The following is a 56,962-nucleotide window of genomic DNA, read 5'->3' as shown; positions in this document are numbered from 1 at the left end:
GTATTCGAGTTCACAATGCGGACGCCGGCGGCCCGGACTTCACGCCCGGGCGCCGCGCCCCGTATACTCGGCCGGGCGGCGGAGCGCATGAACGGCCGGCGTTTCGTCCTATCTCAACACTTGACGCGACTCGATGCAAGGAGGATTCAATGCCCAACCGTTTACGCGAGCGTGACGCACGCGCTTCGACACGAGGGTTCCCGCTTAGGTTCGCTCACTGGATGAAAGGTTTCGCGATCGTGCTTTCCCTGTCCGCGACCCACGCATTCGCGCAGCAATCGTCCGCCCCGGCCGACGGCGTCTACAACCTGCTCGTCGGCACCTATACGGGCGGCGGCAGCGACGGGATCTACGTTTACCGCTTCGATACGAAAACGGGCAGCGTCGCGCCGGTGTCGTCGGCGAAGACCGAGAATCCGTCGTATCTGTTGCCGAGCCGCGACGGTCGCACCGTATACGCGGTCAACGAACTGCCCGGCGACAATGGACCGGCGACGCAGCGCGGCGGCATCAGCGCGTTCGGCTTCGACGCGAAGACGGGCGCGCTCACGTTCATCGACCGCGTATCGTCGGAAGGGAACGATCCTTGCTATCTCGCGCTGTCGCCGGACGGCAAGTACCTCGTCACCGCCAACTACTCGGTTGCGGCCGATCCGGGCGGCAGCTTCGCGGTGTTCCCGATCCGCGACAACGCCGCCGTCGGCCCGGCCGTGTTGACGGTCCATCACGAAGGCACGGGGCCCGTGAAGGGCCGCCAGGACGGCGCGCACGTGCATTCGACGGTATTTTCGCCGGACGGCCGATACCTGTTCGTGCAGGATCTCGGCGCGGACAAGATCTACGGCTACCGCTACACGGTGGACGGCAGCCGCGGGCTGATCAGCCCGACCGACACGCGCTACACGCCGGTGAAGGCCGGCTCGGGCCCGCGTCACATGGTGTTCGGCGCCGACGGCCGGTTCGCGTACGTGACGAGCGAACTCAACGCGTCGGTCGAGGTGTTCGGCTATCACGACGGCAAGCTGACGCCGGTCGAGACGGTGCCGATGACGGCCCCGGGCTTCAAGGGCAAGGTCGGCGGCGGCGCGATCCACCTGTCCCCGGACGGGCGCTTCCTGTACGTGAGCAACCGCGGCGACGCGAACGACCTCGTGATCTACGCGGTGAACAAGGCGGACGGCCGGCTGAAGTACGTCGGCCGCCAGTCGAGCCTCGGCAAGACGCCGCGCGAGTTCCTGATCGATCCGACCGGCAAGTGGCTGATCGTCGGCAACCAGGACAGCGACACGTTCTACGTGTTCAGTCGCGATGTCGAAACGGGGCAGCTCGGCGCGAATCCGCAGAAGGTCGCGGTCGGCAAGCCGGTCGATTTCAAGCTGGTGCCGGTGCAGTAAACGAGAAAGGCGCTGCTGAGGCAGCGCCTTTTTTTGCGGGCGGCCGGTTGCGCGGCGCGCCAGTCTCGATGAATCGCGGCCGGCGGGCCGCCGGCGTCAGTCGGCCGCGGCCGGCACGAGCACCTCGCGGCTGCCGTTGATGCCCATCGCCGACACGAGGCCGGCCGCTTCCATCTGCTCGACGAGGCGCGCCGCACGGTTGTAGCCGATGCGCAACTGACGCTGCACCGACGAGATCGACGCGCGCCGCGTGCGCACGACGAACGCGACGGCTTCGTCGTACAGCGGATCGGCTTCCGCGTCCGGCGCATCGCCGAACAGGTCCTGCGTCGCGCCGTCGGTGGCCGGGCCGTCGAGAATCCCTTCCTCGTATTGCGGCTCGCCGAACTGCTTCAGATACTCGACGATCCGGTGCACTTCCTCGTCGGCGACGAACGCGCCGTGCACGCGCTGCGGATAACCGGTGCCCGGCGGCAGGAACAGCATGTCGCCCATCCCGAGCAGCGACTCCGCGCCCATCTGGTCGAGGATCGTGCGCGAATCGATCTTCGACGACACCTGGAACGCGACGCGCGTCGGAATGTTCGCCTTGATGAGGCCGGTGATCACGTCGACCGACGGCCGCTGGGTCGCGAGGATCAGGTGGATGCCGGCCGCGCGCGCCTTCTGCGCGAGGCGGGCGATCAGCTCCTCGATCTTCTTGCCGGCGACCATCATCAGGTCGGCCAGCTCGTCGATCACGACGACGATCAGCGGCAGCTTCGACAGCGGCTCCGGGTCGTCGGGCGTCAGCGAGAACGGGTTGCCGATCTTCTTTTCCTTCGCTTCCGCGTCGCGGATCTTCTGGTTGAAGCCCGCGAGGTTGCGCACGCCGACGGCCGACATCAGCCGGTAACGCTTCTCCATTTCGCCGACGCACCAGTTGAGCGCGTTCGCCGCGAGCTTCATGTCGGTGACGACCGGCGCGAGCAGGTGCGGGATGCCTTCGTAGACCGACAGCTCCAGCATCTTCGGGTCGATCATGATGAGCCGCACGTCTTCCGGCGTCGCCTTGTACAGCAGCGACAGGATCATCGCGTTGATCGCGACCGACTTGCCCGAACCCGTCGTGCCCGCCACGAGCATGTGCGGGGCCTTCGCGAGATCGGTGACGACCGGGTGGCCGGTGATGTCCTTGCCCATCGCGATCGTCAGTTGCGACGGCGAATGCTGGTACGGGCGCGATTCGAGGATCTCCGACAGTCGGATCATCTGGCGCTTCGCGTTCGGCAGTTCGAGGCCCATGCAGGTCTTGCCGGGGATCGTCTCGACGACGCGGATCGACGTGAGGCCGAGGCCGCGCGACAGGTCCTTCATCAGGCCGACGATCTGGCTGCCGCGCACGCCGAGCGCGGGTTCGATCTCGAAGCGCGTGATCACGGGGCCGGCCGATGCGCCGACCACCGTCACCGGCACCTTGAATTCCTGCAGCCGCTGTTCGATCACCTGCGCGGTTTGCGCGAGGTGTTCCTCGGTGATCGTTTCGACGTCGTCGGATGCGGGCTCGAGCAGGTCGAGCGTCGGCAGTTCGACGCTGAACGACGCGGGTGCGTGGAATTCGAACGCGTTCGGGTGCGGCGGGCGGGCGGGGGCGACCGGGGCCGGTTCGGCTGCGTCGATGGTTTCGGCGGCTTCGGTGGCCGGTGCGCCGATCGACGCGGCAGCGGGCAAGGTCGGCGCGCAAACCGCGGCTGCCGGCGTGGGCGAGAGGTTCGCAGCGGGGAGGGGCGCCGCTTGCGGTGTTGCGCTCGGCGTTGCGCCCGCGTCATGCGACATCGACCAGCTCGCCGACGACGCGGCCGGGGCGGGCTGTGTCGTCAACGTTTGGGCTGCGACTGCGGCGGGGACGAACGCGATCGACGGAGCCTGCGTCGCAGCGGTCGCGCCTATCGACGTCGGCGATCCGGCGGCCGCGGCAGGCGAGCCCGCGATCGAGTGGATCGGCGTGGCGGCGGCCGTGGTCGTCGACGCGATCGTGCTGAAGGACGGCGACGCCGGTGCGGACGCGGTGGGCGACGCGGGCAGGCCGCTTGCCGGCTGCGGAGCGACTGCGCTCGATGAGCCCGATGTCGCGAAAGTCGTGGTACCGGTCGACGGGGTTGCCGTGTCGACCGGAAGCGTCGATGCCGGCGCGGAAGACGGTGCGGCGACGGGCGCGGACGCGAAAGTCGCGGGTGTCGCGGTGACGGGCGCCGGCGTTGTTGGCGCCTGCGCAGTCGAACCGAACGGCGAACCCGATGCGCCGGTCGCCGATGGCGTCACGGCGGGCGCATCGGTCGATGCGGGCGTCGAAGCGAGGGAAAGCGAACCGTAGGGCAGGTCCGTCACACCGGCCGGCGACGCCGACGCGGCGGAAGTAGCGGGTGGTGCCGACGCGGCCGGTTGCGACGGCGACGCTGACGCCGTACCGGTTACGCCGACCGACGAAACTGCGGCGTCGATAGGCGCGATGCTCGACGTGGAGGCGGGTGCGGACGCGTGTGCAGTCGAACCGTCAGCCGTGCCGGTCAGCGGCGACGCAGCGGCGGTCGAAGCCGTCGATGTTGCGGCAAACGGCTGAGCCGCCGGTGATTTCGGCGATTGGGCGGAGACGGTCGACGGGGCTGCGGCGGGCTGCACCGTCGAAGGTGTCCAATACGTGGCGGCGGGCGTCGCGCGTGGAGCGACAGCCGGCAACGACGCGGCAGGTTCCGCCTCGACCGGCTTGGCAGCGTCCTGTGCGGGATGCGATACGGCCGGTGCGGACGTTGCCGCAATCGACGAAGCGGGCAGGGCAGCGAACGAAACGATGCTGTCGGCCGACGGCTTCACGTCGGCGTGCGCATCGGTAGCCCCTCGATGCAAGTGGACCGGTGCCGCGCGATCGATTGCAGGTGCCGGTCGTGCGTCGTCCTCGTCGTCGACATCGACGGACGCGGTCGGCTTGCCGGCACCGAGGTCGCGAACCGCTGCATTGCCTGCTTGCGCGAACGCCGAATGAGCGGACTCCGATCCCGTGGCGTGCACGGGCGCATCGGCCATCGGGTTTTCGGTCGACACGTCGAGCGCGGAAATCGGCGGGCTGACGACGTCGTCCCAAGGCGCGACGTCGAACGACGGCGCAGCGGCCGCATCGTCCACGCGACGGATTTCGTCGTCGGCGCGATGCGCGAACGCGCGATCGTCGATGCCGGTATCCGGCCGCGTGGACGGTGCGGCGTCGTCGAGCGCCCGGGTGGGCGAATCGACACGCGGGGCCTGCGCGATACCGGATTGCGCAGGCATGAAGGCGTCGAGCACGATCGGCGCGCCGTCGTCGCGAGCAGGCGCGGCATCGCGTGCGGCCGGGACATCGGCGTCCTGGGCTGCGATGTCCTGCGCCGCGGGGACGAACGCGTTCGACGCGGCCGCGGATGCCGGCGCGGCCACGCTGCCTGCCGTCGCGGCGACGCCGGCCACGGCGGCGGCAGCGGTCGCCGCGCGCGTTGCATCGGCCGATTGCGCGCCGCCCAGCGATGCCCATTGCGCGGTGCTGGCCTCGATCGAGCGCAGCGTGTCGTGAACGCTCGGCGCCGGCGTGATCGGCGCGGCCGGCTTCTCGTTCCATGCATAGAGCGGTGCGCGCGCCGGCGCGGGCGGCGCCGGGCGGCGTCGTGCCGCGTCCGACGGGCCGGCTGCCGCCGTGCCCGCGCCCGGCCGCACCGGCGGACGCTGCGGCGGCGTACCGGCCGGGCGCGGCGTGACCGTCGCGCGCGGCGCCGTCTGCGTCAGCGCGGCTGTGGCCGGTCGCGCGGCGGTCGGACGCGGCCGGACGGGTTCGAATCCGACCGGAAGCGGGGCGGGCGCGGGGCGCGGCACTTGCGCGTTCGCCGCGGCGCGCGCGAGGCTGGCGGTGCTGCCGGTAGTCGGCGGCGGCATCGCACTGGCCGGGATCGGCGCGTGCGGCGCCGGCGTGCGCGGCGGGGCGGTCGGCTTCAGCCAGCCCGACGGCGCGACGGGCTCCGCGAGCGGGCGGGGCGGCGTCTTGCTGCGCGGCTTCGGGCGTGCCTGCGGATCGGGTTTCCACACCGTCGGGCGCGAATACCGGCCGTTCTGGCGCGGCGCCATCGAGTTGACGGTGTGCGCGGTGGTCGGCTGCACGACGTCGTCGTCGCGATGCAGCGCGCTGCGCGGCAGGTCGGCGATCCCGCGCGCGTCGTCGTCGCCGCCATCGCGCGACAGCTTGACGCCGAACGACGTGTCGACCCACGCGGCGAACTGCCGCCAGCCGATGCCGGTCAGCCACGGCAAGCCGGCGAAGAACAGCACGACCATCGCGATCGGCGTGCCGATCGGGCCGAGCACGTGGGCGAAGCCGGCCGAGCACGCATGGCCGAGTGCGTTGGTGTCGGGGCCCGATAGCGGGCTCGTCAGCGTGCAGCTTGCGACGAACACCGCCGCGAAGCCGAGCCACAGGCGGATCGAGCCGCGGCCGGCGAGCCCGCCGCCGCCGGGCAGCATCGCCTGCACGAGACGCCAGAAGAGAAGGAGAAACCAGACGGCGGAGATGCCGAACCAGCCGAAGACAACCGTGTGCATGCTTTGAAACAGGAGTGGGGAGGGGCGCGCGGGGCGCGACCCGCCGAGTTTAACCGGCCGGCGAACAAGACTCTAACGCGGCGTGATTCCGGTTCACGCCGCGCGACGCACGTGGATGGCACGTGCGCGTGGCGCGCCACACGAAGGCGGTCGGTCGGCCTTCGCGCGCGCCGGACATCAGGGGCTCCGCTGCGTGAACGTCAGCGTTGCGCCGGCTTGGGTCACGATCTGCAATTGCTGTGGCGCGCGCATCTGCACGCCGGTTTTCTCGATGTGGGCGAGCGCGTCGAGGTACGCGGATTCGAGCTGGCCGCCGAGCGTGTTCGGGCAGGCCATTCGCGTGCCGGCGAGCGGGCCGAAGCTCAGCAGGCTGTTCTTGATCGCGTAGGTGCCCATGTAGCGGTTGCAGCCCGAGAACCCGCTCGCGCGGCGGATGCCCGAGTCGGTCGACAGCGCGAGCTTGATCGGCTCGCCGTTGTCGCCGTGCGGGATCGCGCGTGGCGTGCCGTCGGCGTTCACCCAACTGGTGAGCTCCCAGCTCGTGTCGTCGAGCAACTGGACGGCGGCCGGGTTGTACGGATCGGGCGCGGGGGCGGCGGAATCGGGATGGGTCGGCATCGCACAGGCGGCGAGAAGCGTGGCAAGCGTCAGCGCGCAGAGCGGCGCGCGCAACGGGCGAAGCAGGCCGGTGCGTGCGCGTGCGGCCGCGGACAGGTGGGACATGAGCCTCGTTCCTCTTCGGATTCTGATCAAGGCGTAAGAGTAACGCACCCGCCCCGCGGCAGGCGAGCCGACACTTCGCGCGCGAAAACGTTCGCGGCCCGCCCGCGGGCCTCGCGCGACCGGGCGCCGGCGTGGCCAAACCGCCCGAACCGGCCCGGATGCCCGTGTTAACATCGAAGCCGTTTTCGTCCTCCAACAGAACCAGCGGGAAATCACATGCAGATCGGTCAGCGGCTCGGTACGCCGCTTTCACCCTCGGCCACGCGCGTCATGCTGCTCGGCGCCGGCGAACTCGGCAAGGAAGTCATCATCGCGTTGCAGCGTCTCGGCGTCGAAGTCGTCGCGGTCGACCGCTATCGGGACGCGCCGGGCCACCAGGTCGCGCATCGCGCGCACGTGATCGACATGACGGACCCGGCCGCGCTGCGGGCCATCGTCGAAGCCGAACGGCCGCACCTGATCGTTCCCGAAATCGAGGCGATCGCCACCGACGCGCTCGCGGCGATCGAGGCGGCCGGCCTCGCCGAGGTGATCCCGACCGCGCGCGCGACGCAGCTCACGATGAATCGCGAAGGGATCCGCCGGCTCGCGGCCGAGGCGCTCGGCCTGCCGACTTCCCCGTACGCGTTCGCGGATTCGTTCGAGGCCTTCAGCGCGGCCGTCGCGAAGATCGGCATGCCGTGCGTCGTGAAGCCCGTGATGTCGTCGTCGGGCAAGGGGCAGTCGGTCGTGAAGACCGATGCCGACGTGAAGCCCGCGTGGGACTACGCGATGGCGGGCGGGCGCGTGAACCACGGCCGCGTGATCGTCGAGGGCTTCGTCGATTTCGACTACGAGATCACGCAGCTGACCGTGCGCGCGATCGACCCGGCGACGCTCGACACGCGCACCTATTTCTGCGAACCGGTCGGCCATGTGCAGGTGGCGGGCGACTATGTCGAATCGTGGCAGCCGCAGCCGATGAGCGCGGCGGCGCTCGAGAAGTCGCGCGAGATCGCGCACAAGGTGACCGAGGCGCTCGGCGGGCGCGGGCTGTTCGGCGTCGAGCTGTTCGTGCGCGGCGACGACGTATGGTTCTCCGAGGTGAGCCCGCGGCCGCACGATACGGGCCTCGTCACGCTCGCCTCGCAGCGCCAGTCGGAATTCGAGCTGCACGCGCGGGCGATTCTCGGCCTGCCGGTCGATCCGGCGCTCGGCACGCCGGCCGCGTCGGCGGTGATCTACGGCGGGCTCGACGAGCGCGGGATCGCGTTCGAAGGCGTGCGCGACGCGCTCGCGGTGCCGGGCGCGGACCTGCGCCTGTTCGGCAAACCGGAAAGTTTCGCGAAGCGGCGCATGGGCGTCGCGCTGGCGACCGGCGCGACCGTCGACGAAGCCCGCGAACGCGCGAAGCGCGCTGCCGCGGCCGTCCGGCCCGTGTCGGCGCGCTGACGGAACGAGGAGAGGACGATGGCGTCGCGATGGTTGCGTATCGGAAAGCTGGGCGCCGCGCTGGCGCTCGTCGCGAGTCTCGCCGGCTGCGGCGTCGCGGCCGCGCCGTGCCGGGTGGCGTCGGCAGGACTCAAGATCGTGCCGCTCGTCGGCCATCTCGCCGCGGCGCCGACCGATGCGTGCGCGGACGTGATCGATCCCTGATTCTGGCGATCGGCGCGATTTCCCGCCGATCCTGCAAACAATAACCGCGCGTCCCGCACGGGCGCGTTTCCACCGTCTCGTGAGAGGACCTGCATGATTCGCCCAACCCTCGCCGCGCTTGCGCTCGCCGGCACCGCCGTTTCGGTCGCGCATGCCGCGCAACTGACCGTCGAGGAGATCGACGCCGACGCGCGCCAGCAAACCATCTATCAGTGCGCGAACCACAAGCAGCCGGTGCGCGTGTCGTATTGGCTCGCGGGCAACGGCCAGAGCTTCGCGCTCGTGCCGGTGGACGGCAAGCAGATGCTGTTCGTCGATACGGTGTCGGCGTCGGGCGCACGCTACCAGGCCGGCCGCTATACCTGGTGGACGAAGGGCAAGGAAGCGACGCTGCGCGACGAGATCGCCGACCCGCAGTCGCCGCCGCTGCTGGGCGACTGCGTGCAGGTCGAGAAGAAAAAGAAGAAGGGCTGAGCGGTGGACGCGCGCGCAGCGCATATTCGCCTGCGTGACCTGCCGTCGGGTTGACGGACGGGCATGCCGATGTGGGATTTTAGGATCGAGCCCTAATATGGTTCACTGGCCGATACGGATAGCCCGATCGGCCAATCGCCCGGTCGCGCGGGGCGGACAGGCACGCCGCGCGAACCGCGGTCGCGGCCGTTCGCGGCGTTGTCACGGACAGACGCCCGCACGGTGCTACAATACGGCCCTTTCCGCCGGCATTCGCGCCGAACGGAGTCCGCACGGCCTGGCGTCCGGCGTTCGCATCGAACCGGTCCCAAGCACCAGAGCGGCGCCGCGCGGCGCGCCGCGGCTCCGTCTATTTCCGAATTGTGATGAGCGCAGGCCCGGCCGGCCTGACGCACGATGTCCCCGCCGCGCCTTTTGAGCGAAACGCCACCATGTCCGATTCTGTCGCCAAGCCCGTCGACGCAACCTTCGACCAATTCGGCCTTGCCGCCGATATCCTGAAAGCCATTGCGGAGCAGGGCTATACGACGCCGACGCCGATTCAGGCTCAGGCCATTCCGGTCGTGCTCGCCGGCCGCGACGTCATGGGCGCCGCGCAAACGGGCACCGGCAAGACCGCGAGCTTCTCGCTGCCGATCATCCAGCGTCTGCTGCCGCAAGCCAATACGAGCGCGTCCCCGGCGCGCCACCCCGTGCGGGCGCTGATCCTCACGCCGACGCGTGAACTCGCCGACCAAGTTGCCGCGAACGTGCACGCGTATGCGAAGCACACGCCGCTGCGCAGCGCGGTGGTGTTCGGCGGCGTCGACATGAACCCGCAATCGGCCGAACTGCGCCGCGGCGTCGAGATCCTGATCGCGACGCCGGGCCGCCTGCTCGACCACGTGCAGCAAAAGACGGCGAACCTCGGCCAGGTGCAAATCCTCGTGCTCGACGAAGCCGACCGGATGCTCGACATGGGCTTCCTGCCCGATCTGCAGCGCATCCTGAACCTGCTGCCGAAGGAGCGTCAGACGCTGCTGTTCTCGGCCACGTTCTCGGGCGAAATCAAGAAGCTCGCGTCGACCTACCTGCGCAACCCGCAGACGATCGAAGTCGCGCGCAGCAATTCGACGAACGCGAACGTCACGCAGATCGTCTACGACGTCGCCGAAGGCGACAAGCAGGCGGCCGTCGTGCAATTGCTGCGCGATCGCGGCCTCAAGCAGGTGATCGTGTTCTGCAACAGCAAGATCGGCGCGAGCCGCCTCGCGCGCAACCTCGAGCGCGACGGCGTGGTCGCGTCGGCGATTCACGGCGACAAGACGCAGATCGAGCGGATGCAGGCGCTCGACGCGTTCAAGCGCGGCGAAATCGAGGCGCTGGTCGCGACCGACGTGGCCGCGCGCGGTCTCGACATCGCCGAACTGCCGGCCGTGATCAACTTCGACCTGCCGTTCAGCGCCGAAGACTACGTGCACCGGATCGGCCGTACCGGTCGTGCGGGGGCGACGGGCGACGCGCTGTCGCTGTGCAGCCCGAACGAGCGCAAGCAACTCGCCGATATCGAGAAGCTGATCAAGCGTCCGCTCGAAGTGCAGACGCTCAAGCTCGACAAGCCCGCGCGCCAGCGTCACGACGAGCGCGGCGGCGAGCGCGCCGGTGAGCGCAGCAGCGAGCGCGGTGGCGAACGGGGCGGCCGGCGCGAGCGCGACGAGCATCGCGGTGCAGCAGGTCGCCGGTCGGGCAGTTCCGAGCGCGGTGGCCATCATCGCCGGCACGAAGCGCCGGTCGACGATTTCTTCCTGAAACCGTACGAGCCGTCGGCGTCGGCGAAGCAGCCGGACGACACGCAGGCCGCGCAGCAGCCCGAGAAGAAAGGGCCGAAGCGTCAGGTCGCCGCGCTGCTCGGCGGGTTCGGAATGCCGCGCAAGCCGTCGGCGTAAGCTGGGCGAAGCGGCAGGGCGGCGCGTGAGCGCCGCCGGACAGGCGGGTACATGCGACGAGCATGTGCCCGTTTTTCATTGGGCGAGGCGATCGGGACGGGGCGTGCGTGCGCGGGCGATTGCGTGCCGCGCGGGGGCGGATATTTCGATGCGGGGCCGTAGCGGACGCGGCGCTCAGGCTTCCGTCACGCTTTCATGCGATCCGATTCGCCGCCGCCGGATGCGGGAACGTCGTCGGCACGGGCCGGTTTCCTGCCGGCGCTTCAACCGGCGCGCGGCCCGAAGCGACGCGCCCACGCATCGGTGGCGGCCGCGTAGAACGCGTCGATCGTATCGCCCGGCAGCTCGCCATCGTTCGACAGTCCGAGATGCGCGGCCGCGGCCCGCAGCGCCGGCAGCGGATCGTTGCGTTCGAGCGCCGTCGCGCCGGTCTGCTTGCTGAGCTTTTCGCCGTTGGCGTCGACGACGACCGGCACGTGCAGGTACGCGGGAGTCGGCACGCCGACGCAGCGCTGCAGATGGATCTGGCGCGCGGTCGAATCGAGCAGGTCGGCGCCGCGCACGACGTGCGTGATGCCGGCGTCGGCATCGTCGACGACGACCGCGAGCTGATACGCCCATTGGCCGTCCGCGCGTTTGAGCACGAAATCGCCGACTTCGGTCGCGAGGTTCTGCGATTGCGTGCGCTGCCAGCGATCGTCGAACGCGATGAGCGCGTCGTCGCCGTCCGGCACGCGCAGCCGCCATGCGCGCGCGGGTTTGCCGTGCAGGCCGGTGCGGCAGGTGCCCGGATACGCAAGCGTCGTGTGGCGTTCGTGGGCGGCGCGCAGCGAATCGGCGATTTCCTTGCGCGTGCAGCCGCACGGATACACGAGCCCCGCCGCGACGAGCCGCTCGAGCGCGGCCGTGTAGGCCGCGTCGCGCGTACTCTGCCAGACGGGCCGCTCGTCGGGCGTCATGCCGAAATGTGCGAGCGTCGCGAGGATGTCGTCGGCCGCGCCGGGCACCGTGCGCGGGCCGTCGAGATCCTCGATGCGCACGAGCCAGGTGCCGCCGTGCGCGCGTGCGTCGAGCCAGCTCGCGAGCGCGCCGACCAGCGAGCCGAAGTGCAGCGGGCCGGTGGGCGACGGCGCGAAGCGGCCGCGATAGCCGTGGTTCATCGGCGGGGCGCGGTGCGACGCGCGGTTACGCGGCGGCGCTGGCGGCCTGCGCGCAGGCCGGGCACGACTTGCCGGGCACGTAGCTCGGCGATTGTTGCGCTTGCGGTGTGACGACCGCGCGGCACGCGAAGCACGTGACGTTCTCGGTGGGCTGGAGCTGCGGGTTCAGCGCGGTGCGGTAGTCGAACACGAAGCAGTCGCCGTGATAGTGCGCGCCGCCGACTTCCTCGAAGTACTTCAGGATCCCGCCTTCGAGCTGGTACACGTTCTCGATGCCGATTTCCTTCATGTGGATCGCGGCCTTCTCGCAGCGGATGCCGCCGGTGCAGAACGACACGACCGTCTTGCCCTCGAGGTCGGCGCGATGCGCGTCGATCACTTCCGGGAATTCGCTGAACTTGTCGATCCGGTAGTCGAGCGCGTTGTCGAACGTGCCGACGTCGACTTCGAACGCGTTGCGCGTGTCGAGCATCACGACCGGGCGGCCCGTATCGTCGTGACCACGGTCGAGCCACGTCTTCAGCGTGCGGGCGTCGACGAACGGCGCACGGCCGAGTTCCGGCTTGATCGCCGGCTTCTTCATCGTGATGATCTCGCGCTTCAGGCGCACGAGCATGCGGCGGAACGGCTGCGAGTCGGACAGGCTTTCCTTGAACTGCAGCGTCGCGAACTTGCCTTCGAACAGCGGATCGTGGCGGATGTATGCGATGAACGCGTCGGTGGCTTCGCGCGTGCCGGCGATGAACAGGTTGATGCCTTCCGGCGCAAGCAGGATCGTGCCGCGCAGGCCGAGTTCGTTGCAGCGGGCGGTGACGAGCGGGCGCCATTGCTCGTTCGCGTCGAGCGAGACGAAGTGGTAGGCGGCGAGGTTGACGATGGTCATGATGGTCCGACGGGAAAACGGCCGCACGGCGGCCCGCAAAAAAGGGTGCGAAGCCGGGGCGTTGATTCGAAAAACCGTATTATCCCGCAAACGGCGCGGGCATCGGTACCCGGCCGACCGGCCAACCGCGCGACGCGTCGCCGCGTGCATCGGCCGAACGGCCAAAGCGGGCATTTTTTGGGCAGCCTGCGCGGCGAGGCGGCTACAATAGCGCCCATGTCAGATCCTCGCTTCGTCCATCTTCGCGTTCACTCCGAGTTCTCGATCGCCGACGGCATCGTGCGCATTGACGACATCGTCAAGGCGGCGGCCGCGGACGGTCAGGGTGCGCTCGCGCTCACCGATCTCGGCAACGCATTCGGTCTCGTCCGTTTCTACCAGGAAGCCCGCGGCAAGGGCATCAAGCCGATCGCCGGCTGCGACGTCTGGATTGCCAATCCCGACGACCGCGACAAGCCGTCGCGGTTGCTGCTGCTGGTCAAGGACAAGGTCGGTTACCTGAATCTCTGCGAGCTGCTGTCGAAGGCGTGGCTCACGAACCAGTACCGCGGCCGAGCGGAGCTCGACGCGAGCTGGCTCGACGGCGAGCGCGCGCAGGGGCTGCTCGCGCTGTCGGGCGCGCAACAGGGCGATATCGGGCTCGCGCTGGCCGCGGGCAACGAAGACGCCGCGCGCCGCCACGCCGAGCGCTGGGCGCGGGTGTTCCCGGGCGGCTTCTACATCGAGCTGCAGCGTTACGGCCAGCCGGGCGCCGAGGCGTACATCCAGCAGGCCGCGACGCTCGCCGCGTCGCTGAAGCTGCCGGTCGTCGCGACGCACCCGACGCAGTTCATGACCGACGACGATTTCACCGCGCACGAGGCGCGCGTGTGCATCTCGGAAGGCGACATCCTCGCGAACCCGCGGCGCCAGAAGCGTTTCACGACCGACCAGTATTTCCGCACGCAGGACGACATGGTCGCGCTGTTCGCCGACCTGCCGTCGGCGATCGCGAACACGGTCGAGATCGCGAAGCGCTGCAACCTGAAGCTTGAACTCGGCAAGCCGAAACTGCCGCTGTTTCCGACGCCGGACGGCATGTCGCTCGACGACTACCTGGTCCAGTTGTCGAAGGAAGGGCTCGAGACCCGTCTCGCGCAGTTGTATCCGGTCGAAGCCGAGCGCGACGCGCAGCGCGACACGTACTACAAGCGCCTCGAATTCGAGTGCGGGACCATCACGAAGATGGGCTTCCCCGGCTACTTCCTGATCGTCGCGGACTTCATCAACTGGGCGAAGAACAACGGCGTGCCGGTCGGCCCGGGCCGTGGCTCGGGCGCCGGCTCGCTGGTCGCGTACGCGCTCGGCATTACCGACCTCGATCCGCTGCGCTACAACCTGCTGTTCGAGCGCTTCCTGAACCCGGAACGCGTGTCGATGCCCGACTTCGACATCGACTTCTGCCAGCACGGCCGCGATCGCGTGATCCAGTACGTGAAGGAGAAATACGGCGCGGACGCCGTGTCGCAGATCGCCACCTTCGGCACGATGGCCGCGAAGGCGGCCGTGCGCGACATCGGCCGCGTGCTCGACCTCGGCTACATGTTCACCGACGGCGTCGCGAAGCTGATCCCGTTCAAGCCCGGCAAGCACGTGACGATTGCCGACGCGATGAAGGAAGAGCCGCAACTGCAGGAGCGCTACGACAACGAGGACGAAGTCCATCAGCTGCTCGACCTCGCACAGCGCGTCGAGGGCCTCACGCGCAACGTCGGGATGCACGCGGGCGGCGTGCTGATCGCGCCCGGCAAGCTGACCGATTTCTGCCCGCTGTACACGCAGGGCGACGACGGCGGCGTGGTCAGCCAGTACGACAAGGACGACGTCGAAGCCGTCGGCCTCGTGAAGTTCGACTTTCTGGGTCTCACGACGCTGACGATCCTCGACTGGGCCGAGCGCTACATCCGCCGCCTCGATCCGTCGAAGGCCGACTGGTCGCTCGCGCAGGTGCCGCTCGACGATCCGGCCTCGTTCCAGATCCTGAAGAAGGCCAACACGGTCGCGGTGTTCCAGCTGGAAAGCCGCGGGATGCAGGGCATGCTGAAGGATGCGCAGCCCGACCGCTTCGAGGACATCATCGCGCTCGTGTCGCTGTACCGTCCGGGCCCGATGGACCTGATCCCGAGCTTCTGCGCACGCAAGCACGGGCGCGAGAAGGTCGACTATCCGGATCCGCGCGTCGAACCCGTCCTGAAAGAGACCTACGGCATCATGGTCTATCAGGAGCAGGTGATGCAGATGGCGCAGATCATCGGCGGCTACTCGCTCGGCGGTGCGGACTTGCTGCGTCGCGCGATGGGCAAGAAGAAGCCCGAGGAGATGGCCAAGCACCGCGAGATCTTCGCCGAGGGTGCGGCGAAGAACGGCCTCACGCGCGAGAAGTCCGACGAGATCTTCGACTTGATGGAGAAGTTCGCGGGCTACGGCTTCAACAAGTCGCACGCGGCCGCGTATGCGCTGCTCGCGTATTACACCGCGTGGCTGAAGGCGCACCATCCGGCCGAATTCATGGCGGCCAACATGACGCTCGCGATGGACGACACCGACAAGGTGAAGATCCTGTTCGACGACTGCGTCCTGAACAACCTCACCGTGCTGCCGCCGGACATCAACCAGTCGCATTACCGGTTCGAGCCGGTCGCGGAAGCCGACGGCAAGCGCTCGCGCACGATCCGCTACGGTCTCGGCGCGGTAAAGGGCAGCGGCCAGAACGCGATCGAGGAAATCCTGCGTGCACGCGAGGAAAAGGCGTTCACCGACCTGTTCGACTTCTGCGAGCGGATCGACCGGCGCGTCGTCAACCGCCGCACGGTCGAGGCGCTGATTCGCGCCGGCGCGTTCGATTCGCTGAACCCGAACCGTGCGCAGTTGATCGCGTCGGTGCCGCTCGCGATGGAAGCGGCCGACCAGGCCGAAGCGAATGCGATGCAGGCCGGCCTGTTCGACATGGGCGCCGAGTCGCCGCATGCGCATGCGCTCGTCGACGAACCCGCGTGGGACGACAAGCGTCGCCTGCAGGAAGAAAAGGCCGCGCTCGGTTTCTACCTGTCCGGCCACCTGTTCGACGCGTATCGCGACGAAGTGCGCCGCTTCGTGCGGCAGAAGGTCGGCGACCTGAAGGAAGGGCGCGACAAGCTCGTCGCCGGCATCATTGCGTCGCTGCGCACGCAGATGACCCAGCGCGGCAAGATGTTGATCGCGTTGCTCGACGACGGCACGGGCCAGTGCGAGATCACGATCTTCAACGAACAGTTCGAGGCGAACAAGTCGCTGTTCAAGGAGGACGAGCTGCTGATCGTGCAGGGGCAGGCGCGCAACGACGCGTTCACCGGCGGCATTCGCTTCACGGCCGATACCGTGATGGATCTCGAACGCGCGCGCAGCCGCTATGCGCAGGCCGTGCGGCTGACGATGAACGGCAACGCCGACGCGCTCGCGCTGCGCCGCGTGCTCGAGCCGCACGTGTCGAAGGACGATCCGGCCGCGGCGAACGGGCTCGAAGCGCCCGCGCCGCGCGGCGGCGGCCGCGATGGCGGTCGGCGTCCGCAGCCGCCGCTGCCGAACGGGCTCGCAGTTCAGATCCACTACAGCAACGCGCGCGCGCAAGGCGAGATGCGCCTGGGCGACGCGTGGCGCGTGAAGCCGAGCGACGTGCTGCTGGCGGAGCTGCGTGCGGCGTTCGACGGCAGCGTCGTCGAAATCACGTACTGACCGCGCCCGCTTCGGCGGGTGTCGCGTATAGGCGGCCCGTCGCATCGCCATCGTGCGGTGCGGCGGGCCGTTTTTACGTGCGAGGTAATCGGAGTCTTGGGCTGACCATCCGGACGCTATACAATCCCGCGCTGACCGTCCGAACGCCGCGCCTGCCGCGGGTTCGCACGGCGAGTGGCGCCGCATCGGTGGCGCGCGAATAAACAGGGGCGGGTCCATACGGGGTGCGGCAACGCGCGGCAGTGTAGCCTCCGAACGGGATGCCGTGGAACGGCCCGTCGCGACGATAAAAAAACGGATTGTCACCACATGACTATGGCCGATGGGAACCCGACGCAGCGGATCCTCGTGATCCGGATTGATTTTCTGGGCGACATGCTGTGCACGACGGCGTTTCTCCGCGCGCTGAAGGCGCGTTGGCCGAGCGCGGAGCTGCATGTGGTCGCGAACCGCTACAACGCGGCCGCGCTGGCCGGAAACCCGAACGTGCACACGGTCCATACCTACGTGTACAGCCGTCAGTGCGAGCGCAACGACCGTCCCGGGCGGATGCGCGCCTTCTTCGACCGGTTGCGACTCGTACGCCGTTTGCGCCGTTTGCGGTTCGACCTCGTGATCGTGCCGAACGGCGGCATGCATCGCAGCAGCATGCAGTTCGCGCGCCAGCTTCGCGCGAAGGATTGCCGCTGGCACGATGCCAGGACCGAATTCGACGATCGCAAGCCCGAGCATGTCGCGCAGCGGCCGATGTGCCATGAAGCGTTGTCGGGCTTCCGGCTCGTGCCCGAACTCGGCTGCGCCGATCTCGACCGTCTCGAGCTGTCGGTGCATCCCGATCGCACGCTGCAGGAGGCGTGGCATCGCCTGCTCGGCGCGCGGACGAAGCCGCGCGTCGGGCTGTTCGTGTCGAACAAGGCGGTCGAGCGCCGCTGGCCCGCCGACCGCTGGCGCGACCTCGGCGAGCGGCTCGCACCGGTCGCCGACGTGATCGTGTTTCGCGATCCGGCCATCGGCCCGGCTGTCGAAGACGAGGTATGGCGCGACGTGAATGCACGGCATGTCGCGCCTGCGTCGATCGCCGAACTGGTGGCGGCCGCGAGCCTGCTCGATATGATCGTCTCGGCCGACAGCGCACCCGTCCACCTTGCGTCGGCGCTCGGCGTACCGGTGGCCGCACTGTTCGAGGACCGTCCCGAGAAATACCTGCGCTGGCATCCGCTGGGCGTGCCGCACGTGATTCTGCGCGCGGGCCCGACCGTCGATGCGATCGGCGTCGATGCGGTCGAGCGCGCGGTGCACCACCTGCTGCCGCAGGCCGGCCATCGCGACGACGCTGCGGCCGACGCGGCGCTTGAGCAGCCGGCCGCCGCCACGGCGGCCGCGATCGTCACGACCGCTTCGTAGCGCCGGGGGCGCATCGCGGCCGCGTACCGCACGACGCCCCCGCTGGCGGGGCCGCATCGCGGCTGCCGGCGCGGCCGGTGCGCGATGCCGCGCCGGCTGCTGCAAAATCCTGTACATTGCCAGCCTTGTTCAGCCAGCCAGACGATCGCCGTGGCCCTGTTTTCTTCCGCCCGTCCGCCCAGAACCATCCTCGTTGCCGCGCCGCGCCGTATCGGCGACGTGCTGCTGACGACGCCGCTCGTCCGATCGCTGAAGGCTCGCTGGCCGGACGCGCAGATCGACATGCTGGTGTTTCGCGGCACCGAGGGCGTGCTCGAGCACAATCCGGACGTGCGGCGCGTGATCGTGGTCGCGCAGCGCGCGGGGTTTGGCGAGCGGCTGCGCGACGCGCTGTCGATGTGGCGCCGCTACGATCTCGCGTGCGCGGCGTTGAGTTCCGACCGGCCGCGTTTCTATAGCTGGTTCGCCGGCCGCAAGCGGGTCGGTCTCGTCGACCCGAACCGCGTCACGTGGCTCACGCGGATGATGCTGAACGGGATCGCGATCAATCACCACGAATCCGCGCATACGGTCGTCAGTACGCTCGCACTCGCGCCGGTGATCGGCATCGAGCCGGTGTCCGAGGTCGTCGCACCCGGCATCGGCGACGATCCCGCGCGGCGCGCGCGGTTCGACGCGTGGCTCGCCGAGTCGCCCGCGATCCGCGCCGGCAAGCCGCTGGTCGTGCTGCATCCGTATCCGATGTTCCGTTACAAGCAATGGCGGCTCGACGGCTGGGTCGAAATGATCGGCTGGCTGCGCGAGCAGGGCTTCGCGGTCGCGTTGTCGGGCGGGCCGGCCGACCGCGAGCGCGAGTATGCGGAGCAGATCGCGAACGAGGCGGGCGGCGACCTGCTGAATCTGGTCGGGCGCCTGACATTCGGCGAGAGCGCGGAGCTCGTGCGGCGCGCACGGCTCTTCATCGGGCCCGACACCGGCGCGACGCACGTCGCGGCCGCGACCGGCACCGACACGATTGCACTGTTCGGGCCGTCCGATCCCGTGCGCTGGGGGCCGTGGCCGCAGCACTGGCCCGCGACCGAGAATCCGTGGTCGCTGCGCGGCTCGGGCCGGCACGGGAACGTGTGGCTGCTGCAAGGGGACGGCGATTGCGTGCCGTGCCGGCACGAAGGCTGCGAGCGTCATGTCGACAGCCGCAGCGACTGCCTCGTCCATCTTGGGGCGCAGCGCGTGAAGGCCGCGGCTGCCGAGATGCTCGGGCTGAATCCGCCGGGCCCGGCCGACGTCGTCGTCGACACGTCGCGACTGCGCCGCGCCGGATCCGACTGACGCACGGCAAACGCGCGTTTTTCTTCGTTGGCAGGGGGCTTCGTTTCGCGGAGAACCACGCGGCTCGCCCGCATCGACCGGGGATGTCCGCTGCCGCCGAACCGGTCGGCGTGGGCAGCGGAACGTATGCAGGCGTGCGTTACACGCTGCGGCGGATCGCCGACGTTTCGCGCGGCAGCGCTTCGCTACGCTCGCCGCAACCGAGCAGGATGCCGGCCAGCAGCACGATCAGGTGCCCTTCGGCGAAATCCAGCAACAGCGAATTCGCGAGACTGCCGATCGCGAAGATCGTGAGCCACGCGAGCAGCAGGTGTCGCGAGCGCGGATCGAGCGCACGGCTGCCGCGCGCGATCTGCACGATCAGGTTGATGAACAGCAGCACGCCGAGCGAGCCGAGCTGCACGGCCATCAGCAGGTATTCGTTGTGCGGGTTCGACGTGAGCTGACCTTCGGCCGCCGTCTTGCCGGCCGTGAGCTTCTCGAATTCGGATTCGAGGCCGCCTGCGCCGTAGCCGAGCACCGGGCGCTGGCGATACAGCTCGAATCCCTTCTTGTACCACTCGAGGCGCAGCCCGGTCGACGTGGCCGCGTCGCTCTGTCGGTATTGCTGCACTTCCGTCACGACCTTCGTCAGCCGGCCGTTGTGAACCGTGCAGGCGGCGACCACGAGCGCGGCGCCCGCGAGGACGAGCATGCCGGCGGCGAGCCCTGCGCGCAACGCAGACTGCCGGCGCAGCAACAGCACGAAACGCACGGCGACGACGAGGATCAGCAACAGCGCGATAACCTGCCCCGTGCGTCCTTGCAGCATCACGAATACGTTGACGAGCGACCACGCAGCGATGCCCGCATACGCGGCGCGGGACAGTATCGTGCGGGCTGCCAGCGCGAGATCGGCTGCCTGGTAGAAGAGCAACGCTCCGAACATGCCGGCGGCGATATGGTTCTTGAACACCCACGCGCGCGACAGCGGCAACTGGGTCGCATGCGCCGGCCCGATCGCGGTCAGCCCGAGGTAGTTGGTCGTCGACAGCAGCAGGATCACGCACAGCGTGGCGAACCAGCAGCGCCGCACGATCGGCGCCCAGTTCGAATGACGGAACGCGAGCACGGCGAACGGCAGCAGCAGCAGCTTGTCGTACTTCGCGACCCAGTTCCACGCCTTGTTGTGCGGCGCGACCGTATAAGCGACGCTCACGGCCAGCGCGGCCAGGATCAGCAGCGCCGCCAGCGAAGCCGGGTCGGCGACGAACGAGCGCAGGTTGCGCCAGAATTCGGGGGAGATCACGAGCGCGACCGCGAACAGCCCGCAGAACACGTTGGTCAGCGCGGTCGAGACGGGCACCATGCAGAGCGCGGCGACGGCGAATGCACGGGCGGCGGTCAGGCGCCGCGTGGCGGGAGTGGAAAACGAAAGCATCGGAACCTGGCGTATGGACGAATGCGGCGCGCGAACGGCGTGCACCGCGCCGCGTCGCGCCCCCGGCGAGAGACCCGGGACGAACGGCGCAGTATACGCGAAGCAGGACAGGTTTCCGTGCGGTTTTTGGGGCTCGATCAGCTGAACGCGCGCTTGATCCGCGAGCGCAGCAGCGCACGCTTCAGGCGGCCTTCCACGGTCGGCGTATCGAGTGCGATTCGGGTGCCGACCGGCTCGCCGCGATGCAGGTAATAGCGATCGAACGTCGCCTGGGTCATGCCCCATTTGTTCAGGAACTGACGGCGGCCGTCGTTCTTGACGATCTTGCCGGTGCTCTTCTGCTGGAAGTGATACACGAGGCTGTCGCCGACGCCGATGAAGATCCGGCAGCCGGCGTCCCAGAATTTCATCGAGAAGTCGTTGTCGCTGCTCATGCCCGGCGACAGCTCGCTGCTGTAGCCGCCGATGCGGTTCCACCAGTCGCGGTGCACGAGCGTCGGCGGCCAGGTCGACCCGAGCCAGTCCGCGCGCGCCAGCTTCGGCGTCGCGGCGGCGAGGCCGGCCGCATCGAATTGCTCGGCGTCGCGGCCGAAATCGCTGACGACCACGCACGGGTTGCGCGTGTCGACCGGCTCGATCATCGTGCCGGACAGCATGAACAAGTCGGTCGGCATCCGTTCGATGCGGCGCACGAGCGCCGTGTCCCAGCCCGGGCAGCAGAACATGTCGTCGTTCATGTAGACGACGTAGTCGCGCACGGCGCGCGCGGCGGCCAGGTTGACCGCATGGCAGATGCCGATGTTGGTCGGCGACGCGGTGTGTTCGATCCCTTCGTTGCGCACCCAGTCGAGCGTGCCGTCCGAGCCGTCGTTCACGTGCACGACGATCTGGTGGTCGTACGCGGAATGCCGGCGCAGGCTGCCGACGACGAGCTTGAGGTACGGCAGGTTGTTCCAGGTCGGGATGATGATGGAGAACATGGCGGTCGGATTCGGTGGTCGTCGTGGCGGGCGGCGCGCGGCGCAGCCGTTCGGGCGGGCACGCGCGGTGCGCGCAACCCGGCATTGTAACGCCGGGCCGGCCGTGCGCCGGCGCTCGCCTAGCGGGCCGGTTCGTGACCGAGCTTCAGGAAGCGGTAATACACGGTTTCCGCGTTGAACACGGCGATCATGAAGCCCGCGCGGCCGTCGAGGAACCCGCGCCGCAGCACGTAGGTGCGCACGAACGCCCAGGCGCCGCGGCCGAGCGCCTTGCCGAAGCCGCCGCGCTGGCCGGCCGCGCGGCGCTGACGCGCGCCGGCCGTCGAATACGCGTCGAGCTTGCGCACGACCGTTTCGAAATCCTCGTACGAGTAGTGCATCAGCTTGCCGGGCAGGCGCTGCGCGGCGGTCTCGAACACGAGGCGTTCGTGCACGAGATCGTCCGAGAACCGCGCGGCGCCGCGCCTGAACAGCCGCGGCACCCAGTCCGGATACCAGCCGCTGTGATGGATCCACTGGCCGCAGAAGCTCGACAGCCGGTCGAGCGCATAGACCTGCGCGGCCGGCGCGCGGATCGCATCGCGGATCGATTGCGCGAGTTCCGGCGTGACGACTTCGTCGGTATCGAGCGACAGGATCCAGTCGGTACCGAGCGCGTCGAGCGCGCGGTTCTTCTGCGGGCCGAAACCCGGCCAGTCGCGCTCGACGATCACGCGCGCGCCGTGCGCCTGCGCGATCGCGACGGTATCGTCGGTGCTGCCGCCGTCGACGACGACGATCTCGTCGGCGAACGACAGCGCATCGAGACACTGGGCGAGCCGCGCGGATGCGTTGAGGGCGATGAGGGCGACGCCGAGGGAGGGTTCAGCCATGAAATCGTCGGAAAGGCGGAGAAAACGGTGAGCGGCAGTATACCTTCGGGCCGGCCGCGGGCAGCATCGGCGACGGCCGTGCCGGCGAGGGCGGTGCAGCTATAATGTTGAGCCCTTTTCGGCACCCGCCCGACCAGGGCGCACACCCGGGCGGCCGCGCGCCGGGCGCCGCATCGCGGCTCAAGAAGGATTGCCTTGGAAACCCAGAATACTCTTCGCAAACCGATGGACGGCAGCGGCACTTCGCCGGTGACGGTCCTCAAGCGCCTGTGGCCGTACATCCGGCCGCTCATCGGCATCGTCGTGCTCGCCGTGGTGACGATGGGCGTCGTCGCAGCCACCGAAGCCGGTATCCCGGCGCTGCTCAAGCCGCTCCTCGACCACGGCTTCGGCTCGCACGGCAGCGACCGCGCGAAATGGTACGTGCCGATCGCGGTGATCGGCCTCGCGCTCGTGCGCGGCGTATCGCAGTACGCATCGAATTACCTGCTCAACTACGTATCGAACCGCATCCTGCTGCAGCTGCGGCTCGAGATGTTCCGGCGGATGATCCATACCGGCGCGTCGTTCTTCCAGCGCGAAACCGCGAGCACGGTGATCAACGCGATCGTGTTCGAGGTCAACCAGATCCTGTCGGTGCTGACGGGCGTGATGGTCACGCTCGTGCGCGACTCGCTGACGGTGATCTTCCTGCTCGGCTACCTGTTCTACCTGAACTGGCGGCTCACGCTGATCGTCGCGGTGATCCTGCCGGGCATCGGCTGGCTCGTCAGCAAGATCAACCGCCGGCTGCGCCGCCTGAACCGCGAGCACCAGACGCTGACCAACGAACTGTCGTACATCGTCGAGGAGACGGTCGGCGGCTACAAGGTCGTCAAGGTGCACAACGGCGAAGCGTACGAGATGGACCGCTTCACGACGATGAGCAAGCGCCTGCGCGGCTACGCGATGCGCATGACGATTTCGGGCGGCCTCGCGCAGCCGCTCACGCAGTTCCTTGCGTCGATCGCGCTCGCGGTGGTGATCACGATCGCGGTCGTGCAGTCGTCGAACGACCAGACGACGGTCGGCGGTTTCGTCGCGTTCGTCACGTCGATGCTGCTGGTGATCTCCCCGCTCAAGCACCTGATCGACGTCAACCAGCCGCTGCAGCGCGGGATGACGGCCGCCGAGCTGATCTTCGGGCTGATCGACGAGCCGGCCGAGCCGCAGGGCGGCGGCCGGCCGCTGCCGCACGCGCGCGGCGAGATCGAATTCCGCGCGGTGTCGTTCGACTACGGCGCGGCCGAACGGCCGACGCTCGAGCGCATCTCGTTCAAGGTCGCGCCGGGCGAAATGATCGCGCTGGCCGGCCCGTCCGGAAGCGGCAAGACGACGCTCGTGAACCTGCTGCCGCGCTTCTTCGACCCGACGGACGGCACGATCCTGGTCGACGGCGTGCCGGTGTCCGACTACGATCTCCACGCGCTGCGCAGCCAGATGGCGATGGTCAGCCAGGACGTCGTGCTGTTCAACGACACGATCGCCGCGAACGTCGCATACGGGCAGACACCCGACCGCGCGCGCGTGCAGGCCGCGCTCGAGGCCGCGAACCTCGCCGATGCGGTCGCCGCGATGCCCGACGGGCTCGATACGCTGGTCGGCGGCAACGGGATGCGCTTGTCCGGCGGCCAGCGCCAGCGGCTCGCGATTGCGCGCGCGATCTACAAGGACGCGCCGATCCTGATTCTCGACGAAGCGACGTCGGCGCTCGATTCGGAGTCGGAGCGCCACGTGCAGGCCGCGCTCGAGCGGCTGATGGAAGGCCGCACGACGCTGGTGATCGCGCACCGGCTGTCGACGATCGAGCGCGCGGACCGCATCCTCGTGCTCGAGGGCGGCAAGATCGTCGAAGAGGGCAGCCACGACGAGCTGCTGCGCCACGGCGGCCTCTACGCGCACCTGCACCGGATCCAGTACCAGCAGCAGGCGGCGTAACGCGCGGTGAGGCGGCCGCGATGCCGTGTGCTAGTCTTCGTCGGGCAGTCCCGGTCGTTTCTTGTTCGACGTGACACCACGGAGGGAAGGACAATGAAGAGGATGCACGGCATGATGCTGGCCGCACTGATCGCGGCAGGTTGCGCTGCTACCGCGGCAATGGCGCAGGACCACGACAATCGCGATGACCGTGGCGGCCACGGGATGCAGCACGGCCGTGGCCCGAAACACGTACCGCCCGGCCACGCGATGCATCGCGAAGACGACGTGCCGCCGCGCTGGGCCGACGGGCCGCGCCGCGACTGGCACAAGGGCGACCGGCTGCCGGCCGAGTTCCGCGATCGCCAGTATGTGGTCGACGACTGGCGCGGCTACCATCTGAGTGCGCCGCCGCGCGGCTACCATTGGGTCGGCGTCGGCGGCGACTACCTGCTCGTGCAGATCGGGTCGGGCATCGTGCTGCGGGTCGGTCCGTAACCCGGTCCGTACCCCAGTACCCGTTACGCAGCGGTTCGATACGCAGAGGTCAGTTACGAAGCGGTCCGATCGCTCATCCGGCTGCCGGGCGCGTTGCCCGGCGCCGCGTCACTTTGCCGCCGCGCGGCGGAACCAGCGCCGCTCGATTCTCGACATCAGCCAGCACACGCCCAGCGCGCACACCGTGCCGAGCGTCACTTCGCCGAGCCGGATCAGCGGAACGTCCCACAGCGGGCCGTTGCCCGGGAACAGCAGCACGATCGTCGCGGTCACGCCGCCGAGCCGGGCCGCGCTGCCGACGTTCAGGCACCAGCAGCAGACGATCGCGACCGCGACCGTGATCGCATACGCGACGAGGCGATCGCCGCCCAACGCCGCACCGGCGAAGCCGAGGATGCCGCCGACCATCGCGCCGATGAACTGGTCGCGCGACAGCGACATCGTGTCCGAGTAGTTGTGCTGCGTGACGGCGATCGCGGTGATCGCCGCCCACACGGCCTGCTCGGTATGCATCGCGCGGCCGATCGCATACGCGAGGCACGCGCCGCAGACGGCCTGCAGCGCCATCAGCGCGCCTTGCGCGAGCCGCTCGCCGAATGACAGCCCCTTGAACAGATCGAAGATCGACTGCTGGATCTGCTGGCGGGCTTCGTTGAGTGTCCTGATCGTATCCATCGTGCGTCGGCCAAGAAGCGGGTAGCGGCGGCGCGCCGCCGTCAATGCGCCTGTTCGGGCGAGGCGGCCGCCGGTTCGGCGGCCGTCGCGTCGCCGTTTTCGACGCGGGTTTCGGGCATCACGAGCCAGACCAGCAGCACCGCGAGCGCGCCGGCGGCCGCAAGCCCGAAGAAGCTGACCGCGTTGCCGAAGTGATCGGCGACGTAGCCGGCCACGGCCGTGCTGAGCGTCGCGCCAATCCCGGCCGCGAGCCCGAACAGCCCGATACAGAGGTTGTAGCGGCCTTTGCCGCCCGCGACGTCGGCCGCGATCAGCGGCAGCATCACGCCGAACACGGCCGCGCTGATGCCGTCGAGCATCTGCACCGGCACGAGCAGGTACGGGCTGCTGACGCCGGCGAACAGCAGCGCGCGCACCGGCAGCGCGGAGAAGCCGAGCAGCAGGATCGGCCGGCGCCCCCAGCGCTGCGCGGAGCGGCCGACCCACGGCGACAGCATCGCGACGATCGCCTGCGGCACGATGATGCACGCGGCGATCACGAGCTGCACGTTCTCGCCCATCCCGGCCGTGACTTCGCCGGCCGCGAGGTTCAGCATCGCGGCGTTCGACAGGTGGAACAGCACGACGCAGGCCGCGAAGATCAGCATCCGGCGGTCGCGCAGCAGCTCGAGCAGCGTTTCGCGTTCCTCGCCTTCGTCGGCGTCGTCGTGCTTCGACGATTGCGGAATCACCTCGTGCGTCGGCTGGATCATCGCGAGCGCGAACAGCGCGGGCAGCGCCAGCACGGCGGTCAGCCAGAACACCGCGCGCGCGGAGAAATATTCGCCGGTCAGCCCCATCAGGCCCGCCGCGACCGCACTGCCGATCGACGCCCAGCGCGCGTTGCGGCCGAGCCGGTCGCCGAGATCGGCGCGGCCGACGAGCGAGAACGAGATCGCGGCCATTGCCGGCACCAGCATGCAGCTCGCGAAGCCGTGGAACACCTCGGCGGCGATCACCGGCACGATCGTCGGGCTCGACGCGAGCAGGACCGCGGACAGGATGATGGCCGCGATCGCCCACGCGGCCGCGCCTTTCTTGTTCTTCAGCGCGTCGACGGCCGCGCCGCCCGGTACCTGGCTGACCATCGCGCTGATCGTGCCGATCGACAGCACCATGCCGATCTCGCCCTGCGTCCACTTGTGCGACGCGAGATAGGACGCGATGAACGGACCGAACCCGGTTTGAACGTTTGCAACGAAAAAGTTGAGCCAGTCGAGGGAGCGCAGACTGCGAGCGCTGACGGAATGCTTGATCGTCATCGGGTGGCACTCGCAGACGAAGCCGGCGCGGCCGGGGCGACAGGCGGGAAGACGGCGACGATCGGCTTGTCGGCCGCGTACGGCGGCGATGCCTTGATCTGGGCGTCGTTCAGGTCGAGCTGCGGGTGCAGCGCCTTGTCGCGCGTGACGAAGCGCAGCGCGCCCCAGCTCGCGGCGATCGAACGGCGGTCGGTATTGACGAGCCCGCCGAGGTCGAGCACGACGGCCTGGGGCTGGGCGCCGCGGTCGATCAGCACGTCGACGATGCGGCCGATCTTCGTGCCGTTCGGGCGTTCGACATCGCTGTCGAGCATCGGTAGTCGCGTCGCCGGCGACGCCGCGGCCGAGCCCGACAGCGGCGCCGCCTTCGGCCGCGCGGCCGGCGGCAGGTCGCCCGACGGCACGTCGAGCACGATCGGCTCCTGTTTGCCGCCCGGCGTGAAGCGGAACACGTTCCACGGGAAGATGACCTTGCGGTCGCCGATCCCCATGAAGCCCTGCAGGTTGACGATCATCTCGCGCGGCTTGCCGCTCGCGTCGACCACCATGTCGACCGCGCGGCCGACCACCTTGCCGTTGCGGCGCGCGACCTCGCTGTCGAGCAGCGCATGGATCTGGGTGCGGTCGAGCGCGCGCGTCGCGACGAGCGGCGCGGGCGGCGGCGGGGGCGGGGTCGGCGATTCGGGGCGCTGCACGGGCTTCGGCCGCGTCACCTCGCGGTGCGGCTTCTTCGGCGCTTCCGGTTCCTCCGGTTGCGTCGGCGCGGGCACGGGCGGCATCGTCAGCGGCTCGCCGGCGGTCTCCTCGACGGGCTCGACGAGCGCCTCGCTGATCGGCGCGGGCGGATTCTGGACCGGCAGCAGCCCGCAACCGGACAGCAACGCGGCGACGGCGAGAATCAGGAAGACCGTCGAGGACGGCAACGACTTGCGGGATGCGGGAAACGGGAGTCCGCCGCTCATTGACACTCACTCCATGGGTCGGGGGCGGCACGAGGGCACGCGGCTGGCGATGGATGGCGGGTGCGGGCGGCGCACCACGCGAGGTGAGAGTTTAACGTGTCTTGCTTTCAGGACCGATTTCGATGGCCGGTTGCAAGCGGATCGTGCGGAAAAGGAAGGGATCGGAGGCGGGTGGCGGTCCGGCGCGGCGCGCGGGCCACGACGACGTGGGGCAGGCGCCGCCGCCATTGCCCTGGCTCAACGAGCCTGAGCCGCCATACGCGGACGGCAACGTCGGCCCGGCGACGCGGGCGGCCGTCACGATCGTTCGGAAGAAGCGGCGCCGGCCTGGCTCGCCGTGATGGGGGCAGGCTCGGGCGCCGTTTGAAGCAGCGTGAAACCGGGCAATCAGGCGTCCGGATACCACGCGTCGGTGAATTCGCTGACCTTGACGTCGGTCAGCTCCGGACGGGCGGCCAGCCATCCGCGCACGAGTTCGCGATCGGCGTCGGTCGTCGTGCCGCGCGGCGCGCCGGAGATCACGTACGCGCCGATGCCTTCATCCGCGGACGCGACGGTCAGCAGCCCGTTCGCTTCGACGAAGTCGATGAACGCATCGATCAACTGGCCGCGCTCGAGGTCGGTCATGTCGTTGCGGTAATGCGCGGTGGCGTTGAACGCGAGTTCCTGGAATTCGCCGATGTGGAGTTTCTTGCGCTGGCGGCGGTTGTGGCGTTGGCTCATGGTGTGGGGGGTGAATGCGAAAAGGATCGATGAAAGGGCGGCGGCGGTGCTGGCGCGGCATGCGCGAACGGCCCTGCCGCCGCATCGGGGCGCCGCGCGGCGCTGCCGGCGGCGGATGGCGCAACGTTACATCAGCACGATGTCGTACTGCTCCTGGCTCAGGTTCGACTCGACCTGCAGCGACACCGGCTTGCCGATGAAGTCGATCAGCATCGCGAGGTGCTGCGACTCCTCGTCGAGGAACAGGTCGATCACCTGCTGCGCGGCGATCACGCGAAACTCGCGCGGGTTGAACTGCCGCGATTCGCGCAGGATCTCGCGCAGGATGTCGTAGCACACGGTGCGCGACGTCTTCACCTGGCCCTTGCCCTGGCAGGTCGGGCACGGTTCGCACAGCACGTGCGCGAGCGACTCGCGCGTGCGCTTGCGCGTCATCTCGACGAGCCCGAGCTGCGAGAAGCCGTTGACCGTCACGCGCGTGCGGTCGCGCGACAGCGCCTTCTTCAGCTCGGACAGCACCGCGTCGCGATGCTCGGCGTTCTCCATGTCGATGAAGTCGATGATGATGATCCCGCCGAGGTTGCGCAGCCGCAACTGCCGCGCGATCGTGTGCGCGGCCTCGAGGTTGGTCTTGAAGATCGTGTCGTCGAAATTGCGCGCGCCGACGTAGCCGCCGGTGTTCACGTCGATCGTCGTCATCGCCTCGGTCTGGTCGATCATCAGATAGCCGCCCGACTTCAGGTCGACGCGGCGCGACAGCGCGCGCTGGATCTCCGTCTCGATGTTGTACAGGTCGAACAGCGGCCGCTCGCCCGTGTAGTGATGCAGCTTCGGGCTCACGGCCGGCGTGAACTCGGCCGCGAATTCCGCGAGGCGCTGGTACGTCTCGCGCGAATCGACCTGGATGCGCGTCGTGTCGTCGTTCGCGAAATCGCGCAGCACGCGCTGCGCGAGATCGAGATCCTGGTACAGCAGGCTCGTCGCCGGCAGCCGCTGCGCTTGCGCGACGATCGTCGCCCAGGTCTTGCGCAGGTAGGCGACGTCGCCGGCCAGCTCGTCGGAGGTGGCGTCCTCGGCGATCGTTCGCACGATGTAGCCGCCTTTCTCGTCCGGCGGGATCACGGCCGTCAGGCGCGCGCGCACGGCCTCGCGCTCGGCCTCGCTCTCGATCTTCTGCGAGATGCCGATATGCGGCTCCTGCGGCAGGTAGACGAGCGTGCGGCCCGCGATGCTGACCTGCGTCGACAGCCGCGCGCCTTTCGTGCCGATCGGATCCTTGATCACCTGCACCATCAGCGTCTGCCCCTCGAACACGATCTTCTCGATCGGCTGGTGCGGCGCGCCCGACTGCGGTTCGCCCGCGAGGCGCGGATGCCAGATGTCGGCGACGTGCAGGAACGCCGCGCGCTCGAGGCCGATGTCGATGAACGCCGACTGCATGCCGGGCAGCACGCGCACGACCTTGCCGAGATAGATGTTGCCGACCCGCCCGCGCGACAGCGTGCGCTCGACGTGAAGCTCCTGCACCGCACCTTGCTGGACGAGTGCGACGCGCGTTTCCTGCGGCGTGAGGTTGATCAGGATTTCTTCGTTCATGGTGCGGTTCAGAAGGCGACGCGTGCGGTACGCAGCAGCGCGGCAGTCTCAAAAAGGGGCAGACCCATGATACCTGAATGGGATCCGTCGATTCGCTCGATGAATTCGGCCGCGCGGCCCTGGATCGCGTACGCGCCGGCCTTGCCGAACGGCTCGCCGGTTTCGACGTAGCGCGCGTACGCGTCGCGCGACGCGGCCGCGAAGCGCACCGACGAGCGCGACAGCGCGGGCGGCAGCAGTTCGCCGCCGGCGTCGATCACGGCGACGGCGGTCAGCACCGCGTGTTCGCGGCCGGCGAGGCGGGTGAGCATCGCGAGCGCATCGTCGGCGTCGGCCGGCTTGCCGAGGATGGCGCCGTCGATCGTCACCGTGGTATCGGCCACCAGCACCGGCGCGGCCGGCTTGCCGCTCGCGACGAGGCGCGCACGCGCGGCCTCGGCCTTTGCGACGGTCACGCGCCGCACGTACGCGTCGGCGGCTTCGCCGGGCAGCTCGGCCTCGAGCGCCTCGGCGTCCTCGTCGGGACGCGGCAGCAGCAACTCGAAACGAACGCCGATCTGCTGCAGCAGCTCCTGGCGGCGCGGGCTTTGCGAAGCGAGGTAAAGGATCGGGAAAAGCGCGGGGGACGTGCTGGACGGCATGGTGTCGTTATCTCGTTGAGCGCGCGCGGCGCGCGTCTCGAGGACGACGCGTCATGCGCGGTGGTAGGGGTGATTCTGCGTGATGCTCCACGCCCGGTAAAGCTGTTCGGCGAGCAGCACGCGCACCATTCCGTGCGGCAGCGTCATGCTCGAGATGCGCAGCAGCACGTCGGCGCGCGCTTTCAGGTCCGGATCGAGCCCGTCGGCGCCGCCGATCACGAACGCGACGTCGCGGCCGTCCTGCTGCCAGCCGGGCAGCGCCTGCGCGAGCTGCATCGTGGTCCAGTCGCGGCCGCGCTCGTCGAGCGCGACGATGCGCGCGCCCTTCGGCAGCGCGGCCTCGATCTTCTGCCGCTCGGCCGCCATCACGCTTTCGGCGCTGCGGCCGCCCGAACGCAGTTCAGGCTTGATTTCGCGCAACTCGATGCGCAGCTCGGGCGGCATCCGCTTCGTGTATTCGTCGAAGCCGGATGCGATCCAGCCCGGCATCTTGTGGCCGACCGCGAGGATGAAAAGCTTCATCGGGAGACGCGTGACGGCTTAGCGGCGCCGGGCGGCCGTCTTGCGCGCCGGGCGTGCGGGCGCTTCTTCCTCTTCGTCGTCGTCTTCGCTCGCCGTGGCGAAGCCGTTGCCCTTGCCGCCGCCGAGCTTCATCCGCACGGGCTTGTCGCCCCAGATTTCCTCGAGGTTGTAGTACTGGCGCAGCGCCGGTTGCAGGATGTGCACGACCGCGTCGCCGCAGTCGACCAGCACCCATTCGCCGGTGTCCTCGCCTTCGGAGCTGACGACGTCGCCGCCGGCTTCCTTGACCTTGTCGCGCACGTTCGACGCGAGGGCCTTGGTCTGGCGGTTGGAGGTGCCCGAGGCGACGACCACGCGGTCGAACAGTTCGGTCAGGTGGCTGGTGTTGAACACCTTGATGTCTTGCGCCTTGACGTCTTCGAGGGCGTCGACGATCACGCGCTGCAGTTTGCGAATATCCATGGATTCAGGAATGGTAGAGGCGATGTTGAAGAATATAGGCCCATACGGCGGCCGGCACATGTTCGGCCGACGCGTCGGGCATTTGCGCATGGCGTGCGATGCATTCGCGCAGGTGCGCGCGGATGTCGGTCGCGGCGATGTCGAACGAAAGGGTCGTATCGATCAGCAGGCGGCCCGCCGGCGTGGCCTTGAGCACGTCGGCGCCGGCCTGCCGCGCGGCGATTTCGCGCGCGACGTCCGGCGGCGCCGCGTCGAGCTCGAAGCCCGGGCGCGTCGACACGCCGATGTGCGCGTAGTCGAACAGCGTGCGCCAGTCGCGCCACGTATCGAGGCGCACGAGCTGGTCGGCGCCGATCAGCAGCGCCAGCGACGCATCCGGGCCGATCCGCTCGCGCCAGCGCGCGAGCGTCTCGACCGTGTAGGTCGGGCCGGCGTGCTCGATCTCGTCGGTGGCGACGGTCACGGTCACGCCCGGCATCGACAGCGTGCCGGCGGCCGCGCGTGTCATCGCGAGCCGGTGCTCGGCGGCCGACACGTCGCGCTTCTGGTACGGCTGCCCGGCGGGCAGCAACACGAGTTCGGTCAGGTCGAGCAGCCCGGCGAACCGGCGCGCGAGCGCGAGATGGCCATCGTGGATCGGGTCGAAAGTACCGCCCAGCAAGCCGATACGACGCGGCAGCGGGGCGGGGCGGGCGGTGGTGTCCAGAAACGCGTCCTCTCGTTGGGGCAGCGGGGCGCGCGGGCTCAAACCCAGTCGCGCGGCACGAGGAAGTCGCTATACAGGCGCGCTTCCGGCGAACCCGGCTCGGGCTGCCAGTTGTAGCGCCAGTTCGCGACCGGCGGCATCGACATCAGGATCGACTCGGTCCGGCCGCCGCTTTGCAGGCCGAACAGCGTGCCGCGGTCGAACACGAGGTTGAATTCGACGTAGCGGCCGCGGCGGTATGCCTGGAAGTCGCGCTCGCGCTCGCCGTACGGCAGCCCGGCGCGGCGCTCGACGATCGGCAGATAAGCGTGCAGGAACGCATCGCCGACGCTTTGCATCATGTCAAACGAGCGTTCGAAACCGGGTTCCGAGAAATCGTCGAAGAAGATCCCGCCGATGCCGCGCATCTCGTTGCGGTGCTTCAGGAAGAAATATTCGTCGCACCATTGCTTGAAGCGCGGGTAGAGCTCGACGCCGAACGGGTCGAGCGCGTCCTTGCAGGTCTGGTGGAAATGCCGCGCGTCGTCCTCGAAACCGTAAACCGGTGTCAGATCCATGCCGCCGCCGAACCAGAACACGGGCGCCTCGCCCGGTTTCGTCGCGATCAGCATCCGCACGTTCATGTGCACGGTCGGGCAGTACGGATTGCGCGGGTGCAGCACGAGCGACACGCCGAGCGCCTCGAAGCCGCGGCCCGCGAGCTGCGGGCGCGCCGCGCTCGCCGACGGCGGCAGCGCGTCGCCCGCGACGTCGGAAAAGCCGATTCCCGCGCGTTCGAACACGCGGCCGCCTTCGAGAATCCGCGTGCAACCGCCGCCGCGCAGGCGTTCGGCCGGCCCGCGCTGCCACGTGTCGGTCGCGAGCGGCGTGCCGTCGAGCGCGCCGAGCGCGTCGGCGATACGTGTCTGCAGGCCCTGGAGGTACGTGCGCACACGCGCCACGTCGTAGGTCGAATCGGTCATGTCTGGACTGGCTGCCCCCGCGCTGAGCGAGGGCCGTAAAAAAAGCGTCTGCCGGGCATTCTATCGAACCCCGGCAGAGGGGCCGCCGCCGCGAGGGCGCGGGGCGGCGATGGCGACGTCACGCGCTCTTGCGGTTGAGCGCGCGAAAGCCGATGTCGCGGCGGTACTGCATGCCTTCGAAATTGATCTGGTTGATCGTGTCGTACGCATGCTGCTGCGCTTCGCGCACCGAATCGGCGAGGCCGACCACGCACAGCACGCGGCCGCCGGACGTCACGAGCTTGTCGCCGTCGGCGAGCGTCGTGCCTGCATGGAACGTCACCGCTTGTTCGGTCTCGGCCGGGATCCCGTTGATGCGGTCGCCCTTGCGCGGCGCGTCCGGGTAACCGTGCGCGGCCAACACGACGCCGAGCGCGGTGCGGCGATCCCAGTCGAGCTCGACCGTGTCGAGCGTGCCCGCGATCGCCTGTTCGACGACCTTCGAGAAATCGCTCTTCAGGCGCGCCATGATCGGCTGCGTTTCCGGATCGCCCATCCGGCAGTTGAACTCGAGGGTGCGCGGATTGCCGTCCTTGTCGATCATCAGGCCCGCGTACAGGAAGCCCGTGAAGCGGATGCCGTCCTTCTCCATCCCGCGCACGGTCGGCATGATGATTTCGCGCATCACGCGTGCGTGCATCTGCGGCGTGACGATCGGCGCGGGCGAATACGCGCCCATGCCGCCGGTGTTCGGGCCGCGATCCTCGTCGAGCAGGCGCTTGTGGTCCTGGCTGGATGCCAGCGCCAGCGCGTGCTTGCCGTCGACCATCACGATGAAGCTCGCTTCCTCGCCGTCGAGGAATTCCTCGATCACGACGCGCGCGCTGGCGTCTCCCAGCTTGTTGCCCGACAGCATCATGTCGACGGCGGCGTGCGCCTCTTCGAGCGTCATCGCGACGACGACGCCCTTGCCGGCCGCGAGGCCGTCGGCCTTCACGACGATCGGCGCACCCTTCGCGTCGATGTACGCGTGGGCAGCCGCCGCGTCGGCGAAGGTTTCGTAATCGGCGGTCGGGATGCCGTGGCGCTTCATGAACGCCTTCGCGAAATCCTTCGAGCTTTCGAGCTGCGCGGCTTCGCGGGTCGGGCCGAATACCTTCAGGCCGCGTGCGCGGAACAGGTTGACGATGCCGGCCGCGAGCGGGGCTTCCGGCCCGACGAGCGTGAACGCGACACCTTCGCGTTCCGCGAAATCGGCGAGTTCGTCGAGCGACGTGATATCGACGTTCTTCAGACGCTCGTCCTGCGCCGTGCCGCCATTGCCGGGCGCGACGTAGACCATCTGGACGCGCGGCGACTGCGCGAGCTTCCACGCCAGCGCATGTTCGCGGCCGCCGGAACCGACGACGAGTAGTTTCATGGGATTCCCCGCAGACTAGAAAACAGGGCGGCCGGCACGCTCAGGCGCGCCGGCCGCGGAATCGGTCGGGCCGCCGCCGCGACAGGTGCGGCGGCCGGCATTTCATTCCTCGACGATGACGGCGTTCGTATACACGTCCTGCACGTCGTCGAGGTTCTCGAGCGCGTCCAGGAGCTTTTGCATCTTTACCGCATCGTCGCCGGCGAATTCGACTTCGTTCTGCGGCTTCATCGTCACTTCGGCGAGTTCGGCCTTGAAGCCTGCGGCTTCGAGCGCATCCTTCACCGCCGAGAACGCCTGCCAGTCGCACAGCACTTCGATCGAGCCGTCGTCGTTCGTGTTCACGTCGTTCGCGCCGGCTTCGAGCGCGGCTTCCATCAGCGCGTCTTCCGAGGTGCCGGGCGCGAACAGGAACTGGCCGACGTGATCGAACATGAACGCGACCGAGCCGTCGGTGCCCATGTTGCCGCCGAACTTCGAGAACGCGTGACGGACTTCCGCGACCGTGCGGGTGCGATTGTCGGTCAGCGTGTCGACGATGATCGCCGCGCCGCTGATGCCGTAGCCTTCGTAACGGATCTCTTCGTAGTTCGCGCCGTCCGCGCCGCCGACGCCGCGGTCGATCGCGCGCTTGACGTTGTCCTTCGGCATGTTCGCGTCGGCGGCCTTGTCGACCGCGAGACGCAGGCGCGGGTTCGAGTTGACGTCGCCGCCGCCGAGGCGCGCCGCGACCTGGATTTCCTTGATCAGGCGGGTCCAGATCTTGCCGCGCTTCGCGTCGGCTGCAGCTTTCTTATGCTTGATGTTGGCCCATTTCGAATGACCAGCCATACCTTTCTCCGTGCCCGGGCGCGCAGCGCGGGCGATTGTTGCAATGTGTCGTTGAATCGGCGGCCGTGTCGGCGGGCATGAAGCCGCGGGGCCGCGCGTGTCGAATGGATCGTGATTTTATCACGCGGCGACCGCCGGTTCGGGGCCGCCGCGCATGGCCGAACGACCAGGGCGGCCGTTGCGGCCGCTCGTTTCGGTCAGTTCTTGGTGCCGAACAGGCGGTCGCCGGCGTCGCCCAGGCCCGGCACGATGTACGCGTGCTCGTTCAGGTGCGAATCGAGCGACGCGACGAACAGCTTCACGTCGGGGTGCGCGTCCTGGAACACCTGCACGCCCTCGGGCGCGGCGACGAGCGCGACGAACATGATGTTCGCGGCCGGCACGTTGCGGCGCTTGAGCACGTCGACCGCGTGCACGGCCGAATAGCCGGTCGCGACCATCGGGTCGCACAGGATGAAGATGCGGTCTTCCAGATCCGGCAGGCGCACCAGGTATTCGACCGGACGGTGGTCGTCGGCGCGGTACACGCCGATGTGGCCGACGCGTGCGGACGGCACCAGATCGAGCAGGCCGTCCGACATCCCGATGCCCGCGCGCAGCACGGGCACGATCGCGAGCTTCTTGCCCGCGATCACCGGCGCGTCGACCGCCACCAGCGGGGTTTCGACCCGCTTGGTCGTGATCGGCAGGTTGCGGGTGATCTCGTAGCCCATCAGCAGCGTGATCTCGCGCAGCAACTCGCGAAACGTGCGCGTTGACGTGTCCTTGTCGCGCATGTGCGTGAGCTTGTGCTGGATCAGCGGGTGATCGGTGATGAAGAGGTTCGGGAAACGGCTGTCCTGTTTCATGACGGGGTGCCTTGGCGGCGAAAGGGGATCGGGGGCGGCGGCGGGCACGGGCCGGCCGTCGCCGATGGCCGCAATTTTACCAAGGCGCGCCGCGCGATCCGGATATTATCGACGTCTCACGACAATCCGCGTGCCGCGCACGCCCGTTCGCCTGCCCGCCGGCGACGACGCGGGGCCGCGCCGGCACGCGCACCACCAGGGAAGCGACGATGGATCTCGGCATCGAAGGAAAGACCGCGCTCGTGTGCGCGGCCAGCAAGGGCCTCGGGCGCGGCTGCGCGGAAGCGCTGGCCGCGGAGGGCGTGAACCTCGTGATCGTCGCGCGCACGCGCGACACGCTGGAGGAAACCGCGGAAGAGATCCGCGCCGGCGCGAACGTGTCGGTCACGGCGGTCGCCTGCGACATCACGACGCCGGACGGCCGCGCGGCCGCGCTCGCCGCGTGCCCGCAGCCGGACATTCTCGTGACGAATGCCGGCGGCCCGCCGCCCGGCGATTTCCGCGATTTCTCCCACGACGACTGGATCCGTGCGCTCGAGTCGAACATGCTGACGCCGATCGAGCTGATCCGGGCGACCGTCGACGGGATGATCGGCCGCGGTTTCGGCCGGATCGTCAACATCACGAGTTCGGCCGTGAAGGCGCCGATCGACGTGCTGGCGCTGTCGAACGGCGCGCGCTCGGGGCTGACCGGCTTCGTCGCGGGGCTGTCGCGCAAGGTCGCGGGGCAGGGCGTGACGATCAACAACCTGCTGCCGGGGCTGTTCGACACCGACCGGATCGCGACGACGCTAGCCGCATCGGCGAAGGCGCAGGGCGTGACGGTCGACGAGATGCGCGCGCGGCGCACGAAGGACATCCCGGCCGGGCGCCTCGGCACGCGCGCCGAATTCGGCGCGGCCTGCGCGTTCCTGTGCAGCGTGCACGCCGGCTACATCACCGGGCAGAACTGGCTGCTCGACGGCGGCGCGTATCCGGGCACGTTCTGATCCGCGCTTTTCGATTCACGACGACGACACAACGACCGAACAACCGAACGACGAAGGAAACGGAGATGAGCAAACCCCGCATCGCATTGATTGCGCACGACGCGAAAAAAGACGAGATCGTCGCGCTCGCGGGCCAGTATCGCGAGACGCTCGCGCAATGCCGGCTGGTCGCGACGGGCACGACGGGCGGCCGTATCGCCGCCGCGCACGGGCTCGACGTCGAGCGCAAGCTGTCGGGGCCGCTCGGCGGCGACCTGCAGATCGGCGCGGAACTGGCCGACGGCCGCGTCGACATCGTCGTGTTCCTGCGCGATCCGATGACCGCGCAGCCGCACGACCCCGACATCACCGCGCTCGTGCGCGCCTGCGACGTGCACGACGTGCCGGTCGCGACCAACGTCGCGACCGCGCGGATGCTGCTCGACGATCTGGCGCGGAACATGCAGGACGTTTGCTAGGCGCGGACCGCGGCCGATTGCCAAGGTGAGTCCCTTTGCACGACTTTGGGGGCGATCTGCCGCTGGCGGATTAGTTGACCGTCTGGATCAGGAGGGTGGCCTGCCCGCTGTTGTCGGCGCAGGCGTCGTCGGTGATGAAGCTCCAGAGGGTGAGGGCCGTCGCGCTGCCGCCCACATCGACGACGGTCGGCTGCTTCGTCACCACCGTACCCCATCGCGCACTACCCATGCCGCCCACCACATGCACGGTATCGATCAGGCAACCGCTCCCGCCCGAGCAGCTCAAGGTATTCGCGGAAAGCGACATGACGTATCGGCCCGGGGCGAGTTGGAACGCGGCGGAATTGCCGTACGACGGGCCTGGCGTGATCGCATTTTGAATGCAGTTTTGCTTCGCATCGATCGTGATCGAGGTAGCGGCTTGCGCGGTGTAGGAGGCAAGGGCAAGCAAAATGGATGCGACGACGGGGATGCGCATGACTGGAATCCTTGGTTTGAGTAGAGGTTTGAGGGCGCGTCTGCATATCGGCACGGCCTGGCCGATCTCTAGCTTAACGGCATGCAGGAACCCGTCTTTAGGCTTTCATGTACGTTCGTAAGGCCGAACCGTTGAGTCGACCCCGGTGACGAATCGAAGCGAGCCGCCTTGTGTTTCCCTGATGTGAGCAGGGAATTTGCCAACGCGCGACAATCATGTGCTCCGTCGTCTGACGGCCGAATCTCCCTGAACTTTCAACCGAGGAGCAAAACGATGCCGAAAGCAATCCGATACGACCAGCCGGGCGGCCCGGACGTGATGAAGTGGGTCGATGTCGACGTCGACGCGCCGAAGGCCGGCGAGGTGCGCATCCGCCAGCACGCGGTCGGGCTCAACTACATCGACGTGTATTTCCGCACGGGCCTGTATCCGCAGCCGCTGCCGGCGGGCCTCGGGATGGAGGCGGCCGGCGAAGTGACGGCCGTCGGCGACGGCGTGAGCGCGCTGAAGGTCGGCGATCGTGTCGCCTACGTCGCGCAGCCGCCGGGCGCGTACGCGCAGGAGCGCGTGCTGCCGGCCGAGAAACTCGTGAAGCTGCCCGACGGTATCGGGTACGACGACGCGGCGTCCGTGATGCTGCAGGGCCTGACCGCGCACTATCTGCTGCGTCGCACGTACCCGGTGAAGGCCGGCGACACGATCCTGATCCATGCGGCGGCCGGCGGCGTCGGGCTGCTCGTGTGCCAATGGGCGAAGGCGCTCGGCGCGACCGTGATCGGCACGGTCGGCTCCGACGAAAAGGCCGAACTCGCGAAGGCGCACGGCTGCGATCACCCGATCGTCTACACGCGCGAAAACTTCACGCAGCGCGTGAAGGAGATCACCCACGGCGCGGGCGTGCCGGTCGTCTACGATTCGATCGGCAAGGACACCTATGTCGGCTCGCTCGACAGCCTCGCGCCGCTCGGCTACTTCGTCAGCTTCGGCAACGCGTCCGGCCCGCTGCCGCCGATCGACTCGAAGGAATTCTCGTCGCGCGGCTCGCTGTTCTTCACGCGGCCGACGCTGTTCTCGTACATCGCGAAGCGCGCCGATCTCGAAGCCGCGGCCGCCGAGCTGTTCGACGTGATCCTGTCGGGCAAGGTGAAGACGAGCATCAACCAGCGCTATCCGCTCGCGGAAGTCGGCCGCGCGCATGCGGATCTGGAAGCGCGCAAGACCACCGGCTCGACGGTCCTCGTTCCCTGACCGTTCCTTGCGTGCCGGCGCCATGCCGGCATGCGCCTTCGCGGGCGGCGCTGCGGCGCCGCCCGTCCTGCCTCCGTTCTTCTCCCGCCTCGCGTTTACACGTTTTTTATATCCGCCGCGATACCTTTGACCCGCCCTTTACGCGCGTTCCCATAACGTTCCAGTCGTCTGATTTCGACGACGGAGAACACAAAAAATGGATGGGGTATTCATCGGCGCTCTGGTGGTTTTCACCGTGCTGATCCTCGGTTTGGTTGCCGGTTGCGAGAAGCTCGCGCAATACGGTCGCGGGGGGCGGGCATGACCTGGATGCTTTGGCTGGCGGGCGCGTCCACCGCGCTGCTGTTCGCGTATCTCGTCTTTGCGCTGCTGCGCGCGGAGGACATCGAATGAACGCGAACAACCTGTTGCAGACGCTGTTGTTCATCGTCGTGCTGCTGGCGGCGGCCGTGCCGGTCGCGCGCTATCTGACGGCGGTGATGGACGGCAGCGCGCGCGTCGTGCGCGTGTTCGGGCCGCTCGAACGTATGCTGTATCGCGTCGCCGGCGTCGACGCCGGCACCGAGATGAACTGGAAGCAATACGCGGTCGCGACGATCGCGTTCAACGCGCTCGGCGTGCTGTTCCTCTACGGGTTGCTGCGCCTGCAGGGCTTCCTGCCCGGCAACCCGCAGCAGTTCGGCGCGATGACGGCCGACGGCGCGTTCAACACGGCCGTCAGCTTCGTCGCCAACACGAACTGGCAGGACTACACGCCCGAGCAGACCGTCAGCTACCTGACGCAGATGCTCGGCCTGACGGTGCAGAACTTCCTGTCGGCGGCGACCGGCATCGTCGTCGTGATCGCGCTGATCCGCGGCTTCGCGCGCCACACCGCGCAGACCATCGGCAACTTCTGGGTCGACCTGACGCGCGTGACGCTGTACGTGCTCGTGCCGATGGCGGCGCTCGTCGCCGCGCTGCTGATGAGCCAGGGCGTGCTGCAGAACATGAAGGCGTACCAGGACGTGCCGGTGTTGCAGGCGAGCACCTATGCGGCGCCGAAGCTCGACGCGCACGGCAACCCGGTGAAGGACGACAAGGGCAACGCAGTCACGGTGCCGACCCCGTTGACGAAGCAGACGCTCGCGATGGGCCCGGTCGCGTCGCAGGAAGCGATCAAGATGCTCGGCACCAACGGCGGCGGCTTCTTCAACGCGAACTCCGCGCACCCGTACGAGAACCCGACGCCGTTCTCGAACTTCGTCGAGATCTTCGCGATCCTGATCATTCCGGCCGCGCTGTGCCTCGTGTTCGGCCGCATGATCGGCGACCGCCGGCAGGGCATCGCGGTGCTCGCGGCGATGACGGTCGCGTTCGCGGTCGCGACCGGCGTCGAGGTGAGCGCCGAGCAGGCCGGCAACCCGACGCTCGCCGCGCTGCACGTCGACCAGTCGGCGAGCGCGCTGCAGCCGGGCGGCAACATGGAAGGCAAGGAAACGCGCTTCGGGATCGCGCAGACCGGCATCTTCACGGTCGCGACGACGGCCGCGTCGTGCGGCGCGGTCGATGCGATGCACGATTCGCTGACGCCGGTCGGCGGCCTCGTGCCGATGCTGCTGATGCAGCTCGGCGAGGTGATCTACGGCGGGGTCGGCTCCGGCCTCTACGGGATGCTCGTGTTCGCGCTGCTCGCGGTGTTCGTCGCGGGCCTGATGATCGGCCGCACGCCGGAATACGTGGGCAAGAAGATCGAGTCGTACGAGATGAAGATGGTGTCGATCGTCGTGCTGCTCACGCCGCTGCTCGTGCTGGTCGGTACGTCGATCGCGGTGTTGGCGGACGCGGGCAAGGCCGGCATCGCGAACCCCGGCCCGCACGGCTTCTCGGAAATCCTCTATGCGTTCAGCTCGGCCGCGAACAACAACGGCAGCGCGTTCGCGGGCCTGACGGTCGGCACGCCGTTCTACAACTGGATGACCGCGATCGCGATGTGGTTCGGCCGCTTCGGCACGATCGTGCCGGTGCTGGCGATCGCCGGCTCGCTCGCCGCGAAGAAACGCATCGCGGTGACGAGCGGCACGCTGCCGACCCACGGCCCGCTGTTTGTCGTGCTGCTGCTCGGCACCGTGCTGCTGGTGGGTGCGCTGACCTACGTGCCGGCGCTCGCGCTGGGCCCGGGTGTCGAGCACCTGATGATGTGGCTGGGCGCGTGACGCGCGCCCGCATCGCGACACATTGAAAAGACTGAAGAGCTTGAAGAGATCGCAATGACTCAACATTCCGCAACACGGTCCATGTTCGATCCGGCGCTGCTGCGCCCGGCGATCGCGGATTCGTTCAAGAAACTCACGCCGCGCACGCAGTTGCGCAACCCGGTGATGTTCTGCGTGTACGTCGGCAGCATCCTGACCACGATCCTGTGGATCGCGGCGCTCGCCGGCCAGGCCGAGGCGCCCGCCGGCTTCATCCTCGCGGTCGCGCTGTGGCTGTGGTTCACGGTGCTGTTCGCGAACTTCGCCGAAGCGCTCGCGGAAGGACGCTCGAAGGCGCAGGCCGCGTCGCTGCGCAGCGCGAAGAAGGACGTGATGGCGAAGAAGCTCAACGAGCCGCATCCGAAGTCGCCGATCCGCATCACGACCGCGTCCGACCTGCGTAAAGGCGACGTCGTGCTCGTCGAGACCGGCGACGTGATCCCGGCCGACGGCGAGGTGCTCGACGGCGTCGCGTCGGTCGACGAATCGGCGATCACCGGCGAATCCGCGCCGGTGATCCGCGAATCGGGTGGCGACTTCTCGTCGGTGACGGGCGGCACGCGCGTGCTGTCGGACTGGATCGTCGTCAAGGTCACCGCGAATCCCGGCGAGGCGTTTCTCGACCGCATGATCGCGATGGTCGAAGGCGCGAAGCGCAAGAAGACGCCGAACGAAGTCGCGCTGACGATCCTGCTCGTCGCGCTGACGATCGTGATGCTGCTCGCGACCGCGACGCTGCTGCCGTTCTCGATGTTCTCGGTCGAAGCGATGAAGGCCGGCCACGTGGTGACGATCACCGCGCTCGTCGCGCTGCTCGTGTGCCTGATCCCGACGACGATCGGCGGCCTGCTGTCCGCGATCGGTGTGGCCGGGATGAGCCGGATGATGCAGGCGAACGTGATCGCGACGTCGGGGCGCGCGGTGGAGGCGGCCGGCGACGTCGACGTGCTGCTGCTCGACAAGACCGGCACGATCACGCTCGGCAACCGCCAGGCGTCGACGTTCGTGCCGGCGCCCGGCGTGGCCGAGGAAGCGCTGGCCGATGCCGCGCAACTCTCGTCGCTCGCCGACGAAACGCCGGAAGGCCGCAGCATCGTCGTGCTCGCGAAGGCGCGCTTCGACATTCGCCAGCGCGACATGGCGCAACTGCACGCGACGTTCCTCGGCTTTTCCGCGCAGACGCGGATGAGCGGCGTCGATCTGCCCGGCCGCGAAATCCGCAAGGGCGCGGCCGATGCGATTCGCCGCTACGTCGAGACGCACGGCAGCCGCTTTCCGGAAGAGGTGCGCCGCGCGGTGGACGACGTCGCGCGCCGCGGCAGCACGCCGCTCGTCGTGGCAGACCTGCAGGAAGGGGCGGCGCGCGTGCTCGGCGTGATCGAGCTGAAGGACATCGTGAAGGGCGGCATCAAGGAGCGCTTCGCGGAGCTGCGCAAGATGGGCATCAAGACCGTGATGGTGACGGGCGACAACCGGTTGACGGCCGCGGCGATCGCGGCGGAAGCGGGCGTCGACGATTTCCTCGCGGAAGCGACGCCGGAAACCAAGCTCGCGACGATCCGCGAGCACCAGGCGGCCGGGCGCCTCGTCGCGATGACGGGCGACGGCACCAACGACGCGCCGGCGCTCGCGCAGGCGGACGTCGCGGTCGCGATGAACACCGGCACGCAGGCGGCGAAGGAAGCCGGCAACATGGTCGACCTCGACTCGAACCCGACGAAGCTGATCGAGATCGTCGAGATCGGCAAGCAGATGCTGATGACGCGCGGGTCGCTGACCACGTTCTCGATCGCGAACGACATCGCGAAGTACTTCGCGATCATTCCGGCCGCGTTCGTGACGACGTACCCGCAACTGCGCGTGCTCGACATCATGCACCTGAGCTCGCCGGCGTCCGCGATCCTGTCGGCGGTGATCTTCAACGCATTGATCATCGTCGCGCTGATTCCGCTCGCGCTGAAGGGCGTGACCTACCGGCCGCTCGGCGCCGCGTCGCTGCTGCGCCGCAACCTGCTGGTCTACGGCCTCGGCGGCGTGCTGCTGCCGTTCCCGTTCATCAAGCTGATCGACATGACGCTCGCCGCGCTCGGCTGGGCCTGAGCCGGCCGCACCTGGCCGGCCGCACCCGAAGGAACCATCATGAAATCGTTGATTCGCCCGCTCGTCGTACTGTTCGTCGTCCTGACCGCCGTGACGGGGCTCGCTTACCCGGCCGCGATGACCGTGTTCGGTCAGGCCGTGTTCCCGTCGCAGGCCAACGGCAGCCTGATCGAGCAGGACGGCAAGGTCGTCGGCTCCGCGCTGATCGGCCAGCCGTTCGATGCGCCGAAGTATTTCTGGGGCCGGCTGTCGGCCACTGCGCCGATGCCGTACAACGCGGCCGGCTCCGGCGGCTCGAACCTCGGCCCGCTGAACCCGTCGCTCGCCGATCAGGTGAAGGCGCGCCTCGCCGCGCTGCGCGACGCCGGCACCGACCTGTCGAAGCCGGTGCCGGTCGATCTCGTGACGGCGTCGGCGAGCGGCCTCGATCCGGAGATCACGCCAGCCGCCGCCGCGTACCAGGTCGAGCGCGTCGCGAAGGCGCGCAACCTGGCGCCGGACGCGGTCGCGCGACTCGTCGCCGCGAACACGACGGGCCGCCAGTTCGGCGTGCTCGGCGAGCCGCGCGTGAACGTGCTGAAGCTGAACCTCGCGCTCGACGCGGCGCAGGCCGCGCACTGACCGAGCGCGCGTAGCGGCCGGCATCCGGCGCGCCTGAACCGCGCCGGATGCGCTTTTGCCGACGGCGCGCGCGCCGTCTTTGCCTTTTGCGGTGATTTGGAACCACAATGCTCGTACCCGCGCGCATCCGGGCGCTCCGCTTTCCTCACGCATGAACCGTCCCGATCCCGACCAACTTCTCGACAAGCTGCAGCGAGACGAAGAAAAGCAGCGGCGCGGCCAGCTCAAGATCTTCTTCGGCGCGTCCGCCGGCGTCGGCAAGACCTACGCGATGCTGCAGGCCGCGCGGCAGCGCCGGCAGGAGGGCGTCGACGTCGTCGTCGGCATCGTCGAGACCCACGGCCGCGGCGAGACCGCCGCGCTGCTCGACGGCCTCGACGTGCTGCCGCCCGCCCGCATCGACCATCGCGGCCGCACGTTCGCCGAATTCGATCTGGACGGCGCGCTCGCGCGTGCGCCGCAACTGATCCTCGTCGACGAGCTCGCGCATTCGAACGTGCAGGGCGCACGGCACCTGAAGCGCTGGCAGGACGTCTACGAGCTGCTCGACGCGGGCATCGACGTGTATACGACCGTCAACGTCCAGCACCTCGAAAGCCTGAATGACGTGGTCGGCGCGATCACCGGCATCCGCGTGTGGGAGACCGTGCCCGATCGCGTGTTCGACGCGGCCGACGAAGTCACGCTCGTCGACCTGCCGGCCGAGGAGTTGCTCGAGCGCATGCGCGACGGCAAGGTCTATCTCGCGCAGCAGGCCGAGCGCGCGGTGCGCAACTTCTTCCGCAAGGGCAACCTGATCGCGCTGCGCGAGCTGGCGCTGCGGCGCACGGCCGATCGCGTCGACGCGCAGATGCGCGAGTACCGCGCCGATCGTTCGATCCAGCGCATCTGGCAGGCGCGCGAGCGGCTGCTCGTGTGCGTCGGCCCGGGCGCCGAAGCGCCGACGCTCGTGCGCGCGGCGGCGCGCCTGGCCGCGAGCCTGAAGGCCGACTGGATCGCCGTGTACGTCGAGACGCCGCGCCTGCAGCGGCTGCCCGACGCGCGGCGGCAGCGCACGCTCGACGCGCTGAAGCTCGCGGCCGAGCTCGGCGCGGAGACGGCCACGCTCGCCGGCGCCGACGCGGTCGCCGCGCTGATCGGCTATGCGAAGGTGCGCAACGTATCGAAGCTGGTCGCGGGCGGCTCGCCGAAGGTCGGGCTCGCGCGCCGCTTCGCGCGGCCGTTCGGCGAGCAACTGGCGGAACGCGCGGGCGACGTCGACCTGATGCTGATTCGCGCGTCCGCGAGCGACGAGGCGCGCGCCGCGCCGCTCGACGCGCGGGCGCGCGACTGGCGCGATGCGTTCGCGCAGTTCGGCACGCATCGTTCGCCGCCGCGCCATTACGCGTATGCGGCCGCGATCTGCGCGGCGATCACCGTCGTCGCGAGCGTCGTGTCCGGGCGGCTCGACCTCACGAATCTCGTGATGCTGTACCTGCTCGGCGTGGTGTTTTCGGCCGTACGGCTCGGGCGCGGCCCGGGCGTGCTGCAGTCGTTCCTGTCGGTGGCCGCGTTCGATTTCTTCTTCGTGTCGCCGCGCATGTCGTTCTCGGTCAGCGACACGCAATACCTGCTGACTTTCTTCGGGATGCTGCTGACCTCGCTCGTGATCAGCCACCTGACGTCGACGCTCACGCGCCAGGCGAGCGTCGCGCAGCGCCGCGAGCGCCGCACCGGTGCGATCTACGCGATGGCGCGCGAGCTTGGCGCGGCGCTGACGACCGAGCAGATCGTCGAGATCGGCAGCCGCCACGTGGGCGAGGTGTTCCGCGCGCGCGTCGCGTTCCTGCTGCCCGACAGCGCGGACCAGGTACGGCAGAAGATCGAGGAGCCCGATGCGGCCGTCACGCTGGCGGGCGCGGAGCTCGACCGCGACGTCGGCCAGTGGGTGTACGACCAGCAGAAGCCGGCCGGGCGCGGCACCGATACGCTGCCGGCGACGGCCGCGCTGTATCTGCCGCTGAAGGCGCCGATGCGCACGCGCGGCGTGCTCGCGGTCGCATCGCGCGAGCCGCGCGAACTCGAGGTGCCCGAGCAGCAGCGGATGCTCGACGCATTCGCCGCGCAGATCGCGCTCGCGCTCGAGCGCGTGCATTACGTCGAGATCGCGCGCGACGCGCTCGTCAACATGGAGTCCGAGCGGCTGCGCAACTCGCTGCTGTCGGCGATCTCGCACGACCTGCGCACGCCGCTCACGACGATCGTCGGCTTTTCGTCGATGCTCGCGAACGGGCGCGCGGCCGCGCAGGCGGGCGACGCCGCGGCGGCCGCGCGGCTCGCGCAGCGCGAGGGCGAACTCGTCGACGCGATTCACGACGAGGCGCTGCGCATGACGGGCATCGTCACGAACCTGCTCGACATGGCGCGGCTGCAGGCCGGCAGCCTGCAGCTCAAGCGCCAGTGGTCGCTGCTCGAGGAAACCGTCGGCGCCGCGCTCGCCGCATGCCGGCGGGTGCTCGCGCGTCATCCCGTGCGCGTAGCGCTGCCGGCCGACCTGCCGTTGCTGCAGATGGACGCGGTGCTGATGGAGCGGCTGTTCACCAACCTGTTCGAGAACGCGGCGAAGTACACGCCGCCCGATACGTCGCTCGACATCGGCGCGGAGCGCGTGACCGACGACGGGAACCCGATCGGGAACCCGTTCGGGAACCCGTTCGTGCGCGTGCACGTCGACGATCACGGCCCCGGCTTGCCGGCCGGCATGGAGGCGCGGATCTTCGAGAAGTTCACGCGCGGCGAGAAGGAGTCGGCCACGCCCGGCATCGGGCTCGGGCTCGCGATCTGCCGCGCGATCGTCGAGGCGCACGGCGGTAAAATCGGCGCGCTCAACCGCGTCGCGCCCGACGGCCGCGTGACGGGTGCGCGCTTCTGGTTCACGCTGCCGGTCGACACGCCGCCGGCCGCGCCGGCCGTGCCCGACGACGAATCCGACCTGCCGGGCGCATCGCCCCCATCCGAGTCATTGCCAGACCATGAGTGAACCCAGCCTGACCGTCGTCCTGATCGAGGACGAAAAGCAGATCCGCCGCTTCGTGCGCGCCGCGCTCGAGGAGGAGGGCATCGCGGTGTTCGAGGCCGAGACGGGCAAGCAGGGGTTGATCGACGCGGCGACGCGCAAGCCCGACCTCGTGATCGTCGACCTCGGCCTGCCCGACACCGACGGCCTCGACGTGATCCGCGAGCTGCGCGGCTGGTCCGAGGTGCCGGTGATCGTGCTGTCCGCCCGCACGCAGGAGGAGGAGAAAGTCGCGGCGCTGGACGCGGGCGCCGACGATTACCTGACCAAGCCGTTCGGCGTGTCCGAACTGCGTGCGCGGATTCGCGCGCAACTGCGCCGGCGCAACCAGGGCGGCGCGAACGCGTCGCCGAAGGTGGCCTTCGGCACCGTGACCGTCGATCTCGCGCTGCGCCAGGTGTGGCGCGATGACGCGATCGTGCACCTGACGCCGCTCGAGTACCGGCTGCTCGCGACGCTCGTGCGTCACGCGGGGCGCGTGCTCACGCACCGCCAGTTGCTGCGCGACGTGTGGGGACCATCGCACGTCGAGAGCCATCATTACCTGCGTATCTACATGGCGCACCTGCGCCAGAAGCTCGAGGCCGATCCCGCGCAGCCCGAGCACATCGTCACCGAGACGGGCGTCGGCTATCGGCTCGTCGGCGCGGTGTGACGGGCGATGCGCGGCGGGGCACGCGGCCGAGGTGCCGCGCACCGGCAGGGTTGCGCCGGCGCGACAGTTTCGCGACCGCGGCCGCCCTTGCACACCGGCTGCGCAATCCCCGCTATCCTGACCGTTCCCCGAACGAAAACGAGGAGCGTGCAATGTCCGTCCGTCTGGTCGTCAGCTGTGCGCTGGCGCTGGCTGCGCCCGGCGCGTTCGCCCAGCCGCTGCCGCCCGGGCAGCAGCCGCCCGCGCAGGCGGCGCTGGCCAATCCCGCATCGGTCAACTGCGAGAAGCTCGGCGGTCGCCACGTGATCCGCAGCCTGCCGCGCGGGCAGGTCGGCATGTGCATGTTCAAGGATGGCCGCGTGTGCGAGGAGTGGGCGCTGTACCGGGACGACCGCTGCGTCGGCGGCGTCGCGCCCAAGCGCGTGGCGAACTGACCGCGTCCGGCCGGTCGCGCCCCGCATCGTCCGCCGCCGCGGCCCACAGCCGGCAGGTCCGTCAGCCTCTTGTTATACTCGGCGCCGCCCGGGGACGACCCCGGGTCATTCGCTTCAACGGGGACGGCCCCATCCGATATGGAGTACGTCGAGATGGCGTGGGTATGGTTGTTGATCGCCGGTTTGCTGGAAGTGGCCTGGGCGGCCGGCTTGAAATCGTCGGACGGCTTCACGAAGCTCGGTCCGTCGCTGTTTACGATCGTGACGGCGCTGGCCAGCTTCGGGCTGCTCGCGGTCGCGATGCGCCAGTTGCCGCTCGGCACCGCGTACGCGGTGTGGACGGGCATCGGCGCGGTCGGCGCGTTCGTGTTCGGCATCGTGATGATGGGCGAGGCGCTGACCGTCGCGCGTGTCGCGAGCGCGGCGCTGATCGTCGCGGGGCTGGTCGGCCTGAAGCTGTCGTCGGCCGCCTGACGACGGTGTCCCGGGCGCGGCCCCGCCGCGGAATTGCGCCGGCCGCCCGTCCGGCCTGTCTATAATGGAACGCATTCGGGCCTGAATACCGTCGTGCTGCTCGCGGTACGCGGTGCCGGTCGCCACGCGCCGCGCGGCCGGTCTGTCCGACCCGATCCGATCAATCGGCAAAACGCACGGAAAGTGCAAGGAGAGGGCCATGATCGAAGCCATTTCGCTCGGCGCGGGACTCGCGTGGGCGAGCGGCCTGCGCCTGTACCTGACGGTGCTGATCGCCGGCGTGCTGGCGCGGTTCGGCTGGCTCCACCTGCCCGACACGCTGGCCGTGCTGACGTCGCCGTGGGTCATCGGCGCCGCGGCCGTGCTCGCCGTGACCGAATTCCTTGCCGACAAGATCCCCGCGTTCGACTCGCTGTGGGATGCCGTGCACACCTTCATCCGCATCCCGGCCGGCGCCGTGCTCGCGGCCGGCGCGCTCGGCCATGCCGATCCGACCATGCTGGCGGTCGCGGGGCTCGCCGGCGGCTCGCTCGCCGGCGCCGCGCACGTGGCGAAGGCCGGCACGCGCGCGCTGATCAACCTGTCTCCCGAACCGATTTCGAACTGGGTCGCGTCATCGACCGAGGACGGTCTCGTGGTCGGCGGGCTGGTCCTCGCGTTCTTCGTTCCGCTCGCATTCCTCGTGCTGCTCGCCGCGTTCGTCGCGGCGTCGGCATGGGCGCTGCCGCGCCTGTGGCGCGGCGTGTCGGGCGGTTTTCGCGGGATGGCGAATCACATGGTGTCGCGGCTCAACTCGATCGGAGGAAAACGCGATTGAAGGGGCCGCAACACGCGGTGCAGCCGCCGGCCGGGCAACCCGGCCATGACGGGCGCGCGCATGCGGGCCGCTTCGGCCTGCGCGACCTGATCCGCCAGGCTGCCCGGATGACCGCGCGCGACTGGCGCGCGGGCGAACTGACGCTGCTGGTCCTCGCGCTGGTGCTCGCGGTCGCGGCGCTGACGAGCGTCGGCTTTCTCGCCGATCGGCTGCGCCAGGGGCTCGAGCGCGACGCGCGCCAGATGCTCGGCGCCGATTTCGTCGTGCGCGCCGATCGCCCCGTCGATCCGTCGTTCGACCGGCAGGCCCGCGCGCTCGGCCTGCGTACCGCGACGACGGCCATCTTCCCGAGCATGATCGCGTCCGCCGCGGGCGGCCAGGCCGCCGACGCGGCGCCGTCGCGCCTCGCGGCCGTGAAGGCCGTGTCGCCCGGCTATCCGCTGCGCGGCGCGGTCGAGATCCTGCCGGCCGGCGCGGCCGTCGCGCGGAAGGCGACCGCGATTCCCGCGCCCGGCACCGTATGGGCCGACCCGGCGCTGCTCGATGCGCTGCACCTCAAGGCGGGCGATACGGTGCGCGTCGGGTTGCGCACGTTTACGGTCGCCGCCGCGATTGCCCGCGAGCTCGATCGCGGCTTTTCGTTCGTCAATTTTTCCCCGCGGCTGATGATGCGCGCGGACGAGCTCGCCGCGACCGGGCTCACGGGCTACGGCAGCCGCGTCACGTACCGGCTGCTGGTCGCCGGCGACGCACCGGCCGTCGCGCGCTTCGAAGCGTATGCACACGCGCGCGTCGACGGCGGGAAACTGCGCGGCGTCGGGCTCGAGTCGTTGCAGGAAGGGCAGCCGCAGGTGCGGCAGACACTGGATCGCGCACGCCATTTCCTGACGCTCGTCGCCTTGCTGACCGCGCTGCTCGCGGCGGTCGCGATTGCGATGGCCGCGCAGCGCTACATGCGGCGCCATCTCGACGGCTGCGCGACGATGCGCTGCCTCGGCGTGAGCCGCCGCACGCTCGGCGCGCTGTTCGCGCTCGAATTCGCCGGCGTCGGCATCGTGTCGGGCGCCGCGGGTGCGGTGCTCGGCTATGGCGGCCACTGGGCGTTGCTGGCCGCGCTCGGCAGCCTGATCGACGTCGTGCTGCCGCCGCCGACGCTGTGGCCGGCGCTGATCGGCATGGGCGCGGCGCTCGTGCTGCTGCTCGGTTTCGCGCTGCCGCCGCTCGTGCCGCTCACGCGCGTGCCGCCGGTACGCGTGCTGCGGCGCGAGTGGGGCGACGCATCGCGCACCGCGTGGGCCGCGTATGCGATCGGTGTCGTGCTGTTCGCGGGGCTGCTGATCGCGGCTGCCGGCAACCTGAAACTCGGCCTGATCGTCGCGGGCGGCTTCGCCGGCGCGCTGGTCGGGTTCGCGCTGATCGCCCGGCTCGTGCTGTTCGCGGCCGCGCGCGCGGTGCGCGATGCGCGCGTGGCCGCGGGCGTCGGCTGGCGATACGCGCTGGCGTCGCTGCACCGGCGCGGCACGGCCAGCGCGCTGCAGATCACCGCGCTCGCGCTCGGCCTGATGTGCCTGCTGCTGATCGCGATCACGCGCAACGACCTCGTGGCGGGCTGGCGGCAGTCGACGCCGCCCGACGCGCCAAACCAGTTCCTGATCGACATCCAGCCAGACCAGCGCGCCGATGTCGCCGCCTATCTGGCCGCGCACGGCGTGCGTGACGCCGTACCGGCGCCGATGGTGCGCGGCCGCCTCGTCGCGATCAACGGCAAGCCGGTGAATCCGGACGCGTACCCGTCCGAAGAGGCCCGCCGGCTCGTCGATCGCGAATTCAACTTGTCGTATACGACCGAGCTGCCGTCCGACAACCGGATCGTCGAAGGCGACTGGTTCGGTACTGCGGCCACGCCGCAGATCTCGATCGAAGCCGGCCTGGCGAAGACGCTGAACGTGAAGCCGGGCGACACGCTGCGCTTCGACGTGACGGGGCTGACGGTCGATGCGCCCGTCACGAGCGTGCGCAAGCTCGACTGGGGCTCGTTCCGCGTCAACTTCTTCGTGCTGATGCCGCCGCCGGTGCTGAAGGATTTTCCGGCCGTCTATCTGACGAGCTTCCATCTGCCGGCATCGGACGCCGCGCTGCTCGATCCGCTGATCGCGCGCTACCCGAACCTGACCGCGATCGACGTCGCGCCGATCCTCGCGCAGTTGCAGCGGATGATGCTGCAGGTGGTCGGGGCGGTGCAGTTCCTGTTTGCGTTCACGCTCGCGGCCGGCGTGCTCGTGCTGTATACGGCGCTCGCCGGCTCGCGCGACGAGCGCGTGCGCGAGGCCGCGCTGCTGCGCGCGCTCGGCGCGTCGCGCGCGCAGGTCAATGCGGTGCAGCGCGCGGAATTCATCGTGGTCGGCGCGCTGGCCGGCGCGCTCGCGTCGGCGGGCGCGATCGCGGTCGGCTGGGTGCTCGCGTCGCGCGTGTTCGACTTTCAGCTCGCCGTCGATCCGTGGCTCGTACCGGCCGGCATCGCGGCCGGCGTCGTCTGCGCCGGTGCGGCCGGCTGGCTGAGCCTGCATAATGTGTTGCGGCGCCCCGCGCTGCAGTCGCTGCGCGACGCCTGAGCGTCGCCGCAGCCCGAAGATCCCGTTTCCGACAATCCGTATGACCGATGTGAATGACGATGCGCCGTCGCAGCCGACGGCGTTCGAACTCGTGGGCGGCGAAGCCCGCGTGCGCGAAATGGTGGACCGCTTCTACGACCTGATGGACCTCGAACCCGAGTTCGCGCAGATTCGTGCGCTGCATCCGCAGTCGCTCGACGGGTCGCGCGACAAGCTGTTCTGGTTCCTGTGCGGCTGGCTCGGCGGCCCCGACCACTACATCAGCCGGTTCGGCCACCCCCGGCTGCGCGCGCGGCACCTGCCGTTCCCGATCGCGTCGGTCGAGCGCGACCAGTGGCTGCGCTGCATGGCGTGGGCGATGGAGGATGTCGGGCTGCCGGAGCCGCTGCGCGAGCGGCTCATGCATTCGTTCTACGACACGGCCGACTGGATGCGCAACCGGCCCGGTTGATCGACCGGTACGCCGCTGCCCGCGGGCGGGACGATCTGCGTCTGGGCGCCCGTGCAGCCCGGCGCGACACTGGCCGTTTCCCCCATCGATACGAGGTTCCCTCGATGACGACACAAGCGCTGTTTCGCGAAGACGCGTACCTCACGCAATGCGAGGCGATCGTCCAGGCCGTCGGCGACGATGGCATCCGGCTCGATCGCACGGTGTTCTATCCGCTCGGCGGCGGCCAGGCCGGCGACGCCGGCACGCTGACGCTGCCTGACGGCAGCACGATCGCGATTGCCGATACGCGCAAGGCGAAGTTCGACGGCGCGACGCCCGACGACGCCGTGCACGTGCCCGCGCCGGGCCAGGAGGCGCGCGTGGCGACGCTTGCTCCCGGCACGCGCGTGGTCGCCGCGATCGACTGGCTGCGCCGCTACCGGCACATGCGCCTGCACACGGCCGCGCACCTGATGTGCGCGGTGCTGCCGTACGCAGTCGACGGCTGCAGCGTGACGGCCGACTACGTGCGGCTCGATTTCGCGACGTCCGACGCGATCGACCGCGACGACGTCGAGCGGCGCCTCGCGAGCCTCGTCGGCGGCGCGCATCCGGTCACGACCGAATGGATCACCGACGACGAGATGGCCGAGCGGCCCGAACTCGTGCGCACGATGAGCGTGAAGCCGCCGATGGGCCTCGGCCGCGTGCGGCTGCTGCGCATCGAAAACGTCGACCTGCAGCCGTGCGGCGGCACGCATGTGCGCAACACGTCCGAAATCGGCGGGCTGCGGGTCGCGAAACTGGAAAAGAAGAGCGCGCGCACACGGCGCCTCGTACTGGAGTTTGCATGACGATCGATACCGGGAAAGCGGGCGCGGCGGCGCTCGATCCACAGGCACGGGAGATTCTCGATTTCTGGTTCGGTGAGCCGGGCTCGGCCGAATTCGGGCACGAACGCAAGATCTGGTTCAACGGCGGTGCGGCGTTCGACGACGTGCTGCGCACGCGTTACGGCGCGCTGCTCGACGCCGCGTGCGACGGCGCCTGCGATCACTGGGCCGGTTCGCCGGAGGGCGCGCTGGCGTTGATCGTCGTACTCGACCAGTTCTCGCGCAACATCCATCGCGGCACGCCGCGCGCGTTTGCCGCCGATCCGAAGGCGCTCGCGCTCGCCCGTCGCGTCGTCGCGGCCGGCTGGGACGCGCAGTTGCCGAGCGGACATCATCGTGCGTTCGCGTATCTGCCGTTCGAGCACGACGAATCGGTCGAGAGCCAGCGCGAGGCCGTGCGCCTGTGCGCGGGCATCCGCGACGAGGCCGGATGCGAGGGTTATCACCGCTTCGCGTTGCTGCATGCGGCGGTCGTCGAGCGCTTCGGCCGCTTTCCGCACCGGAACGCGATTCTCGGTCGCGCGTCGACCGACGAGGAAACGGCGTTTCTGCGGGAGCCCGGCTCGTCGTTCTGACGATCGGGTGTGACGACGGAAGGGGCGGCGAGAGCGCGGCGGATTCGTGCCGCCGGCCGGCCTCGCGCAAAGCGCGCGGCCAGTGCCGAAGAGGAAAGTAACGGCGGGCAGGACGGCGCATCGCGCCGCCCCGTGTCACTGCAGGTGCTGTTCGGGCGTGCGTACGTAGACGCGCAGCAGTTCCGCGTTGTCGCCCGGGCGGGCGCCGGTCCAGAACAGCTTCCATTCGTTGCCGGGCGCCGGATCGACGGCCCGTACGCCCTGCACGATCATCCACGTGCAGCGCGTCGTCTTCGCGTCGTCGATCGGCGTGTGCTGGATGCCGGAGAAGTAGTACAACATCGGCGCTTCCGATTCGCCGAGCCCGTGCAGGCTCGCCATGCAGTCGCCGTCGTTCCATTCGAGCGCGAGATGCGCGTTCAGGTCGTCGAACACCGAGCGATAGCTCTTCGCGACGTCGAGCCACGGCAGCAGCAGCGTATAGATCAGCCCCCACGCGACGAGCGCGCCGGCGCCCCACGACAGCGCGCCGCGCCACAGGCCCGTCGTGCGCAGCGACGGCAGCAGCGTCAGCCAGCCGACCGTCAGCGCGAGCGCGCCGGTCACGAGCGCGGGCTGGATCGGCATCGTCCAGTCGAGCGGCAGCCAGCGGCCGAGTAGCGCGAGATCGGCATGCGACGCAGCCGGATCGGCCATCACCGCCCAGATCGCCCATGCGAGCACGACGACCGTGCCGAACAGGATGCGGCTCAGGTAATCCCACGCGAGATGCAGCCGGCGCGGCAGGCGGTCGATCGCCTGCGCGGCGACCAGCGCGAGCGGGGCGAAGAACGGCAGGATGTAGAGCTGGCGCGACGTCGCGGACACCTGCAGCACCACGAGCCCGATGCCGGCGAACAGCACGGGCAGCGCGATGCGCGGCGCGCGCCAGTCGCGCCATGCGCCGCGGGCGAGCGCGACGATCGCGAGCGGCGCGACCGGGAAGCCGACGAGCAGGAACGCACGCAGGATGAAGAACGGCTTGTCGTTTTCGGCGCCCAGTTCGGGAACGGAGAAGCCGAAGAAGCGGCCGACGTTGTTGTCCCAGAACCACGTCATGAACAGCGTTTCCGAGCGCAGGAACAGGGCGGTCGGCCAGATCAGCGCGAACGGCGCGAACACGAGTGCGGCAATGCCGAGCGCGCGTGCGAACGAGCGGGTGCGGCAGGCCGGATAGAGCGCCAGCGTGCAGGAAAGCGTGGCCGCGAATACGAGCGGCACGAACAGCCCCTTCGCCATCAATGCGACGCCGACGCCCGCGCCGAAGATCGGCGCGGCCCAGCGGCTCGCCGGATGCGCCGGCAGCCCGTGCCGCATCTGCTGCGCACGTGCGACGTGCTGCATCACGAGTTCGAGCAGCCCGCAGAACCCCATTGCCGTGCCGGCAAACAGCGCGACGTCCGTCATCATGTCGTGCACGTGCTTGATGACGACGAGCGTGCCCGCGCTCAGCACGACCGGGCCGAGCACGCGCAGGTCGAACCAGTCGTCCGCCCGGCTGGCCACGCGGGCCGCGCGCGCGATGAAGCCGAACGCGAGCGCGGCGAACAGCGCGCTCGCGAGGCGCGCCGCGTCGTGCAGCGGCATCACGCGCTGCAGCAGCCACGCGAGGCTGGTCGCGACCCACGCGTAAAGCGGCGGCTTTTCCATGAACGGCAGGCCGGCATTGGTCGGCACGACGAAGTCGCCGGTCTCGAGCATGTGCTGGATGATGCCGAACGTATAGGTTTCGTCCTGTTTCCACGGATCGTGCCCGAGCACGCCGGGCAGCGTGTACGCACACACCAGTGCGACGACGAACAGCCATGTGCGCCAGCCGAGCAGCAGCGAGCGCTCGCGTGGGGTGTGGGTGACGGCGACCGCCGCGGCGACGGGCGTGCCGGCGACGTCCAGCGTCGCGATGACGTCGGTATCGGCGGTCGAGCGGGTGTGCGCAGCCGAGGCGGGCACGGGCGTGCGTCGCCGGCTGGGCGCTGCGGTTCCAGGCATGGAAAAGATCTCGGGTCGAGCGAGCCGGTCCGGCGACATGGGCAGGACCGATAAGGGGCTATATCCGGGTAACGGACAGCGTGTTCAAGACACCCGTCCGAATGCCCGCTAGTAAAACACGGAATTGTTACGGACGTTTACTGAAACTGTCACGGAATTGTGGAGATTTGTGGCGCTGTGACCACGGGGCGGTTTCGACCGCCGTATTGTTGCGCCGCGCGTCAGCTTAGC

At 69.2% G+C, this 56,962-nt stretch carries 49 protein-coding genes (1 of these 49 running past the window's edge); 26 read left to right on the top strand and 23 right to left on the bottom strand.

Translation table 11 applies throughout. From position 1 onward, the window contains the following. Positions 1-149 precede the first annotated feature (149 nt). Positions 150-1,394, top strand: a complete 1,245-nt coding sequence (locus WS89_RS12975) for a lactonase family protein (protein ID WP_095211575.1) — start codon at positions 150-152, stop codon at positions 1,392-1,394. Positions 1,395-1,490: 96 nt separating this feature from the next. Here WS89_RS12975 and WS89_RS12970 read toward each other — a convergent pair whose 3' ends face one another. Both WS89_RS12970 and WS89_RS12965 read right to left on the bottom strand, forming a co-directional pair. After that, a complete protein-coding gene (locus tag WS89_RS12970) occupies positions 1,491-5,990 on the bottom strand; it encodes a DNA translocase FtsK (RefSeq protein WP_059791339.1) in 4,500 nt (1,499 codons plus the stop codon). A gap of 177 nt (positions 5,991-6,167) precedes the next feature. After that, on the bottom strand, positions 6,168-6,713 hold the full coding sequence (locus WS89_RS12965) for an META domain-containing protein (protein ID WP_059791337.1): 546 nt from the start codon (positions 6,711-6,713) through the stop codon (positions 6,168-6,170). Between the two features lie 216 nt (positions 6,714-6,929). Between WS89_RS12965 and purT the strand changes: the two genes are divergently transcribed. The 4 genes from purT to WS89_RS12945 all read left to right on the top strand — a co-directional run bounded on the left by purT (position 6,930) and on the right by WS89_RS12945 (position 10,747). After that, a complete protein-coding gene (purT, locus tag WS89_RS12960; RefSeq protein ID WP_059791335.1) occupies positions 6,930-8,144 on the top strand; it encodes a formate-dependent phosphoribosylglycinamide formyltransferase in 1,215 nt (404 codons plus the stop codon). Between the two features lie 18 nt (positions 8,145-8,162). Next, the gene (locus WS89_RS12955) at positions 8,163-8,348 is read left to right on the top strand and encodes a DUF6726 family protein (RefSeq protein ID WP_034208025.1); all 186 of its coding nucleotides are present in this window, start codon (positions 8,163-8,165) and stop codon (positions 8,346-8,348) included. Positions 8,349-8,441: 93 nt separating this feature from the next. Then, positions 8,442-8,822, top strand: a complete 381-nt coding sequence (locus WS89_RS12950; protein WP_059499192.1) for an MliC family protein — start codon at positions 8,442-8,444, stop codon at positions 8,820-8,822. Positions 8,823-9,187: 365 nt separating this feature from the next. Further along, on the top strand, positions 9,188-10,747 hold the full coding sequence (locus WS89_RS12945; protein WP_059791334.1) for a DEAD/DEAH box helicase: 1,560 nt from the start codon (positions 9,188-9,190) through the stop codon (positions 10,745-10,747). Positions 10,748-11,010: 263 nt separating this feature from the next. Here the strand turns inward: WS89_RS12945 and gluQRS are convergent, their stop codons facing one another. Next, on the bottom strand, positions 11,011-11,907 hold the full coding sequence (gluQRS, locus tag WS89_RS12940; RefSeq protein ID WP_059791332.1) for a tRNA glutamyl-Q(34) synthetase GluQRS: 897 nt from the start codon (positions 11,905-11,907) through the stop codon (positions 11,011-11,013). Positions 11,908-11,932: 25 nt separating this feature from the next. Then, positions 11,933-12,790 carry a sulfurtransferase gene (locus tag WS89_RS12935; RefSeq protein WP_059499194.1) on the bottom strand — a complete coding sequence of 286 codons (858 nt, stop codon included), beginning with the start codon at positions 12,788-12,790 and terminating at the stop codon, positions 11,933-11,935. Positions 12,791-13,006: 216 nt separating this feature from the next. On the opposite strand from WS89_RS12935, the gene dnaE reads away from it, so the two are divergent. From dnaE to WS89_RS12920, 3 genes are all read left to right on the top strand, one after another. Continuing rightward, positions 13,007-16,540 (top strand): DNA polymerase III subunit alpha, encoded by a 3,534-nt coding sequence (gene dnaE, locus WS89_RS12930; protein WP_059791330.1) that lies wholly within the window; start codon positions 13,007-13,009, stop codon positions 16,538-16,540. Between the two features lie 315 nt (positions 16,541-16,855). Beyond that, complete coding sequence (locus tag WS89_RS12925; RefSeq protein WP_059499196.1) at positions 16,856-17,944, top strand: glycosyltransferase family 9 protein; 1,089 nt, start codon at positions 16,856-16,858, stop codon at positions 17,942-17,944. Between the two features lie 150 nt (positions 17,945-18,094). Beyond that, positions 18,095-19,273, top strand: coding sequence for a glycosyltransferase family 9 protein (locus WS89_RS12920; RefSeq protein WP_059791328.1), 1,179 nt, complete (start codon positions 18,095-18,097; stop codon positions 19,271-19,273). A 139-nt stretch (positions 19,274-19,412) separates the two neighbouring features. Here WS89_RS12920 and WS89_RS12915 read toward each other — a convergent pair whose 3' ends face one another. The 3 genes from WS89_RS12915 to WS89_RS12905 all read right to left on the bottom strand — a co-directional run bounded on the left by WS89_RS12915 (position 19,413) and on the right by WS89_RS12905 (position 22,545). Beyond that, positions 19,413-20,693 carry an O-antigen ligase family protein gene (locus WS89_RS12915; RefSeq protein ID WP_059791326.1) on the bottom strand — a complete coding sequence of 427 codons (1,281 nt, stop codon included), beginning with the start codon at positions 20,691-20,693 and terminating at the stop codon, positions 19,413-19,415. 137 nt (positions 20,694-20,830) lie between these two features. Continuing rightward, complete coding sequence (locus tag WS89_RS12910) at positions 20,831-21,673, bottom strand: glycosyltransferase family 2 protein (protein WP_059791324.1); 843 nt, start codon at positions 21,671-21,673, stop codon at positions 20,831-20,833. 119 nt (positions 21,674-21,792) lie between these two features. Further along, positions 21,793-22,545, bottom strand: a complete 753-nt coding sequence (locus tag WS89_RS12905; protein ID WP_059499200.1) for a glycosyltransferase family 2 protein — start codon at positions 22,543-22,545, stop codon at positions 21,793-21,795. Between the two features lie 225 nt (positions 22,546-22,770). On the opposite strand from WS89_RS12905, the gene msbA reads away from it, so the two are divergent. Further along, a complete protein-coding gene (gene msbA / locus WS89_RS12900) occupies positions 22,771-24,522 on the top strand; it encodes a lipid A export permease/ATP-binding protein MsbA (protein ID WP_059791322.1) in 1,752 nt (583 codons plus the stop codon). A gap of 93 nt (positions 24,523-24,615) precedes the next feature. Beyond that, positions 24,616-24,999 (top strand): RcnB family protein, encoded by a 384-nt coding sequence (locus WS89_RS12895; RefSeq protein ID WP_059499202.1) that lies wholly within the window; start codon positions 24,616-24,618, stop codon positions 24,997-24,999. Between the two features lie 108 nt (positions 25,000-25,107). On the opposite strand, the gene WS89_RS12890 is transcribed toward WS89_RS12895, so the two are convergent. The 13 genes from WS89_RS12890 to upp all read right to left on the bottom strand — a co-directional run bounded on the left by WS89_RS12890 (position 25,108) and on the right by upp (position 36,627). After that, positions 25,108-25,674, bottom strand: coding sequence for an FUSC family protein (locus tag WS89_RS12890; RefSeq protein ID WP_034208013.1), 567 nt, complete (start codon positions 25,672-25,674; stop codon positions 25,108-25,110). 41 nt (positions 25,675-25,715) lie between these two features. Continuing rightward, positions 25,716-26,975, bottom strand: a complete 1,260-nt coding sequence (locus tag WS89_RS12885; protein WP_059499204.1) for an MFS transporter — start codon at positions 26,973-26,975, stop codon at positions 25,716-25,718. After that, on the bottom strand, positions 26,972-27,937 hold the full coding sequence (locus WS89_RS12880; protein WP_059499205.1) for a PRC-barrel domain-containing protein: 966 nt from the start codon (positions 27,935-27,937) through the stop codon (positions 26,972-26,974). Before WS89_RS12880 ends, WS89_RS12885 begins: the two co-directional genes overlap by 4 nt. 387 nt (positions 27,938-28,324) lie before the next feature. Continuing rightward, entirely contained in the window at positions 28,325-28,660 is a 336-nt protein-coding gene (locus tag WS89_RS12875) for a YggL family protein (protein WP_034208010.1), read from the bottom strand. A gap of 126 nt (positions 28,661-28,786) precedes the next feature. After that, entirely contained in the window at positions 28,787-30,256 is a 1,470-nt protein-coding gene (gene rng, locus WS89_RS12870) for a ribonuclease G (RefSeq protein ID WP_059791320.1), read from the bottom strand. Between the two features lie 8 nt (positions 30,257-30,264). Further along, positions 30,265-30,897 (bottom strand): Maf family protein, encoded by a 633-nt coding sequence (locus WS89_RS12865; RefSeq protein WP_059791318.1) that lies wholly within the window; start codon positions 30,895-30,897, stop codon positions 30,265-30,267. Between the two features lie 51 nt (positions 30,898-30,948). Beyond that, on the bottom strand, positions 30,949-31,419 hold the full coding sequence (gene rlmH, locus WS89_RS12860; protein WP_034208007.1) for a 23S rRNA (pseudouridine(1915)-N(3))-methyltransferase RlmH: 471 nt from the start codon (positions 31,417-31,419) through the stop codon (positions 30,949-30,951). Positions 31,420-31,437: 18 nt separating this feature from the next. Next, positions 31,438-31,881 (bottom strand): ribosome silencing factor, encoded by a 444-nt coding sequence (gene rsfS, locus WS89_RS12855; RefSeq protein ID WP_059791316.1) that lies wholly within the window; start codon positions 31,879-31,881, stop codon positions 31,438-31,440. Positions 31,882-31,885: 4 nt separating this feature from the next. Beyond that, positions 31,886-32,629: a nicotinate-nucleotide adenylyltransferase gene (locus WS89_RS12850; RefSeq protein WP_059499208.1), complete on the bottom strand. Its 744-nt coding sequence runs from the start codon at positions 32,627-32,629 to the stop codon at positions 31,886-31,888. After that, positions 32,626-33,549 carry an oxygen-dependent coproporphyrinogen oxidase gene (hemF, locus tag WS89_RS12845; protein ID WP_059499209.1) on the bottom strand — a complete coding sequence of 308 codons (924 nt, stop codon included), beginning with the start codon at positions 33,547-33,549 and terminating at the stop codon, positions 32,626-32,628. The genes WS89_RS12850 and hemF overlap by 4 nt, the downstream gene beginning before the upstream one ends. Positions 33,550-33,667: 118 nt before the next feature. After that, positions 33,668-34,948: a phosphoribosylamine--glycine ligase gene (gene purD, locus WS89_RS12840; RefSeq protein WP_059791314.1), complete on the bottom strand. Its 1,281-nt coding sequence runs from the start codon at positions 34,946-34,948 to the stop codon at positions 33,668-33,670. 102 nt (positions 34,949-35,050) lie between these two features. Beyond that, positions 35,051-35,779, bottom strand: a complete 729-nt coding sequence (locus WS89_RS12835) for a YebC/PmpR family DNA-binding transcriptional regulator (protein ID WP_059499211.1) — start codon at positions 35,777-35,779, stop codon at positions 35,051-35,053. Between the two features lie 197 nt (positions 35,780-35,976). Further along, the gene (upp, locus tag WS89_RS12830; protein WP_006481871.1) at positions 35,977-36,627 is read right to left on the bottom strand and encodes a uracil phosphoribosyltransferase; all 651 of its coding nucleotides are present in this window, start codon (positions 36,625-36,627) and stop codon (positions 35,977-35,979) included. 209 nt (positions 36,628-36,836) lie between these two features. On the opposite strand from upp, the gene WS89_RS12825 reads away from it, so the two are divergent. Further along, positions 36,837-37,616, top strand: a complete 780-nt coding sequence (locus tag WS89_RS12825) for an SDR family oxidoreductase (RefSeq protein WP_059499212.1) — start codon at positions 36,837-36,839, stop codon at positions 37,614-37,616. 65 nt (positions 37,617-37,681) lie between these two features. Beyond that, positions 37,682-38,074, top strand: a complete 393-nt coding sequence (locus WS89_RS12820) for a methylglyoxal synthase (RefSeq protein WP_034208002.1) — start codon at positions 37,682-37,684, stop codon at positions 38,072-38,074. Positions 38,075-38,144: 70 nt separating this feature from the next. On the opposite strand, the gene WS89_RS12815 is transcribed toward WS89_RS12820, so the two are convergent. Beyond that, on the bottom strand, positions 38,145-38,552 hold the full coding sequence (locus tag WS89_RS12815) for a hypothetical protein (RefSeq protein WP_059791312.1): 408 nt from the start codon (positions 38,550-38,552) through the stop codon (positions 38,145-38,147). Between the two features lie 273 nt (positions 38,553-38,825). Between WS89_RS12815 and WS89_RS12810 the strand changes: the two genes are divergently transcribed. The 14 genes from WS89_RS12810 to WS89_RS12740 all read left to right on the top strand — a co-directional run bounded on the left by WS89_RS12810 (position 38,826) and on the right by WS89_RS12740 (position 54,703). Then, positions 38,826-39,800, top strand: coding sequence for a quinone oxidoreductase family protein (locus tag WS89_RS12810; protein ID WP_059499213.1), 975 nt, complete (start codon positions 38,826-38,828; stop codon positions 39,798-39,800). Positions 39,801-40,100: 300 nt separating this feature from the next. Further along, positions 40,101-40,193 carry a K(+)-transporting ATPase subunit F gene (kdpF, locus tag WS89_RS12800; protein ID WP_006752209.1) on the top strand — a complete coding sequence of 31 codons (93 nt, stop codon included), beginning with the start codon at positions 40,101-40,103 and terminating at the stop codon, positions 40,191-40,193. Further along, entirely contained in the window at positions 40,190-41,995 is a 1,806-nt protein-coding gene (kdpA, locus tag WS89_RS12795) for a potassium-transporting ATPase subunit KdpA (protein WP_059791308.1), read from the top strand. The genes kdpF and kdpA overlap by 4 nt, the downstream gene beginning before the upstream one ends. Before the next feature lie 54 nt (positions 41,996-42,049). Then, positions 42,050-44,134: a potassium-transporting ATPase subunit KdpB gene (gene kdpB, locus WS89_RS12790; protein ID WP_059791306.1), complete on the top strand. Its 2,085-nt coding sequence runs from the start codon at positions 42,050-42,052 to the stop codon at positions 44,132-44,134. 39 nt (positions 44,135-44,173) lie between these two features. Further along, a complete protein-coding gene (kdpC, locus tag WS89_RS12785) occupies positions 44,174-44,755 on the top strand; it encodes a potassium-transporting ATPase subunit KdpC (protein ID WP_059791304.1) in 582 nt (193 codons plus the stop codon). A gap of 151 nt (positions 44,756-44,906) precedes the next feature. Continuing rightward, positions 44,907-47,774 (top strand): DUF4118 domain-containing protein, encoded by a 2,868-nt coding sequence (locus WS89_RS12780; RefSeq protein ID WP_059791301.1) that lies wholly within the window; start codon positions 44,907-44,909, stop codon positions 47,772-47,774. Next, positions 47,767-48,465, top strand: a complete 699-nt coding sequence (gene kdpE, locus WS89_RS12775) for a two-component system response regulator KdpE (RefSeq protein WP_059499219.1) — start codon at positions 47,767-47,769, stop codon at positions 48,463-48,465. The genes WS89_RS12780 and kdpE overlap by 8 nt, the downstream gene beginning before the upstream one ends. A gap of 152 nt (positions 48,466-48,617) precedes the next feature. Continuing rightward, the gene (locus WS89_RS12770) at positions 48,618-48,899 is read left to right on the top strand and encodes a DUF333 domain-containing protein (RefSeq protein ID WP_059791299.1); all 282 of its coding nucleotides are present in this window, start codon (positions 48,618-48,620) and stop codon (positions 48,897-48,899) included. Positions 48,900-49,052: 153 nt separating this feature from the next. Continuing rightward, positions 49,053-49,373, top strand: coding sequence for a quaternary ammonium compound efflux SMR transporter SugE (gene sugE / locus WS89_RS12765; RefSeq protein WP_034208737.1), 321 nt, complete (start codon positions 49,053-49,055; stop codon positions 49,371-49,373). 199 nt (positions 49,374-49,572) lie between these two features. Further along, the gene (locus WS89_RS12760; RefSeq protein WP_034207994.1) at positions 49,573-50,190 is read left to right on the top strand and encodes a DUF4126 domain-containing protein; all 618 of its coding nucleotides are present in this window, start codon (positions 49,573-49,575) and stop codon (positions 50,188-50,190) included. Beyond that, positions 50,187-52,802, top strand: coding sequence for an ABC transporter permease (locus WS89_RS12755; RefSeq protein WP_059791297.1), 2,616 nt, complete (start codon positions 50,187-50,189; stop codon positions 52,800-52,802). Before WS89_RS12760 ends, WS89_RS12755 begins: the two co-directional genes overlap by 4 nt. A gap of 40 nt (positions 52,803-52,842) precedes the next feature. Then, entirely contained in the window at positions 52,843-53,253 is a 411-nt protein-coding gene (locus WS89_RS12750; RefSeq protein WP_059499221.1) for a group II truncated hemoglobin, read from the top strand. Positions 53,254-53,357: 104 nt separating this feature from the next. After that, entirely contained in the window at positions 53,358-54,089 is a 732-nt protein-coding gene (locus tag WS89_RS12745) for an alanyl-tRNA editing protein (protein ID WP_059791295.1), read from the top strand. Next, complete coding sequence (locus WS89_RS12740; RefSeq protein ID WP_059499223.1) at positions 54,086-54,703, top strand: DUF924 family protein; 618 nt, start codon at positions 54,086-54,088, stop codon at positions 54,701-54,703. Before WS89_RS12745 ends, WS89_RS12740 begins: the two co-directional genes overlap by 4 nt. Positions 54,704-54,838: 135 nt before the next feature. Here WS89_RS12740 and WS89_RS12735 read toward each other — a convergent pair whose 3' ends face one another. After that, the gene (locus WS89_RS12735) at positions 54,839-56,731 is read right to left on the bottom strand and encodes an ArnT family glycosyltransferase (protein ID WP_059791293.1); all 1,893 of its coding nucleotides are present in this window, start codon (positions 56,729-56,731) and stop codon (positions 54,839-54,841) included. Positions 56,732-56,957: 226 nt separating this feature from the next. After that, on the bottom strand, positions 56,958-56,962 hold the 3' portion of the coding sequence (locus WS89_RS12730; RefSeq protein ID WP_059499225.1) for an SDR family oxidoreductase. 757 nt of this gene lie beyond the right edge of the window; only the last 5 of its 762 coding nucleotides appear in the window; its start codon lies off the right edge, out of view; its stop codon occupies positions 56,958-56,960.

This window comes from Burkholderia sp. MSMB1072, from assembly GCF_001524725.1.
In the GTDB taxonomy this organism is placed as follows: domain Bacteria; phylum Pseudomonadota; class Gammaproteobacteria; order Burkholderiales; family Burkholderiaceae; genus Burkholderia.
This window is presented reverse-complemented; position numbering and strand designations above follow the sequence as displayed.

Excerpts from the sequence above, each read along its gene's own strand:
- WS89_RS12975 (WP_095211575.1), top strand. The coding sequence starts at position 150 with ATGCCCAACCGTTTACGCGAGCGTGACGCACGCGCTTCGACACGAGGG.
- WS89_RS12970 (WP_059791339.1), bottom strand. The coding sequence starts at position 5,990 with ATGCACACGGTTGTCTTCGGCTGGTTCGGCATCTCCGCCGTCTGGTTT.
- WS89_RS12965 (WP_059791337.1), bottom strand. The coding sequence starts at position 6,713 with ATGTCCCACCTGTCCGCGGCCGCACGCGCACGCACCGGCCTGCTTCGC.
- purT (WP_059791335.1), top strand. The coding sequence starts at position 6,930 with ATGCAGATCGGTCAGCGGCTCGGTACGCCGCTTTCACCCTCGGCCACG.
- WS89_RS12955 (WP_034208025.1), top strand. The coding sequence starts at position 8,163 with ATGGCGTCGCGATGGTTGCGTATCGGAAAGCTGGGCGCCGCGCTGGCG.
- WS89_RS12950 (WP_059499192.1), top strand. The coding sequence starts at position 8,442 with ATGATTCGCCCAACCCTCGCCGCGCTTGCGCTCGCCGGCACCGCCGTT.
- WS89_RS12945 (WP_059791334.1), top strand. The coding sequence starts at position 9,188 with ATGAGCGCAGGCCCGGCCGGCCTGACGCACGATGTCCCCGCCGCGCCT.
- gluQRS (WP_059791332.1), bottom strand. The coding sequence starts at position 11,907 with ATGAACCACGGCTATCGCGGCCGCTTCGCGCCGTCGCCCACCGGCCCG.
- WS89_RS12935 (WP_059499194.1), bottom strand. The coding sequence starts at position 12,790 with ATGACCATCGTCAACCTCGCCGCCTACCACTTCGTCTCGCTCGACGCG.
- dnaE (WP_059791330.1), top strand. The coding sequence starts at position 13,007 with ATGTCAGATCCTCGCTTCGTCCATCTTCGCGTTCACTCCGAGTTCTCG.
- WS89_RS12925 (WP_059499196.1), top strand. The coding sequence starts at position 16,856 with ATGGCCGATGGGAACCCGACGCAGCGGATCCTCGTGATCCGGATTGAT.
- WS89_RS12915 (WP_059791326.1), bottom strand. The coding sequence starts at position 20,693 with ATGCTTTCGTTTTCCACTCCCGCCACGCGGCGCCTGACCGCCGCCCGT.
- WS89_RS12910 (WP_059791324.1), bottom strand. The coding sequence starts at position 21,673 with ATGTTCTCCATCATCATCCCGACCTGGAACAACCTGCCGTACCTCAAG.
- WS89_RS12905 (WP_059499200.1), bottom strand. The coding sequence starts at position 22,545 with ATGGCTGAACCCTCCCTCGGCGTCGCCCTCATCGCCCTCAACGCATCC.
- msbA (WP_059791322.1), top strand. The coding sequence starts at position 22,771 with ATGGACGGCAGCGGCACTTCGCCGGTGACGGTCCTCAAGCGCCTGTGG.
- WS89_RS12895 (WP_059499202.1), top strand. The coding sequence starts at position 24,616 with ATGAAGAGGATGCACGGCATGATGCTGGCCGCACTGATCGCGGCAGGT.
- WS89_RS12890 (WP_034208013.1), bottom strand. The coding sequence starts at position 25,674 with ATGGATACGATCAGGACACTCAACGAAGCCCGCCAGCAGATCCAGCAG.
- WS89_RS12885 (WP_059499204.1), bottom strand. The coding sequence starts at position 26,975 with ATGACGATCAAGCATTCCGTCAGCGCTCGCAGTCTGCGCTCCCTCGAC.
- WS89_RS12880 (WP_059499205.1), bottom strand. The coding sequence starts at position 27,937 with ATGAGCGGCGGACTCCCGTTTCCCGCATCCCGCAAGTCGTTGCCGTCC.
- WS89_RS12875 (WP_034208010.1), bottom strand. The coding sequence starts at position 28,660 with ATGAGCCAACGCCACAACCGCCGCCAGCGCAAGAAACTCCACATCGGC.
- rng (WP_059791320.1), bottom strand. The coding sequence starts at position 30,256 with ATGAACGAAGAAATCCTGATCAACCTCACGCCGCAGGAAACGCGCGTC.
- WS89_RS12865 (WP_059791318.1), bottom strand. The coding sequence starts at position 30,897 with ATGCCGTCCAGCACGTCCCCCGCGCTTTTCCCGATCCTTTACCTCGCT.
- rlmH (WP_034208007.1), bottom strand. The coding sequence starts at position 31,419 with ATGAAGCTTTTCATCCTCGCGGTCGGCCACAAGATGCCGGGCTGGATC.
- rsfS (WP_059791316.1), bottom strand. The coding sequence starts at position 31,881 with ATGGATATTCGCAAACTGCAGCGCGTGATCGTCGACGCCCTCGAAGAC.
- hemF (WP_059499209.1), bottom strand. The coding sequence starts at position 33,549 with ATGACCGATTCGACCTACGACGTGGCGCGTGTGCGCACGTACCTCCAG.
- purD (WP_059791314.1), bottom strand. The coding sequence starts at position 34,948 with ATGAAACTACTCGTCGTCGGTTCCGGCGGCCGCGAACATGCGCTGGCG.
- WS89_RS12835 (WP_059499211.1), bottom strand. The coding sequence starts at position 35,779 with ATGGCTGGTCATTCGAAATGGGCCAACATCAAGCATAAGAAAGCTGCA.
- upp (WP_006481871.1), bottom strand. The coding sequence starts at position 36,627 with ATGAAACAGGACAGCCGTTTCCCGAACCTCTTCATCACCGATCACCCG.
- WS89_RS12825 (WP_059499212.1), top strand. The coding sequence starts at position 36,837 with ATGGATCTCGGCATCGAAGGAAAGACCGCGCTCGTGTGCGCGGCCAGC.
- WS89_RS12820 (WP_034208002.1), top strand. The coding sequence starts at position 37,682 with ATGAGCAAACCCCGCATCGCATTGATTGCGCACGACGCGAAAAAAGAC.
- WS89_RS12815 (WP_059791312.1), bottom strand. The coding sequence starts at position 38,552 with ATGCGCATCCCCGTCGTCGCATCCATTTTGCTTGCCCTTGCCTCCTAC.
- WS89_RS12810 (WP_059499213.1), top strand. The coding sequence starts at position 38,826 with ATGCCGAAAGCAATCCGATACGACCAGCCGGGCGGCCCGGACGTGATG.
- kdpF (WP_006752209.1), top strand. The coding sequence starts at position 40,101 with ATGACCTGGATGCTTTGGCTGGCGGGCGCGTCCACCGCGCTGCTGTTC.
- kdpA (WP_059791308.1), top strand. The coding sequence starts at position 40,190 with ATGAACGCGAACAACCTGTTGCAGACGCTGTTGTTCATCGTCGTGCTG.
- kdpB (WP_059791306.1), top strand. The coding sequence starts at position 42,050 with ATGACTCAACATTCCGCAACACGGTCCATGTTCGATCCGGCGCTGCTG.
- kdpC (WP_059791304.1), top strand. The coding sequence starts at position 44,174 with ATGAAATCGTTGATTCGCCCGCTCGTCGTACTGTTCGTCGTCCTGACC.
- WS89_RS12780 (WP_059791301.1), top strand. The coding sequence starts at position 44,907 with ATGAACCGTCCCGATCCCGACCAACTTCTCGACAAGCTGCAGCGAGAC.
- kdpE (WP_059499219.1), top strand. The coding sequence starts at position 47,767 with ATGAGTGAACCCAGCCTGACCGTCGTCCTGATCGAGGACGAAAAGCAG.
- WS89_RS12770 (WP_059791299.1), top strand. The coding sequence starts at position 48,618 with ATGTCCGTCCGTCTGGTCGTCAGCTGTGCGCTGGCGCTGGCTGCGCCC.
- sugE (WP_034208737.1), top strand. The coding sequence starts at position 49,053 with ATGGCGTGGGTATGGTTGTTGATCGCCGGTTTGCTGGAAGTGGCCTGG.
- WS89_RS12760 (WP_034207994.1), top strand. The coding sequence starts at position 49,573 with ATGATCGAAGCCATTTCGCTCGGCGCGGGACTCGCGTGGGCGAGCGGC.
- WS89_RS12750 (WP_059499221.1), top strand. The coding sequence starts at position 52,843 with ATGACCGATGTGAATGACGATGCGCCGTCGCAGCCGACGGCGTTCGAA.
- WS89_RS12745 (WP_059791295.1), top strand. The coding sequence starts at position 53,358 with ATGACGACACAAGCGCTGTTTCGCGAAGACGCGTACCTCACGCAATGC.
- WS89_RS12740 (WP_059499223.1), top strand. The coding sequence starts at position 54,086 with ATGACGATCGATACCGGGAAAGCGGGCGCGGCGGCGCTCGATCCACAG.
- WS89_RS12735 (WP_059791293.1), bottom strand. The coding sequence starts at position 56,731 with ATGCCTGGAACCGCAGCGCCCAGCCGGCGACGCACGCCCGTGCCCGCC.